This is a genomic window from Allokutzneria sp. A3M-2-11 16, assembly GCF_024213555.1.
GTDB lineage: Bacteria > Actinomycetota > Actinomycetes > Mycobacteriales > Pseudonocardiaceae > Allokutzneria.
Genome location: NZ_JANAVO010000001.1, coordinates 2,154,661 through 2,207,410, shown reverse-complemented (window position 1 = coordinate 2,207,410; position 52,750 = coordinate 2,154,661). Strand labels below are relative to the sequence as shown.

Sequence of the window (52,750 nt, the reverse complement as noted above, 5' to 3'; positions counted from 1 at the left end):
GCGCTGAACGAGCACGCACGGCGGTTGGTCGTGGTGGAGATGGCGGAGCTGCATCCGTTGACCGCGCTGAACCCGCTGTGGCGGCACTTCCACGGCATCGAGCGCCCCGCTGGCCCCAGCGCCGACGACTTCGCGGACTGCCTGCGGGAGCTGGGAACCGAGCCCCGCGTTGAGCGCTGGCGCCGGGAACCGGCCGCCGAGTACGCCGATTTCGGGACGCTCGTCGAGGTCACCCGGCGGCGGCTGTGCCTGCCACCGAGCCGACTGTCCGAAGTGGACAGACAACTGCTGGCACTCGGGGTCGACCCGGACCGGCCACCCGATCTCGGTTCGTCCGGGGACGACGTTGTCACCCTGTCGTGGAGGCCTCGGGTGATCCACTAGCCTCGGCCGTCACATCGGTGAGGCCAGGAGGAAAAGTGACCGGGGTTCTTGACTGGAGCGGACTGCGTGACGCCTACGGGCCCGCGACCGAGGTTCCGGCCCTGCTGGACGCGCTGACCGGCGCGGACGAGGACGGCCGCCAGTCGGCGATCAACGATCTCTACGGCCGGCTGCTGCACCAGGACACGCTGTCCGACGCCACGCCGCACGTGGTGCCGCTGCTCGCTGAGCTGATCCCCCGTCCGGGACTCGACGCCGAGATCCGCGCGCACCTGACCTTCTTCGTCGCCGGGATCGCGAACACCACCTCGGCGTTCTCGCCGGACGGCACGGAGATCGTGTGCGCCTCCTACGACGAGGCCGGTGCGGAGACCGACATCCCGGAGACCGTGCTCGCGGCCAGGGCCGCCGTCATCGCCGTGGCGCCCGCGCTCTTCGAGCACCTGACGCTGGACCGCGACGCCGCGGGCATGATCGCCCTCGCCACGGTCGCCCCGGACGCGGTGTCCCCGCTGCACGTCGAGGAGTTCGCCAGGCTCGCCAACGAGGGCGGGGACCTGGGCGCGGCCGCGTGGATCGCAGTGGTGCTGCTGCGCGGTGAGGACGTGGACGCCGAAGAGCTGCGTGACCGCGTCTCCGGCAACCCGGACGTGCTCGACATGGTGGAGTGGAACCTCGCGGACGCGCCGATGGACATCGTCGCCCGCTCCGCCGCCTTCGAACTGGCCGCCAGCGCGGCGTTCCCGGACGGGTTCGGCCCGGACGGCTTCGGCTCGGACACCGAGTAGCTCGCTCACCGGCCCGCCGTCACCGCGTGGTGACGGCAGGCCGGGCGGCGGCGGTAGTAGTAGGCCAGCACCGCTGCCGCCAGCAACGGCGCCCACAGCGGGAACGGGAAAGCCAGCAGCATCAACGGTTTCGGCTCAGGTCCCGACAGCGCCATGATCCCGAACGACACGCCAGCGAACGCCATCACTGCGGCGATCAGGGCTCCGAAGGTCACGGGGAACGCGATCGGCACCGGTCGGCCGCGCAGCACGGGCACCCACCGCGGCCAGATCTCGCCCCACCGCTGGATCAGCCCGAGCGTCAGCACGCTCCCGCCGATCGCGGCAAAACCCAGCAGCAGTCCCATCAGCCGGATTCCCGGCGAGGACGCGACGTTGTCCGGCCCCAGCAACGGCGCCGGGGTCAGCCACGACATCCGCATCAGGCCGTACGGCAGCGGGCACAACGCGGCGGCGATCGTCACGTACCTGCCCCAGCGCGCGGCGGCCTCGGGCTCCGTCCACGAGGCGCCCGGCCGTCCGCACGAGCCGCAGCGTCCCTTTCCAGTACGGAAAGCGACTACCGCCGCCCAGCCCCACACCAGGCCACCCACGAGGAAGAACACCATGTAGAGCGGGCGCACCGACAGTTGGTTCTCCGGCGCCGCCTCCGCGTTGAGCAGCGCGGAAATCGCTGTGCCGTCAAGGATTCCACTCCACCAGCCGACGAGACCAAGCACCGCCAGCCCGCCGATCACGATCAGCGCGCGCCGGAAGCTCTTCAGCGCTCCGGCGATCAGCGCGGTCACCAGGGCGACCGGCGCCACGAACGCGAAGAGGTACCCGACCAGGATCAGCACCTGCGTGTCCGGGACGCACAACCCGAACAGCACGGCGTACAGACCGCCCAGCCAGGCCACTCCTCGACGTGCGAGCACGGCGGCGACCCCGATCGCGCCGAGCACCAGGACCGCGGTCGCGCCGACCCGCACGTCCACACCGGCCAGCAACGACCCGCCGTTGGGCCGGGTGTCGTTGGCGCCGAACGGATACGCCGATATGTCGATCGTCCACCACACACCGAGCGCCGTGGCGAGCAACGACCAGAGGAGCGGGAGCACGCGAACGGTCATGCCACGAAGTCTCAGCGGGACGCGACGCGCCGAACTCCCTCCGCAGAGGGAGAAAGCCTCGCGCCGACGAGGGAAACCGGGACCCGTCCCGTGACGATGGCGCTAGTCTCGCCGGGTGGCCGGGAGCAGGGAGCTGGGGGCGCGCGTCACGCGCTACGAGACGGACAACGCGAAGCGCAGTCACCTGGCTTTCGCACTGTTGTCGGTCGGCGTCGTCTTCTTGGTCGCCTGCGTCCTGCCGTTCCCGATCCCCATTGCGAGCGCGATCCTCGGCCTCACGTGCCTTTGGGTCGGGTGGAGGCACGCGCGGCTCGCGGCGAAGCACCCGGAGGAGGCGTTCCTGCTGCACGAGGGCGGCCTGGTGCACGAGCACTCCGGGCAGGCCCACGTGTACCGGTGGCACGAGCTCGCCTCCGCCACCGACAACGCCAGGGACAACGCGGTGACCCGGCTGTTCGGGCTGAACGTGAACCTGCGCATCACCCTCGTCGGCGGCGGCGAGATCGTGGTCACCGGCCTGACCCCGGGCGCGGCCCAGCTCTCCGAAGCCGTCCTGCGCGCTACCCGATAGGCCGTTCGACTGAGCTGTGGACGGGGAGCGGCCACACCGCTCCCAAGATCACGGCGGCGTCTGTCCACTGTGGTCGGAAAAGACGAAAACCCCCTGTTGCCAGGGGGTTTTCGGCTGTCTCAACCAGACGTGCGCTCGACAGGATTCGAACCTGTAACCTCTTGATCCGTAGTCAAGTGCTCTATCCGTTGAGCTACGAGCGCGAGTTTTCAGTTGTGGCCCCACCAGGGTAGGACACTGCGGAGGCTCCGGGATTTGAACCCGGGATGGGCGATAAACCCAAACCGCATTAGCAGTGCGGCGCCATAGACCGGACTAGGCGAAGCCTCCCGGGGCCATCTCTGACCGCCGGGGTAAACCTTACACAGAGCGTCCATCGCAAAGCAAAACGGGGGTCCCCTGACTGCGTTCGAGCAGGTCGGAGGGGGCGCCGGACCGTCCGGCGCCCCACGACGCTACGTCTCCTCGCGGTCCGAGTCGACCGTGCCGAATCCCGAGCCCGGGCGGCCGATCTCGCCGTAGCCGTCCGGATCCGGGGTGTGCCCGCGGTGGTCCTGCTCGTCCAAGGCCATGCGGAGAAGCTTCCAGGGCCGATCGGGCAAGGCAACGCCCAAACGGGTGGAGCGGCCGGCTACGGGTGGTCACCCCTGGCGAGTTCCTCGAAGGGGCGCAGCGCTTCGGGGTTGCTCAGCGCCTCCCGGCTCACCGCGCGATCGGCGGGCGTGCCGGTCAGGATCTTCTTCACCGGCACCTCGCACTTCTTGCCGTTGAGCGTCCTCGGCACGTCGGCCACCGCGATGAACCGGTTCGGCACGTGGCGCGGCGAGAGCTGGGCGCGCAGCTCGGTGCGCAGCCGGGGCTCCACGTCCTCGAGCGCGATCCCCTTGTCCAGCACCAGGAAGCACAGCAGCTCGCCGTCCTGTCCGGCTGTGTTCAATTCGGACGTGTCGATCACCAGCGAGTCGAGCACCTCGTCAAAGCCCTCGACGACCCGGTAGAACTCGCTGGTGCCCATCCGCACGCCACCGCGGTTGAGGGTGGAGTCGCTGCGGCCGTAGATCACGCAGGACCCGCGCGGGGTGACCCGGATCCAGTCGCCGTGCCGCCACACGCCGGGGAAGGTCTCGAAGTACGCCTCGCGCAGCCGCGTGCCGTCCGGGTCGTTCCAGAACGAGATCGGCATCGACGGCATCGGCTTGGTGATCACCAGTTCGCCGACCTCGTCGGTGACCGGCTTGCCCGCCTCGTCGAAGGAGTCGACGGCGGCGCCGAGCATCCGGCAGGAGATCTCGCCCAGCCACACCGGAACCTCGGGCGCGGCGCCGACGAAGGCCGTGCACAGGTCGGTTCCGCCGGACACGCTGGCGATCTGCACGTCGCCGACCTCGTCCATGATCCAGCGGAAGCCCTCCGGCGAGAGCGGTGCGCCGGTGGAGCCCAGCGCCCGCAGCGCCGACAGGTCGTGGTCCCGCGCGGGCTTCAGGTCGCGCTTGAGGCAGGACTGGATGTAGGGCGCGGAGGTGCCGAAGAAGGTGATCCGGTGCCGCTCGGCGAGCTGCCACAGCGCGCCGAGGTCCGGGTACGCCGGGTTGCCGTCGAAGAGCACGATCGTGCTGCCCACCATCAGGCCGGAGATCAGGAAGTTCCACATCATCCAGCCGGTGGTGGTGAACCAGAAGAACCGCTCACCCGGACCGAGGTCGCATTGCAGCGCAAGGGCTTTGACGTGTTCGACGACGATCCCGCCGTGCCCCTGCACGATGCCCTTGGGCAGTCCGGTGGTGCCCGAGGAGTAGAGGACCCACAGCGGGTGGTCGAAGGGAACCGGGTCGAACTCCAGCGCGGCACCGGCGTTGCGGTCGAGCAGCGCCCGCCACTCCACGGTGTCCGGCAGCGCGGAGCCGGTCGCGAGGTAGTCGACGAGCACCGTCGCCTTGAGGCCGGGAATCCCCCGCCGCAGTTCGTCCACTGTGGACCGTGTGTCGAACTTGCGCCCGTTGTAGACGTATCCGTTCACCGCGATGAGTACGGTCGGCTCGATCTGCGTGAAGCGGTCCGACACCGCGCGGGCGCCGAAGTCCGGGGAGCAGGAGGACCAGGTCGCGCCGAGGCTCGCCGCCGCGAGGAAGGCGATCAGCGCCTCGGGCGAGTTCGGCACGAGCGCCGCGACGCGGTCACCCTCGCGCACGCCCAGTTCCACCAGCCCGGCGCGCGCCGCGGCGACCTCCGCACGCAGCTGTCCGTAGGTGAGCGTGGCCTCGAACCCGTCCTCACGCGCGAAGATCACCGCGGAGTCGTTGTCTCCCTTGCCTTCGCCGCCCCGCAACGCGTGCTCGGCGTAGTTCAGCGTGGCACCGGGGAACCACCGCGTGCCCGGCATCCGCTCGTCGTCGAGCACCGTGCGCGGGCGGTCGTGGAAGCGCACGTCGGAGAACTCGGCGAGCGCGCCCCAGAACCCGGCGAGGTCGTCAACCGACCACTTCCAGAGCGCCGGGTAGTCCGGCAGGTCCAGGTCGCGTTCGGCACGCAGCCACGCGCGGAACGCGGCGATCTTGGTGGCACCGGCCCGGTCGGGGTCGGGCCGCCACAGCAGCTCGGGCTCCTCGGCGGTGAGGTTCTCGCTCATGCCTGCTTCCTAACTCATCGACAGGCGGAGGACCAGCGCTGTGTCCCACACAACGTTCCACACAACGACATGCCCCGCGCCGTAGTTGGGGCGTCTTCAAGTACCCCGGACCCCCCGCCCCCGCCGTCTCAAACCGCCCCCAACCCCCGACCGCGGCAGGGGTTGGGGGCGGTTGACGACCGCTGGGAGGGGGGTCCGGGGTACTTGAAGACCGGCGGACCCTGGGGCGGAGTGCTACCTAGTGCAGGTGGGACTGCCTAGCGCAGGTGGGAGTCGAACCAGTTGAGGGTGCGCTGCCAGGTCTCCGCGGCCGCGCGCGGGTCCTCGGCGTGCGGGTCGATCGGGCCGGAGTAGACGACGACGTCGGTGGCGACCTTCGCCGAGGAGGCCGCGTCGCGCAGCTTCTCCACGTCCTCGCGCGGGATCATCGTGTACTGCTCGCTGTAGATGCCCAGCCACGGACAGGTCAGCTCGCCCGCGACCTCGACCAGCGGCGGCAGGTTCGGCGAGAGCGCGGAGACGATGCCCGCGCCCGCGACGGTGACCGCCGCGCCGAGGCTGCGGCTGGTGGCCACGAACAGCGCGACGGAACCGCCGATGCCGAAGCCGACGACGCCCATCCGGTCGGACTCGACGCCCTGCTGGGCGAGCCAGACGAACGACGCGTCGGTGTCGGCGAGCACCGAGTCCGCGGAGAGCCTGCTGACCTGGTCGAGGATGCTCTCGGCGTCCTCGGGGTCGTGCACCTGGTCATCGCCGTCCCGGTGGTAGAGGTGCGGCGCGATGGTCAGCCAGCCCTCCTGCGCCAGGCTGGCCGCGACGTCGCGGATCGCGTCTGTGACACCCCTCGCCTGGTGCAGCAGGACAAGACCGCCACGAACCGCCGTGTCCGGTTCCGCGACTGTGCAGCGGAGTTCGCTGCCGTCGGTGAGCTGGAGCGTTTCGGTGCGGGTCTGCGTCATAAAGCCAGCCAATCACGTCGGGGTGAACACCAGTCAACGTGACCAACCATACGGAGCAACAAGCGCGAGCCGCCCAGTGGAAATTCGACTCACCGTGTCGGCGCGCTCGTGCATTAGGTTCATCTTCGGGTGTTCAGCCAGCAGCAGAGCTTAGGAGTGGCGATGACCGTGCGGACCCGCCCGGACCTGGAGACACTGCCCGGCTACCAGCCCGGCAGGACGATCCCCGGCGCGATCAAACTGGCCAGCAACGAGGTCTCCCTCGATCCGCTGCCCAGCGTCCGCGGCGTGATCGCCGAGGTGGCCGCGGGCGTGAACCGCTACCCGGACATGGGTGTGACGGCGCTGGTGGATCGGCTGTCGGCGAAGTTCTCCGTCGAACCGGGCAGGCTCGCGGTCGGCTGCGGCTCGGTCGCGCTGTGCCAGCAGCTCGTGCAGGCCATGTGCGGTCCCGGTGAGGGCGTGGTGTTCCCGTGGCGCTCCTTCGAGGCCTACCCGATCGTCACGCAGATCGGCGCCGCACGGGCGATCAAGGTGCCGCTGACCGGAGCACACGCGCTCGACCTCGACGCGATGCTGGCCGCGATCACCGAGGACACCCGGCTGATCTTCGTGTGCACGCCGAACAACCCGACCGGGACCACGCTGCGGCGCGCGGAGCTGGAGCGGTTCCTCGACGCCGTCCCGCGCGGCCCGCTGATCGTGCTGGACGAGGCGTACCGGGAGTTCGCCACCGATCCCGACGTGCCGGACGGCATCGAACTGGCCCGCGACCGCGACAACGTGGCGGTGCTGCGCACCTTCTCCAAGGCGTACGGTCTGGCCGGGCTGCGGGTCGGCTACTGCTACGCGCCCGAGGCGGTTGCCGAGGCGATGCGCAAGGTCTGCGTCCCGTTCAGCGTGAACGTGATCGCGCAGGCCGCGGCGATCGCGTCGCTGGACGCCGAGGACGAGCTGATGGAGCGCTGCCGGATGATCTCCGGGGAGCGCGACCGGGTGCGCGGCGAACTCCTCGCGATGGGCTACGACGTGCCGGAGACGCAGGCGAACTTCGTGTGGCTGCCGCTGGCCGAGCGCGGTTCGGCGTTCAACGCGCACTGCCTTGAGCAGAAGCTCGTCGTGCGGCAGTTCCCCGAGGGCATCCGCGTCACGATCAGCACCCCCGAGGAGAACGACCTGTTCCTGGCGGCTGCCAAGGGTTTCCTAGCCCGCTAGCCGGAAGTCGACCACCTCGACGGGCATGCCCGCCGCCGCGACCGCGGTCCAGTGCCGGTCGCCGGTGAGGACGGGCACGCCCGCCTCCCACGCGAAGGCGAGGCAGCACAGGTCGCCGAGGGAGAGCTTGCCGAGCCTGCGCTCGCGGGTGCGGCGGATGCCCGCGTCGATCCGCTTGAGCTCGGCGAAGCGCTGCGCGTGCTCGATCTCCAGCGGCACGACGGTCACGCCCATCGCCTCGATCTCGGCGGTCGCCGACACGGAGTCGATCCCGGCCGACTGGGCCAGGCAGTAGAGCACCTCACCCAGGTTCACCGAGGTGATCAACGAGTTCGGCAGCACGTCCGCGTAGGGCTGGGCCTGCGGGGTGCCGTCGAGCAGCGCGAGCACGAACGAGGCGTCGAGCAGCACCGGGCCTTCGGGAAGGCTCATTCGCGCTCGGCGTCCTCAGCCCGCGACGCCAGCAGCGCGGCCTCCAGCGAGGCGTCGGTCCCCTTGGCGCGCTTGCCTTCCGCGACCGCCGCCTGGAGCCTGCCGAGCGCGGCCCTGGGGTCCTCCAGCACGATGCGGCCGGGTCCGACGACCCTGGCCACCAGTTCCTTGGCCTCCGGCAGCTCCGCGTCGCGCAGCAGCTGCGCGGGCAGCGTCGGCCGCCGCTTGGCGTCGAGGACGAGCCGGTAGCTGGTCATGCCACCCACGATACGCCGTAGGTGGGACGACGTCGATGCTTCCCACCGGGCGACTCGACGGCAAACAAAAGTGGGACGACCGCCACCGATCGCCCCACTCCGTCCACTATCCCATTCGATGTGCCATCGAAGGAAGTTGTTGCGCAAAAACTCTCCTAACCAACTCGAACGTGACGCCCCGAGCGCACAACCATGTCGGCATTATTGGAAGCGCATGCATTGACCTGCACGGGAACGCAGTGCCACGCGCCAGTCACGGAGCGGGATGACAAAGCTGTACTCCATTCGCGAAAAAGGCAGTTCAACGCAGCACCGGTTCGATAAACGAACGTGGACGACAATCATTTTCGCTTTTCGGCACTTCACCCCTCACCGAAACCAGTACGTGTCTCATCTTGACTACTACCGAGAATCTGGGTCATACTCGGTAGTCGAACCGGACGGGGAGGTCGCCATGACGGTCACCGAGGAGACCCGCCAGCTGATGGACCTGTTCGAACAGGTCGAGGACATCGAAGAGGTGGCCGAGTCGCTGCCCCTGGACGACCACCGCCGCAAGAAGCTCGTCGACGTCGCCGACCGCATCCTGGCGAAGGTGCCCCCGGTCCGGCCCGTGGTCGCGGGCGCGCTGCTGGACATGACGGACAAGACGGTGCGGGCGTGGGCGCACGAGGGCGTGCTGACCGTGCTCAGCACGGAGCCGAGGATGCTGCTCGACCCGGCCCGGCTGCACGAGGTGCTGCACCTGGTGACCGATCTGCGCCGGGCGGGCAAGACCAGGGGCCTGCTCGACGAGGTCTACCGGCGGCTCAGCGATCTGGCGCTGCTGGACCGCGAGGACCTGTCCGAGAGCATCGACCAGATGCACCGCGGCCAGGGCAGAGTCGTCCGGCAGGCGAAGGCGGACGACTGACACGTGCCGGTGAAGGTCACCGAAACCACGCTCGCCAGCTCTCAAGCCGCGGGCCTGCGCGGTCCGGCTCGCAAGGCGTACGAAACGTTCCTCGACGACCTGGCCAACCGGGGCTGCGCCGCACTGGGCTACCGCGTCACCGGCCCGGAACCGTTGCCCCACCTGTGCGTGAAACACCTGCGGGGCAACGATCGCGTGGTGGTGGCGTTCGAGAACCGGTCATCGGCGTGGGTGCTGCTGGTCGGCCCGCACGAGGACGGTGACCCCGGCCGCAACGTCTACGACCGGCTCTACGAGCTGGCGGGCGTGACCCCGCCGCCGAGCTGGAAGCGCACGCGCCCCAGCTGCTGCTCCGACACCGGCGAAGCACCGCTGACCAGCCCCGAGGTCGTCGACAACCTGGTGTTGCGGGCCCGCGCCGTAGGGCGCAAGCACCGCAACCAGTTCCGCCGCTAGCCGGGCAACCCGGGCACGTGGAGGCCGAAGGTCCACTCGTAGCCCTCGGGGTCGAGAACCCGGCAGCGGTAGTTGTACTCGGTCTTCTCCGGCTGCCACACCACCTTGGCGCCGCCCGCGATCGCCGTGGCGTAGACGGCGTCGACCGCTTCCTCCGTGGCCAGGCTGATGTAGAGCCCGTGCCCGACAGTCGGGCCGCGTTGCGCGCAACGGTCGTATCCGGCGCCGTCATCGCTGAACACGATGATCGCCACGTTCTCGCGCCGCAGCTCAGCGTGCGCGATTCCACCCTTGTCGTCGGGGTACTCGGTGGTGGTCTCGAAGCCGAAAGCCCGCTCCAGCCAACGAAGTGCGGCGGGGGCGTCGCGGTAGCTGAGGTAGGAATGCAGGCTCGCAGGGCGCGTTGATTGGGTCATGCGGCGACCCTGACAGGCATCTAGGACAACCAGTGTCCTCAGTCGTAATAGCCCTCGACAACGGCTTTCGCTTCTTCGAAGAGCGCGGGCCCTTCCTTTGGCACCACTGGGAAATCGCCGCCTGACTTGAGGCTGAGCAGCTGCTCGGTGGACAGCGCGAAAACGACGCGGCCCAGGCCCGACCGCGCGATGGCGCCCTCGCACATCCCGCAGGGCTGGCAGCTGGTGTACATCGTCGTGCCCGCGGCCGTCTCCCGATCGAGCTCGCGAGCGGCCCACCTGGCCAGCTTCAGCTCCGGGTGCGCGGTGATGTCGGAGTCGGTGATCGAGCTGTTGCGCTCCTCCGCGAGCACCTCACCACCCGGACCGACCAGCAGCGATCCGAACGGCGGGTTCCCACCCGCCCGTGCGGACGCGGCGAGTTCGATGGCCCTGCGCAGAAAGTCCTCGGTCATGGGTGGTCCTTCCGGATCTCAGCGACCGCGGCGAGCGCCCGCCAGGCGGTCTCGGGTCGCAGCGTCTCTTGGGGATCGCCGTTGAACGGATCGAGCAGCACGGTTTCCGCGCCGAGCGCACGCAGCTCCGCGAGATCCTGCGCGATCTGGTCGGCAGTGCCTTCCCCAGCAAGGCGATCGGCGTCGTGCACCGGCTTTTCGGTCAACCGCAACGCGATCCGGGGCGCCAGCGCCGGGGCTCCCGTGCTGGGCAACCTCTCGACCGCGGCGCGCATCCAGGCCGGGGTGAACCGCAACATGTGCCACGCGTCGCCGAAGCGCACGGCGCGGCGCATCGCGGCATCGCTGTTCCCGCCGACCCAGATCGGGATTCGCTTGGCGCCGTAGTCGTCTTCGTCGGCCCACGCCTCGCGAACTGTTCGGAGTGCTTCGTCGGTCAGCCGCCCGCGTTGCTCGAACGGCACCCCGAGCGCGGCGAACTCCTGACGCGCCCAGCCGACGCCGACGCCGAGGATGAACCGCCCGCCGCTGAGCTCGTTGAGGTTCGCGGCCATGCGCGCCAGCAGCAAGGGGTGGCGGTACGGGGCGACGACCACGGTGGTGCCCAAGCGAATCCGGTCGGTGATACCCGCGAGCCAGGACAGCGTGGTGAACGGCTCGTAGAACGGCGCCGGGTACTGGTCGGCGACGTCCGGGGTCACCGCGACGTGGTCGGACATCATCAACAGGTCGAAGCCGAGCCCTTCGACGGTCCGGGCCCACGCCCGCAGGACGCCGGGATCTGCACCGGGGCCGAAGTTCGGCACGTTCACACCGATTTGCACAGCTCAAGGCTATGAAGTGACGGCAGCCAACTGAAGAGACTCCTTGCGGCGTTCACCGCGAACAGCCGTGGATCTCCCGGTATTTTCGCCGAATGACCGAGAGTCTCGATCCGACCGACTGGGAGATCCTGGTCGAGCTGCAACGCGACGGTCGGCTCCCGTTGACCGAACTCGGCCGCCGCGTGAACCTCAGCGCCTCCGCGGTCACCGAGCGCGTGAAACGCCTGGAGGGCGCGGGCGTGATCACCGGCTACCGCGCGACGGTCGACCTGCCGAAGGTCGGCTACCCCGTGCTCGCCATCGTGCGGCTGAAGTACCCCGGCAGCCAGCACCAGCCGCTGCGCCACCTGCTCGGTGAACGCATGGAGATCTTGGAGTGCCTGCGCACCACCGGCGACGACTGCTACACGCTGAAGGTGGCCGCGGGCTCCATGGAGCACCTTGAGGAGATCATCGACGACCTGGCCCGCTTCGGCAGCACTACGACCAATGTGGTCTACAGCCAGACACTGCCCTATCGCGGTCCTCAGCGACCGTCCTGACGGCTGTCTCCGCCGCCGCGGCCAGCGACCGCCGATCTCGTCCGACTGAGTTGATCAGCGGGAGCACGTGCACCTCGATCTCCAGTCCCCGCAAGGCAACCGTGCGGTGCAGCGCCGTCAGGAACGTCTCCTCGCCGAGGAACGAGGCCGCCGTCGTTGGCTTTCCGGCCACCACGAAGCGCAGCGCCACCGGCCGCACCGGCACACCCGCGTCGATCGCCGCTTGGAACGCCGCGGGCTTGTACCGCCCCGATTCGCGGCCGCACCACGTCGTCCCTTCCGGGAACACGCTGACCGCCGCTCCGCCGCGCATCACCTCCGCCAGCTCCGCGACCGTGGCGGGCAACGTGGACAGCTTCGCCCGATCGACGAAAACCGTCCCCGCTCTGGCGGCCAGCGCGCCGATCACCGGCCACTCCCCCACTTCCCGCTTCGCCAGCGCGCGAGCCGGTAGCACCGCGTTGACCGCGACGATGTCCAGCCAGGAGGTGTGGTTGCCGACCACGAGCACTCCGGACTGCCTTTCGGGTTCCCCGAAGACCTTCAGCTTCGCGCCCAGTGCCCGCAACACCGCCCGGAACCACCACTTGCGGCCTCCGCACAACGGAGCCGTCAGCATCACCGCGATGAGGGCCAGCATTCGCAGCGCGCGTCGCGGCGGCGAGACCGTGTCCTCGCCTTGTAGGCATCCCAACCCGCAGGGAGACTGCGGCATCCAGGCATGCGCTGTCATACGCCGACTGTGCCGGGCGTGCTTGAACCCCGTCTGACGTCGACGTGTCCGCCCGGCTCAAATCTTCACAACGGTTACCCGTCGCCCGCACAGCATCGCCATGTCGTCCGGGTCGGACGTGAGCACCGTCGCCGATCCGCTCACCGAAAGCGCCGTGGCCGCGAGCATCGCGTTCTTGTGACCACGAAACCCAGCCTGTTCAAGCAGAACCGCTGCCAGCTTCGCGATCTCGATCGTCACCGGTTCAATGGACAGCCGCGAGACCACCCAGTCGAAAGCTGGGCGATTGATGCGCGGGTGAAGCACCTCGACCAACGTCGCCGCGCTGGTCACCACCCTCTCGTCGGCGGCTCTCGCCGCGGCCAACCACGCCGTCAGCTCCCGATCCCGCTGGACAGCCTTGGCCAGCCCCTCGCAGTCGAGCACGAGCGTCATGCCGCGCTGCCCGCATCGGGATCGCGCTGGGTTTCCCGCGCCCGCACCAGAATCTGCCGCTTCTCTTCGATCTCTTCCGCGGTGACGGCCCCGTGTTCGGCCTCCGCCGCCGCGATGAGTTCGTCGAGGTTGTCGCGCTCGATCTGGCGCTGCACCGCCGCCTCGATGTAGGCCGAGACCCCGCGCCGACCGACCCGGCCGCGCACCGCGCTGATCGTGCCGCTGTGCATCGACACCGACACGACCGTCGTGGGCCCCTCGCCCGGAAGCACCTCGTCATCCACCACGAGGTACACATTAACAAAAGTTCTAATAGTCCGCTGTGCGGCTCTGATCACCACGTCTGGGGGATGGCCTGCCAAGTCACGCACGTTGGCCGATGACCGGTGGCAATGAACTCCGCCAGCGCGTTGGCGATCTGGGCGCGAGGCAACCAGGAGGCTGGCGGGAAGTCGACGTTCTCGTCTTCGAAGTCGGGACCGCCACCCGGGCCGAGGGTCCGCGCTCGCGGGGTGTCGCGGTCCCAGTAGTAGAGCGCGCCAAGATCCAGTTCGCCATCGATCACGACTACCAGTTCGTGATCGGGATACTTGCCCTCCCACAACTCCCGGCCGTCGTGGGTGACCATCCCAGATGCGGACTTCGGCTGCGCGAGGGCATCGATGACCTGCTCGACATCATCGGCGGTGCGGGCTTGAAGGCCGACCTGCCGACCATCCGAGGTACTCAGGTCCCGGAAGATCACGTCGATCACTGCTCGACTCCTCGATAGGTGTAGCTGCTGCCGTCACGGACCACGACAGTGAGTTCGGCACCAGGTGGCAGGAACGCTGCCAGGTGCTTGTCACAAGACAGGTCCTGGGGTGGCGGGTCGATGCCGCAAGGCTTGCGGTTGATCACGATGGTCTCGCGCATCGGTGCCGTACCGCCTGGCCGGGCGGCGGTCATCTCGCGCATGCGCATAGCGAACTGGATCTCCACATGACGCGCCAGCGTTGGCGGCCCGACCGGCCGACACAGCCCCATCGCATGTGCGTGCTTCGCCGCGGCACCGAACCACCGACTGTTCTCACCAGAGACCAACGGCACGACCGTTCCGTCCGGCGCGACCCACGCACCCGATGTACGACCCCCGTCAAGGGGAACCGGCAACTCGGCACGGGCACGTTCGAGCCGCCGGGCGCGTTCGGCTTGAGTTGGCACGAGTGTCAGATGGTCCGGCGGTTCAGCCGCGGTGGAACCGCCGCCCGGGGCACGGCGACCGCCAAGACCGGCGATCCACGCTTCGACTCGGACAGGCACCTGAGCCAGGAGTTGCCGCACCGCGTGCAGATCGTCCTTGGCGACCTCGAACCGGGTGTGCACCTCACTGACCGCATCATCGATTCCGCCTTGTGTGGCGTGTTGCCAGTACGTGGCGGCGGAGTCGATGGCGTTCTCAGCGGCGTCGATCAGCTCGACGGACAGCCCGGCAACGGCCGTGCGGGCGGCTGCGACGACCTCGCTGCGGATGGACACGACCTCGACACTGCCGCCACCCGAACAGCCCCGGACCGGTTCCGGCGCACTCCACTCAATCGGTGCAGCCGTGAGACCCAAGACCGGAGACGACGATCATTGCCGTTGTCAGGGGTGATCTTGCGGAAGTGGAGGGACTTGAACCCCGGACCTTCTCAGGTCTCCCGCTTTCAAGCTGTACGAGGCTTTGCGCTGTGCTCGCCTGGTCCTGTACTGGACAAACGCACCGTACCAGCGAGCGCAACCCGCCTAGTCGTGTGCACTGGCTTTGATCTTGGTTCGGCGAGGCGAACAGCAGGTCGGGAGCCGTCTCGCCGCGAACCGGCGGACGTCGTCGAGCGAGCGGCGGACGCTGCCACGGGCGCGCACCTGTAGCTCGCGGTAGTCGTCGAGGGAGAGGCCGAGCACCCGCACATAGAGCGTGCGGGTGTCGACGACGAGCTGTTCGGCGATCTCGTTCGGGTAGTCGGACCATCGCACCGCCTCGGCGAGGTCGGAGACGACGACCAGGCGCCGAGCGGCGACGGCGTGCACTTGGTGTTCGAGCCGCGCGTCGAGCCATCCGACGCCGCAGTACCCGAGAACGTCGTCGCGGTGTTCGTGGTGAACGACTTCGTGCGCGACCGTGCATCGCGCCTCGGCTTGTGTGAGCCGCGGGTGGTACCGAATCCGGCCGGCGCGGTAGTCGCCCCAACCGGACACCTTCCATGATGGGTAGACCTCGGCACCGAGCGACTCGGCGTGTCCGAGGGGGTCATAGCGTTGCCCCCAGTGCAAGCCCACCCCTTTGCGTCAACGCGACACGTCAGGCGCCGGTCTCCGGTCCGGGTGGGTCGGGCAACTCCGCATCGCTTGTCCAGGCTTCATCTTGTTGATCTCTCAACATCTTCCCACTTGGCTCATCGGCGACCAGTGTCAACGAGTTACCGGCGCCGTTTGTGGCAACTCTCACCTGATCATCGGGAACACGCCGCCTGAGTCGCGCGAATCGTCGTTCGATCTCGCTACAGATTTCGTGGTCTGTGTACGCGGAGAGTGGTCGGCTGACTTCCTCGTCAGTGAGCAAACCGGCCGCGGCAAGCAGGGGCAAAAGATCAACGTTGAACGCCTTCGCGACCGCGCGTGCGTTGTCGAGCGTGGGAGCGGTTCCCTTTGTGCGCCAAGTGGAAATGCGTCCCTCGGAAACGTTCGATTCACGCGATAGTCGGGCCGGGGACCACCCCAACCGGGCGAGCTGGTCGTCAACGTAGCGCGACCATGCCGTGTCACTCATGTAGCACATCCTACTTTCGGGGACGGAAGTACCGACATCCCCCGTACGAAGGGAGGACAGCTCCCTCCGTCGACTGATCTACCAGGTACTTCCGCGCACGCAACCGTTGAAAGTCGCTTGTAGACGCACGTAGTGTCGGCTTCGCGGGTGGTCAACTTCCGCCCGCGAAACTCTGTGGGGGAGTACTCAATGTCACCACGCGTGCGCATCCGCGTCGATGCGCTCGACAAGATCGCGAACGGCGCTGGGCTCACATCGCGCTACGCCATCGCGAAGAGGCTCGGTGTTTCGCAGTCCACCGTCGGGCGTGTGCTCGACGGGGAGCAGTTGCCGGGAAACCCGTTCATCGCGGCCACCCTTACCGCGTTTGACGTGTCGTTCGACGAGGTGTTCGAGGTCGGCGAGGTCGCCGACGAGGTCGCAGCATGAGCACCGCCGCGGTTCGACTGGGAACGTGGGCGCCCGGCTCTGCTGAATGGTTTTCCGCGCGTGCGTCCGGGCTGGGGGGCTCGGAGATCGCCGCCGTTCTGGGGTTGTCGCCTTGGGAGAGCCGTTTTTCGTTGTGGCACAAGAAGAAGGGCCTTGCAGCACCGGAGCCCGACAACGATGCCATGCGGCGGGGTCGCCTGTTTGAGGCTGTCGTCGCCGAGTGGTTCGCGGCCGAGCATCCCGAGTACCGGGTGCGTCGCACGGGCACATGGGCGAGCCGGCACCGGCCGTGGCAGGTGGCCACGCCCGACCGGCTGCTGTCCGCGGTCGCGGGCCGGGCGCTGTTGGAGATCAAGACGGCCACGGATACGGACAAGTGGGGTGAACCGGGTACCGACGAGATCCCGGTGCATTACCGCGCTCAGGTCATGTGGCAGCTAGACACGCTCGGCCTGCGCCGCGCACACGTCGCCGTGCTCACCTCGGGGTTGAACTTCCGCGAGTACGTCGTCGACTGGAACCTCGCCGAGGTTGAAGTGCTGCGCACCGCCGGCCGCGAGTTTCTCGACACCATCGAGCGCGACGAGCGACCCGACATCGACGAGCACGGGGCGACCTACCGCGTGGTGCGCGAGCTGCACCCCGATATCGACGACGTCGAGGTCGAGATCGAGCCGGCACTCGCCGAGCGCTACCGGCGGACCGTGGCCGAGCACAAGTCGGCCGAGGCAGCCAAGCAACAGGCAACGGCCGAGGTACTCGACGCGCTCGGCTCCGGTCGCCGCGCCGTGGTCGCCGGCGAGTCCATCGCAATCCGGGTGCCGGGCCGCGGTGACGCGCCCCCTTCCCTGCGCCCGTCTCCTATCCGTTCAACGCCGCAGAAGGTGAGCGCAGCAGCATGACCGGCCAGACCATTTCGACCGCCGTCGCGCAGCGCGACAGCTCTCCGACGGCCCTGGTGCGCAAGTACCGCACCGACTTTGCAACCGTGCTGCCGAGCCACATCAAGGCCGACACGTGGTTGCGGGTGGCACAGTCCGCCATCCGCGGAAACAAGCAGCTTGAGCAGGCAGCCAAGAGCAACCCCGCCTCGCTGTTGAAGGCTCTCCTTGAAGCCGCGCGCAAAGGTTTGGAACCTGGCACGGAGCAGTTCTACCTCGTGCCGCGCAAGGTCAAGGGGCGCCCCGAGGTGCTCGGCATCACCGGGTATCAGGGCGAGGTCGAACTCATGTACCGGGCCGGCGCGGTGTCGTCGGTGAAGGTCGAGGTTGTGCGCGAGCACGATCGGTTCGACTACAACCCCGGCGAGCACGACCGGCCGGTGCACGGCGTCGACTGGCGTTCGCCCCGCGGCGACCTGGTGCTCGCCTACGCCTACGCGGTGATGCGTGACGGCGCGACGAGCAAGGTCGTTGTCTTGTCCGGCGACGACATTGCCCTGATCAAGTCCAAGGCGGACGGGGCCGACTCGCAGTACTCGCCGTGGCAGTGGAACCCGGCGTCGATGTGGCTCAAGTCGGCCGCTCACCAGCTCGCGAAGTGGGTGCCGACCTCGGCCGAGTACGTGCGGCTGCCCGAGGTGCCTGTCGAGGCGTTGCCGCCGCTCGACCAGGTGCCCGACGCACCGGCGACGCCGGCCGAGGACATCGTCGACGCCGAACTCGTCGAGGAATGGCCCGACGAGCCGGCCGACGCCGAGGCCGCGGCGGGTGGTACGCGATGACCGCGACCGTCGTCAACGGGCTGGAGGTCATCGCCGATGAGCCCACCGAGGCGCCTATGCGTAGCCGTGCAGGTACGCCGGTGCTGTGGCAGCAGACGCGAACCCTGCTGTTGGAGGATGGCAGCACGACCTACGGGTGCGTGCACTGCGACTACACCTCGGCGAACGTCCGGTCGATCCGGCCGCACCTGAACAAGCACCGCACCGACAACGTGCCGGCGCGAACGAGCGTGCTCGCGCCGTTCGGCGAGCTGTCGCTCGCCGAGGTGTTTCGCCGCCTGGTCGACTTCGACGACATCACGAGCGAACTCGACGAGATGACCAGCGAGCGCGACGAGTGGAAGCAGCGGGCACAGCGCGCCGAGCGGTCCCTGTCCACCCTCCGCAACGCACTTCGGGGGGTGGCCTCGTGACCGTCGCCGAGATCGTGTCGACGGGCCGGGTGACCGTCTGCTGTGGCGCTCACTCGACCCGCGGCTGCTGCGACCCCGCGGACTGCGCGCCGTGCTGCCCGGAGTGCCCGACCTGCGCCGTGGTGCAGTCGCGCACTCCGGCGCAGCGGGCCGTCGAGGCTGTCGCGTACCGCGTGCTGCTGGCCGACCTGGTCGAGTGGGCGCGCGACATCCGCACCGCGCCGACGGGAAGGGAGGCGCCGCCGTGGTCGACCAGCTCGCCCTAGCCTTCGCCGACCGGAACGCCGGCCAAGAGGCCAACCTCGCCGCGGCGGTCGCCGTCCACCGGCGCTACCGCGAGGCCGCCGAGACCGTGCTCGCCGAACTGGTGCGCGAGGGGCACCCGTTCACCGCGGAAGACATCCGCAAGGGCATTCCCGACGACATCGAGGCGCACTCACCGAACGTGCTGCCCTCCGTCCTCGGCACGTGGGCCGCACGCCGGCTGATCGTGCCGTGCGGGGAGTACCGCAGCCGTAGGCGCTCGCGTCGCGCGAGCCGTAACCGGGTCTGGATCGGCAACACGCGCGCCTCGGCCGCGTAGCCGCCCACCACCACATACGACGAAGTCCGTCGCCACCTCGCGGCGGGCGCGGTGACGCACGCCCGCGCCCGCTGCGTTCCACCTGGGGTTTTCATGTTCACTGGCTCGACTCGCACCACCGACCACACACCGACCAACGGCGCCGGTCGCCGACTCGACGCGCTCGCCGTCGAGGCCGCGCTCAACGGGCGCCGGCCGTACCGAGCGCTGCCCGCGCCCGAGGTCGCCGAGGTGCTGCGCATCCGGCGCCGCAACGGCGACACCCTCGACCAGGTCGCCGAGCTGCTCGACGTCGACGCATCCGTGCTCGCCGAGCAGTACGCCGCGGCGGGTCCGCGATGAGCGTGCACGCGCTGCGCTGGGCCGCCGAGCAGACCGCCGGCGGTCCCATGCCGAAACTCGTTCTCGTCGTGCTCGCCGAGCACGCTAACCGTGACGGCCGCGCGACGACCTCAGTGCGCACCCTCGCCCGCGAGACCGAAGCATCCGAGCGCACGGTGCGCCGTGCCCTCGACTCGCTCGCCGACCGCCGGCTGATCGCTCGCGCTCGGCGTCAGCGTGGCTCCGGCGCCGACACATCGAACGAGTACCGCCTCGCCCTCGACAGCGACCCGCGGCCGGACGCGGTGACACCCGCCCCTGGTGGTCACAACGACAGTCCCCCGGTGTCACAGCGGCACCCCCGGACTGTCAGGGCGACAGCCCACGCGGGTGACACAGCGACAGCCCAAGGTGAACCGGAACTACAGAACCGAACTACGGAACCAAGCAGCCTCGCGCCCGCGGATGCACGCACACGGGCACACGCGCGTACCGCGCGCACGCCCGCGCGAGGCACCACCACCCCGGCCGACCTCGCGGCGAGCGCAGTACGTCCGGACGCCTACCGGCTGGTGTCCGCCTGGCGCGAGCAGACCGGCGCCCCGTACCGGCCGGCGACCATTCGCGCGCTTGCCAAGCACGCCGACGGCATCCTGCGCGACGGTGGCGACCTGGTGCCGCTGCGTGCCGCGCTCGACGAGTGGAACCGCCGAGTTGATGCTCGGCCCGGTCTGCTGCCCCACCTGTACGACGACGCGGTCAAGGCCGCTCAGCTCGCCAAGCACCCGACCGCGCGCTCGTCGACACCGCGCAGCGCGAGGGGTGACAAGGTCCGCGGCTGGTTGGCACTCGCCGAGGCGCCCGCGGCCGAGCCCGTCGAGCAGCTCGCCGTCGAGGGTGGTCACCGGTGAACCGCGGGGAGGTCGCCGCCCTGCTCGGCGCCGCTTCGGCCGTCGACGCCCGGATTCCGCAACCCGACCCGGACGTACTGACCATGTGGACAGGAATCCTCGACGACGTCCCGGCCGACGTCGCAGGTGCCGCGGTCCGTGAGCACTACCGGCACAGCAGCGAGACCGTCATGCCGGCCGACATCGTCGCGTTCTGGCGCATGATCCGACGCGAGACCGCCGAACGGCGACACGAGGCCGAACTGCGCGCCCGCCGCACCGCGCGTCAGCTCGACGACGCCGGACTGCGCGCCATCCGCGACGGAGTCACCCGCGTGACGGCCGCGCTCGCCATCACCCGCGGAGTCGACCCCGAGTACGCCGAGGCCGAAGCCGATGCCCGACGCGCCTACCTCCGCGTGCCGTGCCCGTACTGCCGCGCCCAACCCGGCACCCGATGCACCGGCCCCGGTGGCAAACCACTCACCAAGACGCCCGCGCACCCTGCCCGGCTCGACGCCGCGCTCACCACGTCATGACCACGTTGGGGGAAACCATGAACAACACCGATGAGCCGACGGTCGCGACCGGTCGCGGGCGCCGTCGCGCGCACGCGGGCGAGGCTGCTCGGCGCACCGCCTCACTACCGGTAAGTGCCGCTTATCGGGGGTCAGAAACCGGGGGTGCGAGCCCCTCGGCCGTCGACCGTTCCCGGCTCGGCGCGGCCAACCGGCGCCGCGGTGCCGAGGCCGAGCGCAAGGTCGCCGGCTGGTTGCGTGACCACGGGTTCCCCGGTGCCGAGCGCGCCGTGCGGACCGGCTTCACCACCGGCGGGCGCACGGTCGCCGACCCCGGCGACATCACCGGCACACCTGCGCTCGTGTGGCAAGTCAAGGACCAGGCGCGCGAGGCCGTCGAGGCATGGCTCGACGAGACCGAGCAGCAGCGCCTCGGCGGACCCGGCACGGTTCCGGCCGACCTCGGCCTGCTCGTCGTCCGCCGGCGCGGCAAGGCCGACGTTGGGCGCTGGTGGGTGTGGCTGCCCGCGGCGCAGCTCGTCGCCCTGGTCGCCGACGCGCGCACACCCGCAGTGTCCCGACCAGTGCGAATGGAACTCGGCGACCTGGTGCCGCTGCTGCGTGCGGCCGGCTACGGCGAGCCGCTCGGCGGGGTGGCGCAATGAGCAGCAGCAGGCGCAGAAAGGCGAACTCAGCTACAGAATTGGGGTTTTGTTCCCGAGATTGGAGCGTTGCCCCGGTTCTGTTCACGCTCGTGGCCGCCGGCGCGCTGCCGTGGTTGTTCGCCGCCCTCGGTTCTGCGCTGGATGAGGTCGCGTGATGGTCCGGCTACCCGAGTGGCGCTCGCGGGCCGGTTGCCGCGGGCGAGTTGATCTGGACTTCATCGACCCGGCGCCCGAGCAGGTCGCCGAGTGCCGGGCGCTGTGTGCCGCGTGCCCGGTGCGCGAGCAGTGCCTCGCCGAGGCGCTCGCGGGCGGGGAAGCGTGGGGGATCTGGGGAGGGCTCGACGCTGCCGAGCGGGCGCCGCTCGCCGAGCAGGACGGGCACCCGGTGCCCGCGGTGTTGCCGCCGCACGCCACGAACAGCCGCTACGCCAAGCACGGGTGCCGCTGTGCTCTCTGCCGCGAGGCGCACACTGCCTACGAGCGGGAGCGACTTCGGCGCCGCCGTGCCGGTGACCCGTGGGTGCGGCCGATTGTGCTCGCCGAGCCGATGCGCACCGGCCGCCGGTGGACCGGTGCCGGTCAGTACCTCTTGCCGCTGCCCGGTGTGCCGGCGCCCGACCAGGTCGAGACCGGTGCCGACCGCCTCGACCTGGTCGCCGTGGCAGCATGATCGGTGATCAATCAGCACCGTGATAATGACGGTTATCACTGAGTCAAAGTGCACGCCTATTTCGGGAACGGTCCGGGGTCGCGAACGTGAGCAAGGGCAGCGATTACGCGTTCAAGACCCCACTTCGCGTCAACAACAGCGGGAGGGGCGGCGCATCCGGGCCATGTCGCCATTTCTTCCCGTAGCGCGTCATGCTCTGACTCAGGCGCAAATACGACTACGATGTCGCGAGACGTGAACACGAAGTCGCCGACGTGGCGCCACTCTCGTTCCCACCAGAATTCTTTGCGCGCACCCTGAGTAGGCCCCATTTGTTCCAGGAAGGGAGTAAGCCGCAAGATCGGAGAGGCCAGCAGCGACACCGTGTCGGGGCCAGGCGCACCCGTCGGTGTCGCTGCCGCTTCGGCGTCCTTCACGAGTTGGTTTACGGGGCCGGTAAGCCAGTCGTGACCGGGCGTGATATCGAGATACCAAACGGGATTTACGCCCCGTTTCCGGGCGAACGTCTTCGTGAAGGCGATACCGTAGCCATTGAATTTTACTTGGCGGTTGTCGATTTCCTCGCACATCATCCACGCATGTTCGAGGGGGGTTTCGGTGAAACACACCGCGCGTTGCGTTGCGACGACTTCGGGAGCGTACACACGATCCTTTACCATCCCGTAAGCGGTCCGCGCCTCGATTGTATGATTTTCCAGGATTGCCGCGAGGTTCTGTCGGGCAGTCGCTCCGCCCGAGTCCTTCGTGAAGTGCACGACAAATGTCGATAGGTCCGTGCGGCGGTGCAGAAGACTCTCGATGGCGACCATGTCGCAACGCTGGCAGATTGCTTGCGCTGCCGCCACCAACCGGGGCCGGATCGTGACCACGTCCTCGGTGCCATTTCCGCTCGACGCTGGGATGCATGATCACGTGCACCGTCCCCTCGTGCAGCAACCCGACCGCCGGCGGCACGGTGTGCGGCTTGTGCCTCGGCCGGTTCCGGGCCGAGCTGGTCGAGGTCGCCGACCTGGTTGACGACCTCGACGACCAGGTCGCCCGGCTCACCCGGACCGGGCCGAGGGTCGGCTCGCGGCCGGCCGAGGTCGGACTGCCGTTCAACTTCGGTGCGGCCGAGGTGTGCGACGACCTGCGCAACACGTTGTCGACGTGGGTCCGGGAACTGTGGGAGACGCACGGGCCGCGCCGAGTAGTACCGACCGGGGAGAACGGCCCGGACGGTGAGACGCTCGTCGACGCTGTGCTCGACGACCTCGACCTCGACGACACCGTGCCGGACATGGCCGCGTGGCTGCGCCGACACCCCTCATGGGTCGAATACCACCCCGCCGGCGGTGAGCTGGTCGACGAGGTCGCCGACACCGTCGAGCGCGTGCGCCGTGCGGTCGACCTTCCCCCCGCGCGCGTGTACTGCGGACCGTGTCCGGACTGCGCCGCCGACCTCTACGCGAGGCCCGAGCGCGCCGTCGTCGCCTGCCGCGAGTGCGGCACCCGGCACGACGTCGAGGCCCTGCGCGAGAAGCTGCTCGACGCTGCCCGCGGCACCCTGGCGACCGCGGCCGAACTCGCCCGCGCGCTGCCTCGGCTGCTCGGTCGTGAGCTGTCGCCGAACACCGTCCGGACGTGGGCGCACGCCGGCAAGCTCGCCAAGCGGGCACCCGACAGCCGCGGCCGGCCGCGGTACCGGGTCGGTGACGTGATCGACCTCGCGCTCGCCTCACCGGCTCGTAATGTCACCCGAGCCGGTGCCAAGTCCCCGTAGAATGGTCATCAGCAGCGGGTGAGCTGTACCCGCATCCCGAGATCCATTCCCGTATCCCTCGATCTCGACAGCCCCGAACCCCCTCCCCCCTGGGTTCGGGGCTGTCGTCTTTCTGCGCTCGGCGAGGTGATCCTCTTGCCGCGCAACCTGATCACCGATGCCGACCGCGACCGCGTGCGCGAGCTTCACGCCGAGGGCAAGACGCGCAACGACATCGCTCGCGCGATCGGCCGCTCGCCCTCGACCGTGACCGGTATCGCGCGTTCGCTCGGCTTGTCCTTCGACCGCACCGCGACCGCCGCGGCCACGCACGCCCGACAGGTCGACAACCGCGCCCGGCGCACCGAGATCGTCGGCCGGCTCTACGGCCGCGCCGAGCGGGTGCTCGCCCGGCTGGAAGCACCGGCGTACAAGTTCACCGCGACCACCGTGCACGGCATCGAAACCAAGGTGCTCGACCACGTGCCCGCGCCGGATGAGAAGGCGCTCGCCTCGGCGACCTCGACGCACCTCGCCGCCGCGGCTCGCCTTGAGCAGGTCGACGCGGACAAGGGCAGCGAGGGCGTTAAGTCGATGCTCGGAGGGCTCGCCGCGGCGCTCGGCATCCGGGCCGCCGGTGATGACTGACCTTGAGCTGCCGCTGTCGGCGAAACAGGTCGAGTCGCTGCGGGAGTCCTCGACGCGCGTGTCGATCTGGTCGGGCGCCATCCGGTCCGGCAAGACCATCGCAAGCTTGTTGCGCTGGTTGATCTACGTCGCCAACGCGCCCCGCGGCGGGCAGCTCGTTGTCGTCGGCCGCACGCGGGACAGCGTCGCGCGCAACGTGTTCGCGCCGCTGCAAGACCCGTCCCTGTTCGGGGCGGTCGCCGAGCACGTGCACTACACCGCGGGCGCACCGACCGCCCGGATTCTTGACCGCACGGTGTACGTGCTCGGCGCCTCGGACGCCAAGGCCGAGAAGGTGCTGCGCGGTATGACCGTCGCCGGCGCCTACGTCGACGAGCTGACCGTCGTCGCCGAGGACTTCTTTACGCAGTTGCTCGGCCGCATGAGCGTTCCGGGCGCGCAGGTCTTTTGCACGACGAACCCCGATTCACCTGCGCATTGGGTGAAGCGGAAGTACCTCGACCGCCTCGGCGAGCTGCCCGACTGGCGCTCGTTCTCCTTCGTGCTCGACGACAACCCAGCCCTTGAGCAGTCCTACAAGGACAGCATTCGCCGCGAGTACACCGGCTTGTGGTTCCGCCGGTTCGTGCTCGGCGAGTGGGTCGCCGCCGAGGGCGCGGTGTTCGACATGTGGAACCCGGCCGATCACGTGGTGCCGTGGGAGCAGCTCCCCGACATGGCGCGGCTGCTCGCGGTCGGCATCGACTACGGCACCACGAACGCAACGGCGGCGCTGCTGCTCGGCGAGGGTGTCGACCGACGGCTCTACCTGGTCGACGAGTGGCGCCACGACCCGGCGCACGCACAGGTGCGCCTCACCGACTCGCAGCTTTCGGCGGGTCTGCGCGACTGGCTCGGCCGGCCGCACCTGCCGCGGGTGACCGAGCTGCGTCCGCAGTGGGTCGTCGCCGACCCCTCGGCCGCGTCCTTCCGGGTGCAGCTCCACAACGACGGGGTGACCACGGCCGCGGCCGACAACGACGTCGCGTACGGCATCCGGGTCGTGTCGAGCCTGCTCGCCGAGAAGCGGCTCAAGGTCGCCGACCGCTGTACCGGCTTCATCCGCGAGGCACCCGGCTACTCGTGGGATGACTCCGCGACCGCCAAGGGCACCGACGCCCCGGTCAAGGTCGCCGATCACAGCCTCGACGCCGGCCGCTACGCCATCACCACCACCGAAAATCTCTGGCGCGCGTCGCTCGCGCTCGCCGCCTGACCAGTGCAAAGGGGGTCGGGCAATGGGTGATCTGTGGCCGCCGGCGCCGTTCAACCGCGCCGCACAGCGAATGCGCGAGTGGGATGCCTGGTACGTCGGCAAGCCCGAGCAGCTCGCCGCGTTCTACGCCAACGGCCCCGTTGTCCACACCCGGCCGTCGCAGTACCGCGGCGGGCTGGTCGGTGCGGTGTCCCGGTTCTTCTGGGGACGGCCGACCAGTCCCCGCGGGCAGCAGCGGACCCGCTTGCACGTGCCGCTCGCCTCGGACATCGCGACCGCCTCGGCCGACCTGCTGTTCGCCGAACCGCCGCGGATCACCGTCGAGAACAGCTCGGCGCAGACCCGGCTCGACCAGATCGTGAACACGCCGGCCGTGCACTCCGCGCTCTTGGAAGCGGCCGAGGTCGCCGCCGCGCTCGGCGGGGTGTACCTGCGGGTGGTCTGGGATGCCGACGTGACCCGGCACGCGATGCTCGACACCGTCGACGCCGACGCCGCGGTGCCGGAATGGCGATGGAAGCAGCTTGCCGCGGTGACGTTCTGGCACACCGTCGAGCACTCCGACGGGGCGAGCGTGCTCCGGCACCTCGAACGCCACGAACCGGGCCGCATCGTGCACAGCCTGTACCAGGGCACCGACGACGAACTCGGCCGGCCGATCCCCCTCACCGAGCACCCCTCGACCGCGTGGGCGGCCGAGCTGGTCGACGCCGAGGGCGCGATCGAGACCGGCACCCGCCGGCTCACCGCCGGCTACGTCCCCAACATCCGGCCCTCGCGCGAGTGGCGGTCGGTCACGGCGTTGAAGCCGTTGGGGCGCAGCGACTTTGACGGGGTCGAGCCACTACTCGACGCGCTCGACGAGACGTACTCGTCATGGATGCGCGACGTTCGGCTCGCCAAGGCGCGGCTACTGGTGCCCGCGGGCTACCTGCAACCGCTCGGCCCCGGACAGGGCGCGGTGTTCGACGACGATCAAGAAGTCTTCACCGAGTTGAACATGCTCACCGGCCGCGGTGACGGCTCGCCGCCAATCACCCCGAGTCAGTTCGCGATCCGGGTGCGCGAGCACCGCGAGACCGTCGAGCAGATCACCCTCGACGTGCTGCGCGCCGCCGGCTACTCGCCGTCGACCTTCGGCGAGGTCAACGGCGCGACCGGGGTCACCGCGACCGAGGTCACCGACCGGCGCGAGATGTCGGAGACCACCCGCGACAAGAAGTCGCGGTACTGGCAGGCCACCCTCGGCCCGCTCACCGGCGCGCTGCTCGACGTCGACCGGCACGTCTTCGGCGGAACCATGCTCGGGCTCGACGAGACCCCGGTCGTGGACTTCGGCGACCAGGCCCAACCGGACCCGGCCGAACTCGCTCGGACCGCGCAAACCCTGCTCGCCGCCGAGGCTGCCTCGACCGACGTGCGGGTGCGCATGGTCCACCCGGAGTGGGACGACGACCAGGTCGACGCCGAGGTCGCGCGCATCCTCGCCGAGACCGGCCGCGCCGTGCCGGACCCGGCGACCTTCCGCGGGTTCGACCAGGGTGGAGGCGAGCGCGATGCCGTGGGAGCCACCACCGGGCAGTGAGCCGGCCGAGGTCGTCGAGCAGCTCGCCCGCGACATCCTCGCCACGTTCACCGAGGCCGAGGCACGGCTGCTCGCCGACATCGCTCGACGCGCCCGCGCCGGCCGCGAGGTGCCGGCATGGGCCGCGGAGAAGGCCGCCGCGGTGCGCGAGCTGCGCATCGCCGTCGAGCGGATGATCACCCAACTACGGGCCGAGGCAGACATCGCCGCGGCCGAGGCAGTGCTCGCCGCGTGGCAGGCAGGCAGCGGCGCCGCACTGTCCCAGCTCTACGAGGCCGGCGCGCTCGACGCCGGGCAGCTAGCCGCACTGCGCGACGTCGTGCCCGGCATGGATGCCGCGGCGTTGCTCGTCGCGGACCTGACGAGCCGGCTCGAAGCGCTGTACCTGCGGGTGCTGCGGTGGGCACAGGATGCTTACCAAGTCGCGGTAGCCGCCGCGGCGCCGTTGCAGTTGCTCGGCATCGGCACGACCCGCTCGGCGCAGCGCTCGGCGTGGGATCGGCTCGTCTCCCAAGGGGTGACGGGGTTCGTCGACCGATCCGGGCGCGCGTGGAACCTCGCGAGCTACGTCGAGATGGCCACCCGCACCGCGACCGCCCGCGCGTGGAACGAGGGACACCTCGCCCGCCTGGGCTCCCTCGGCCTGGACCTGGTCGCCGTCTCGCGCACCTCCGACGGGTGCGCGCTGTGCTCGTACTGGCAAGGGCGCATCCTCGCCCGCAACGGGTCGGCCGGCGAACACACCGTCGAGAACGAACTCACCGGCGAGCCGATGCTCGTCGAGGTCGCCGGCACCGTCGACGAGGCCCGTGCCGCCGGGTTGTTCCACCCGAACTGTCGGCACACCTTCTTGCCGTTTATCCCCGGCGTGACCAGGCTCGCCGAACCGGCCGAGCACGACCAGGTCGCCGAGGACGAACGCGAAGACCTGCGCGAGCTGGAACGCAAGGTACGGCGGGAGAAGCGCAAGCAGGCCGGCGCGCTCACCCCGGCCGACGCGCAACGCTCCGCGGCCAAGATCCGCGATCTACAGGCCGAGATCCGCGACCACGTCAAGGCGACCGGGCTCAACCGCAAGCACTACCGCGAGCAGCTCAACCTCGGGCACGGCACCATGCAGGCCGCTCGGCGCCGCCGCGAGGATCTCGCCGAACAGCTCGCCGAGGGCACCGTCGAGCAGAACCGGCTCGACGCCGTCGCCGCAGAGCAGGCACGCCGGCGGGAGGCCGAACGGCTCGCCGCCGAACAGCAGGCCGAGCGCGAGCGCGCCGAGGCCGAGCAGCGCGAGCGCGAGCAGTTCGCCGCAGGGTTGCGCGAGCTGTCCGACGAGGCGCTCGCCGACCGGCTCGGCGAGGTCGCAGACGACGAGGCGCTGCTCGACCTGGTGCTCGTCGAGCTGGACCGGCGCGACGCCGAACACCGGCGCCGTGAGGAACGGCGCGCGCGTGAGCAGGCTCGGCGCGAGCAGCGGCAGGCCGAGCAGCTCGTCGAGTACGAGCGGCTCGTCGCCGAAGGGATGGACGACGAACAGGCATGGGCGCAGGCGAGCGGCACGAGTGTTGAGGCGCTGCGCCGTACCGAGGCCATTCGGCGACTTCGGGCCGACGGCTACAAGGGCAAGGGGTTCGACGAGCTTGCCCGTGCCGCCTACCGCGACCACGTGTACGAGCAGTACATCGCCGCGGAGGATGCCACGCGCGGGCACATGCTCGCCCCGGCAGGGGAAGCGGCCGGCATCGACCCGCGCGAGTTGTTCACCGGACCGGCGAGCCGTGCCCGCAAATGGGCCTCGCCTGAGCTGCGGGAATGGTGGGATGCCAACGGTAGGATGACCTTCGACGAGTACGCCGCGTGGCTGCTCGACGACGTCGGGGGCGCCCGTGGCGCCGGGTTCCGCACAGGTGGGGAGGACTGGTTGCAGTGACCTTGTCCGACCAGGTGCGCGCCGCACTCGCCGAGGGGCGAGCAGCGGCGCAGAATCGACAACCGGCCGCAAACCCTTACCGGACAACGGGAAACCCTCCGAGCCTCGCCGAGCAGGCACTCGCGACCGCGTGGCGTGCGGGCTACCAGAGCGGCACGGCGTCGTTCCCGGTGGATTACTCCGGCTGACGCCGGCGCCCGCTGCCCGGTTTCGACGTCCCGGCCGCGCCTTGTCCGAGGCGCCGCGCGTTCCAGCCGCGCCACTCCTGTTCCCGGTTGAACGCCCATCCGTAGACGAATCCCTTGCCCTGCCGGATCTTCACATCCGGTTCCGGGCAGGGGTTGTCGGTATCGGCGTAGCGGTTGACGTACTGCGTCACCGTCCCGCCCTCGACGCCGATCCACTTGCCCACTGCCGCCGTACCGGCGTGCTCGATCGTTGCCACCTCCGCAGTCTCACCCACGACGACGGCCCGCCACGCCGAACCCCGCCGTGCGGGCGAGTCGCGCACACCGCAGGCACGCCGGCATCTCGTCGCCGTCGGTGTCGGTGACCTCGAAGGGCGCGCGCCGCGAGCAGGTGCCCCACCCGCACCGGTCCGGCCGAGGCCAACAGACCCGGCAGGCCAAGCGGCGGTAGCCGCGCGCGCCGCAGGTCGCGGGGTCGCTGTGCACCGACTCGACGACCTCGACCTCGGACTCGGGCGGACTGGGGATGAGGAATCCGAACAGCGCACCGCCGGTCGGCTCACCACCGAGCGTGACCGTGAACAGCTCGTCGCCCTGGTGGTCGTCGACGACGGGCTGCTCGGTGACCGGCCACTCAGTCGGCGCCTGGTCGACCTCGCCGAGCAGGTCGAGGGAGAACTGCCCGCGGTGCGCCGCTCGCAGACCCTCGGCGTCGTACAACGCGTTCATGTCCACCCCTAAGTGTTGTCTCTGTTGTTGACAACACTCTAGCGGTTCCCCTCAGAGTGTCGTCAACAACTTTGACAACACTCTTTGTTTTGCCTGGCCATCAGGCACAGACCACACACCCGAGCACGCTTAGGAGGGTTCTCCCATGTCCGCACCCGTGCCCAACGCGCCGGCCGATGGTGGCGCCGCGGATGCGCCACCGACCCCGGACCCGACAACGTCCGCAGGTCCGGGCGGTTCTAACAGCGGTTCTAACAGTGAGCCGAACAGCGGTTCTAACACCGGCGCCGAGCAGGGCTCGCCGACGACCTCACCGGACGTCGAGGCGCTGCGCACGGAGGTCGCCGAGTGGCGCACCAAGGCCGAGGGCGCGCAGCAGGACATCGTCGAGAAGATCGCGAAGGCGCTCGGCATCACCGCCGGCGACGAGGCGCCGACCGTCGAGCAGGTCACCGATCAGCTCACCGCGGCACAGCGTGAGGCGCGCGAGCGCGCGGTCGATCTCGCCGTGTACCGCTCCGCCGGCGCGGCCGGCGCCGACCCCGACGCGCTGCTCGACTCGGCCGGCTTCCGCAAGCGGGTCGCCGACCTCGACCCCTCGGCCGACAACTTCGCCGACAAGGTCACCGGCGCGATCACCAAGGCGCTCAAGGAAAACCCGCGGCTTGCCGCCGCATCCGCCGCGGCACCTCGCAGCGGTGGACAGATCACCGGCGGCTCGCCCTCCGGTGGCGACGACCTCGGCTCGCTCTCGGTCGAGGACTACATCAAGCGCACCAGGAAGGGGCGTAGCTGACCATGCCCAACCAGCTTCTTACCGTCGACGTGATCGCCCGCGAGGCAATCGCGACGCTCTACGAACAGACCGTCATGGCCGGACTCGTCCACCGTGACTACGAAGCGGACTTCACCGGCAACAGCGGCGATACCATCACCATTCGCAAGCCGGCTGTGTTCCAGGTGAACGAGTTCAACCGACAGACCGGCATCGTGTTGCAGGAGGCGCGCGAGGGCTCGACCACGCTCACCCTGGACAAGATTCCCGACGTGTCGTTCGCGGTCACCTCTGAGGACTGGTCGATGCGGATCACCGACTTTTCCGAGCAGTTCCTCACCCCGGCAATGGAGGCAATCAGCCAGTACGCCGACCGGCTCGTGCTCGGTCTGCGCGCAGACATCACGCAGACCGTCGAGTACGACCCGGCCAAGGTCAACGTCTCCGACGTGCTGCCGGCCGCGGGCAAGGTGCTCAACGACGCGAACGTGCCCCTTGCCGACCGGCGCGCGGTCGCCGACACCAGCCTGACGGCGTTGTTCCAGACTGACCCGCTGTTCACGCAGGCGCAGCAGGTCGGCGACGACGGAACCGCCCTGCGCGAGGCGAGCATCGGCCGCAAGCGCGGTTTCGACAACTACATGTCGCAGAACATCAAGGACGGCGTTTCCGTGGCCTTCCGCCGCGAGGCGTTCGCCCTGACAACCCGGACGCTGCCGCTGCCGCGAGGCATCGGCGCCGGACAGGGCTCGGTCGTCTCGTACAAGGGCCTCGGCCTGCGGGTCATCTACGGCTACGACATGTCCAAGAAGCAGGACGTCGTGTCGATCGACTGCCTCATGGGTGTGAAGACCCTCGATCCCAAGCGCGCCGTACTGATCAAGCGGAAGGCGGCGACCCCGTGACCGCCTACCGCAACGTGCGCACCGGTGAAGTCCACGAGCCGGAACCCGGTTCATGGATGGCCGACCGGCTCGCCGATCTCCCCGAGGTGTGGCAGCCGTTCGCCTCGACCGAGCGCGTCACCCCGGCGCGGCCGGCCAAGGGTGCGAGGAAAGCCGAGTGGGTCGACTTCGCTCTGTCCCGCGGCTACACCCGGACCGACGCCGAGTCGCTCAGCCGCGACGACCTCGCCCGGCTGTTCGACGAGGATGACGAGGGGTAGCCGATGCGGGTCTACGCCACGCCGGCCGACCTCGTCGACTACGCCGGTCCGGGCGTGGTCGACGAGGACACCCCGCGCAAGCTCGCCCGCGCCTCCGAGCGGGTCGACTCGCTGCTGCTCACCGCGGTCTACGACACCACCCCCGACGGGCTGCCCGTCGAGGCGAAGGTGCGCGACGCGCTCAAGCGCGCAACCTGCGCGGTGGTGCAGTGGTGGGGCGAGACCGGCGATGAGACCGGCGCCGGCGGCCGGTTCGTCGAGTCCCAGATCGGCACCGTTCGGCTCAAGCGCGCCGAGGCCGACACCGAGCCGGACCTCGCGCCGGCCGCGGTGCGCATCCTCGCCACCGCCGGACTGCTCTCCCACTCCCCGCACACCCCGGACCGCCAAGGGAACGCGAAGTAACTAGGTAGATCGCGTTTTCGCAGTTCAGGAACGATGCGTTTACCGATGAGTGCACCAATGCGTGCACCGATGAGTGCACCAACCAGTGAGCCAAGTGGTGAGGGGGTGAACAACCCCCATGCAGGTTCCCGCGGTCCTGCTGCCGCACATGATCACCGTGCGCCTCTACCTCGGCACCGGCCCGTACGGCGACGTCCACGGCGACCCGGTGCTCATCCGGCGCACATTCGTCGAGGACCGGCGCCGGCTCGTCCGCTCAGCCGACGGTGACGAGCTGATCAGCGAAACCACCGTGCGCACCCGGCCACACGAACACATCCCCGTGCGGTCCCTCGTGACCGTCTGGCCCGGCACCCCGCACGAACGCACCGGCCGCGTCCTGACCTCGAACCTATTCGACCACCCGTCGAGCTGGTCACACCGCGAGGTCGCACTCACCTAGCCGAAACGGGGGTGCGCCATGGCGTTCGAGGTTCGCGGCAACGGCGGGGTTCGCGTCGAGTGGAACGGCAAGCAGGTCGGCGACGCAGCACACGCCGGCGCCGTTCGCGGGCTCGCGCTCGGCGCCGAGCACGTGCGCGCGGTGTCGGTCGACCGGGCGCCGCTGGACACCGCGGCCCTGCGCAACAGCGCGACCGCGAGCCATGACGCCGACTCCCTCACCGCGGCCGTGTCCTACGACACCCCTTATGCCGCACGGCAACACGAAGAACTGACCTGGCATCACCGCGAGGGCGGGCCGAAGTACCTCGAAAGCGCCCTCGCATCCGAGCGCGAGGTCGTCGCCCGGCTCATTCAGGCGCAGATCCGGAAGGCGCTCGGGTCGTGAGCTGGACAGCGACCCTCGCGCATGGGCTCGCCGAGTATCTCGCCGCGGCCGGCATCGCCACCTACCGCCCGAGCGGGATCTACCGCGACGACGAGGTCGGCATCGTCATCGGCGCCGTGCCCGCCTCGCCGCCGCGGGTCCTGGTGCTGACTCCGTATCCGCTCGTCGACGACGTCGACCAGGCCGACAGCGTGCTCGGCCTCCAGGTCCGGGCGCGCAGTGCAACCGCGGACCCGCGCGAGGCGCTCGACCTGGTCGACGCGGTGTTCGACGCGCTGCACGGCGCGACGCACCTCGACCTCGCCGGCGCCCTGGTGCACCTCGCGCAGCGCACCGCCTCGCTCCCGATGGGCCGTGACCAGTCCGGCCGCTTCGAGCACGCCGACACCTACCAGCTCACCGCGCACCGACCCACCCGACACCGCACGTAAGGAGTAGCCGACATGGCGCTGCGGTCCCTGCTCGCCAAAGACTGGGCATTGGAGGTCGACACCCGCGCCCCCAGTGCCACCGAACCCCAGTGGACACGGGTCAACGGGTTGACCTCGTTCAGCGAGACCACCGACGACAACACCGAAGACGACGGCGATTTCGACTCCGACGGTTGGGGTTCGACCGTCGTCACACAGCGCACGTGGTCGATTGAGGCCGAGGGCAAGCGGAAACGCACCGACGCCGCGACGTTCACCCCCGACCCCGGACAGGAAGCCATCCGCAAAGCCGGCCGCGTGGTCGGGTTCGCTGCGAACATCTCGGTTCGCTGGTACCGGCGCGACGGCTCGCCGGACGCATACCAAGGCACAGCAACGGTTTCTGGGTTCACCAAGGGTGGCGCGGTCACTGACTTGGAGCCGTTCAACTTCACCCTGAACGGGCAGGGGTCACCGAAGGAAATCCCCAACCCCGCAACGCAAACCGGGGTTTCTGGCGTACTGGGCGCCGAGGCCGTCGAGGCCGGATGATGACCGGGCCACGTATCTTGAGTTTGGGCGCTGGTGTTCAGTCATCAACGCTCTTGCTGCTCTCCGCGGAGCGACGGATTCCTCGGTATGACGTCGCTGTGTTCGCAGATACAGGGTGGGAGCCGCAGGCCGTCTACGAACACTTGGACCGGATCGAGCGCGAAGTCGCTCAGCCCGCGGGTATCCCGATCAAGCGCGTGAGCGTAGGGAACATCCGCGACGACGCGCTCGACCCGGCGCACCGGTTTGCGTCCATGCCGCTGTTCGTTCGCAAGCCAGACGGCCGGCGAGGTATGGCACGTAGACAATGCACTGCGGAGTACAAAATCCGGCCGATCCGCGAGGCTGTGCGGCTGTTCCTCGGAGCGACGCTCAAGGCAAACGGGCGACCAGGCAGGCCGCCGCGAGGTAGCGCGGTCACGCAGTCCATCGGGATCAGCCGCGACGAGATCATGCGTGCCAAGGATTCGCAGGTTTCCTACAGCCGGCATGACTTCCCGCTGCTCGACCTAACCGGCGCTGCCGACGGTCGACCTGGTTGGAAGCGCTCGGACTGCGTTCGCTACCTGCGGACCCGCGGGTTCGGGAAGACCCCAAAATCGGCGTGCGTTGGCTGTCCCTTCCGTAACAACGCCGGATGGCGCCGCCTGCGAGACACCGACCCACGCGGTTGGGCCGATGCCGTCGCATTTGATCGCGCGATCAGGCACGGCTCGGTCCGCGCCAACACGACCGGCGCGTCACTACGCGGTGAGTTCTACCTGCATTCGTCCTGTGTGCCGCTCGACGAGGCGCCTATCGACCGTGTGACCCGTCACGAGTGGGCATCGCGGCAAACCGATTTGTTCGACGCCATCGCCGATACCGAGGCCGGCGTCGACGACGAGATCGGTTGCTCGCCGTTCACCTGCCGGACCGATCTGTACGAGGAGATTTCCTAGTGGCCTTTCGTGACCTATCCGAGGTACTCGACGCCGGTCTGTCGTTGCCGTACAAGGGAAAGACCTACGACGTAGCACCCGTGGACGCCGAGACCGGTCTGCGGTTGCAGCGACTCGCCGAGGTCGCCGCGCACGCGGCCAAGGCGGCGGAGTCCGGCGAGCCGCTCGACGAGATCGCGCTCGACGACGCCGAAGAGGTCGACCTCTACCGCGACGCGCTCGGCGCTACCTACGACGAGATGCTCGCCGACCGGGTGCCGTGGCCGGTGCTCAAGGTCGCCGGCGTCACCGCGTGGCTCGACGCCGCGGTGTCCCGCGAGGCTGCCGAGGCGTATTGGAACGCGGCCGGCTCCCCGGAAGCCTCAGCCGGGAATCGGGAGACGCGACGAGCGGCGGACCGATCGACCCGGCGACAGGGCTCCGCGAGTGGTACGAGCCGCACCCGCAAGGCGCCGGCGAAGACGGCCACACGTGGGCGCAGCTCCTCGACCACTGGGCGTTGATCGAGGCTGACCTGCACTCCGTCTACGGCGTCGACGTCGAGTCGGGCATCTTGCGCGCCCGCTCGTGGCGCTGGTTGCGCGTCCGCGTGGTGGGGCTGCTCTCGTGCGAATCCCGCCTAGCTCGCGCGCTCTCCCCGGCGAAGTCCTCGCCGAGTCGATGAACCGCTGACCAGTCCGCAGGGGGTGACCCCGTGGCACTGACGATCGGCGAGCTTGTCGGCTACCTCTCGGTTGACAACTCCGGATGGCGTCGAGGACTCGCGCAGGGACGCAAGGAACTTGACGGGTTCAGCCGCGACGCCAACGGCCGGTTGCGGGATGTCCGCGGCCGGTTCGTCGCCGAGGGTGATGCCTCGGGCAAGGGATTCGCTCGTGGTCTGAGCGGCGGCATTGGCTCGATCTTCGGCGTTGTCAGCGGGGTAACCGGTGTGGTCGCCGCCCTGGTGACCAACGTCGCGGGCGCGACGCTGCGCCTTGGGGTGATGGCGGGGGCGGCCAGTCTCGCCGGCTCCGGGTTGTCGGCGCTCGCCGGTGGTGCGGCAACTGCCTCGGGCTCGCTGCTGCTGCTTCCGGCCGCCATCACCGCGGGTGCGGCGGCAATGGTCACGCTCAAGGTCGGCATGTCCGGCTTCGGCGAGGCCATGTCGTCGATGGACGACCCGAAGAAGTTCGCCGAGTCCTTGAAGAAGCTCGCGCCAAGTGCCCGTGAGACCGCGGTCGCCGTGCGCGGGCTGTCGCCGGCGTGGCGCGAGGTTCAGCGGTCGGTACAGCAAGAGCTGTTCGCCGAGATGGGCTCGGTTGTCCGACAGCTTGGCGGGTCGTATCTGCCGATCCTGCGCGAGGGCATGACCGGCGTTGCCTCGTCCTTCGGCGTGGCCGCAGGCAGTGCCGCGGGGTTCCTGCGCGAGGCGCAGACGATGAACGACACGCGGACGATCTTCGCCTCGACCGAGACCGTCGTCGCCGACCTCGCCAACGCCACCGGCCCGTTGCTCTCGGTCTTCCGCGACGTCGCCGCGGTGGGTGCGGAGATGCTGCCCGGCTTGTCCGCCGGCGCGGGCGACGCTGCGCAGCGGTTCGCCGATTTCATCAGTACCGCGAGGCAAACCGGTCAGCTCGCCGAGTGGATCAGCAACGGCATGTCGGCCGTCGGTGATCTTGCTCGGCTGCTGGGCAACGTGGGCGGCATCATCGCGGCCGTCTTCTCCGCGGCTCAGGGCTCGGGTGTCTCGACGCTGTCGGTGCTCGTACAGGCCACCGGCGCCGCGCGCGACTTCCTGCGCTCGGCCGAGGGAATGCACGCCCTGTCGCAGATTTTCGGCGGCATCGCCGCGGCCGGCTCTGGGCTGCGCCCGGTGCTGTTCGAGCTGGGCCAAGCCTTCACGAACTCGATCGCGCCGGCGGTGGCCGAGATCGGTCCCGTGATCGGTGAGGCCGTCGCGTCCCTGGCTCGGGCGGGCGGTCCGCTCGGGCAGGTGCTCGCGGCGGTGGCGCCGTTGGCGGCCTTTCTGGCGCGGGTGCTCGCCGAGCAGCTCGCCGGCGCGATCGAACGCCTTGCCCCCTACGTGGTTCGGCTCGCCGACTACCTCGCCGCCAACCCGGCTCTGTTGACCGGCATCGCGACCGCGGCCGGTGTGGCTGCTGTCGCCTTCGGTCCGCTCTCGGGCGTGCTCGCCGGTCTCGGGTCGGTTCTGGGAGTGGTCGGGCGGTTCGTCGGCCCGCTACTGAATCTGGTTGGTGGTGTCGGCGGGCTCGGCCGTGCGTTGTCGTTCCTGACCGGTCCCGTCGGCATCGTGCTCGGTCTGCTCACCGCGCTTTACGCCGGTAACGAGCAGTTCCGCAATGCGGTAAACAGTTTGCTTGGCGTTCTCGGCGGTTTAGTTGGCCAGATCGTGAGCGCTTTATCGCCCGCCCTTAGCGCGATAGCCGGTGTTTTTTCGACGATCGCCAGTGCAGCGGCACCCCTGATTGAAAAACTGGCCGTCGGACTTGTTCCGATCATTCAGAAAGCGGCCGAAATTCTGTCGCTCGTAGTGACTGCCGCTTCGCCGCTGATCGAACTTCTCGGAAATTTGCTCGCCGGTGCGATCGGTTTTGTCGGCGAGCGGCTGGCTGGACTCGTGAGCAGTTTTGAGCCACTGATCAGCATTATTACGTCGGTCGCGCTACCTATCCTCGATTCGCTGCTCGGCACGGTGATTTCCGTTTTCCAAAACGGAATTGTGCCGATCATCCAGGGCGCGGTTTCGGTCGTGTCGGGCATTATCGAAACGGCGATGGCGCTGATCAAGGGCGATTGGTCGGGCGCCTGGGAGGGCATCAAGAAAATCGCATCGGGTGCCCTTGAAATGCTCAAGGGTGCCGTGCGCGGCGGAATTGATCTTGTCGTCGGAATTTTCCGCGATTTGCCGAGCGTGCTGCTCGGATTGCTGCGCGATGCCGGAAGCTGGCTGCTTGAAACCGGCAAGAATATCGTTCAGGGTTTGATCAACGGGATTGGCGCCGTTGGCGGCTGGATCAAAGAAAAGATCATGGGATTTGTCAAGGGAGCCTGGGAGGGCGTAAAGAGTTTCTTCGGAATCAATTCGCCGTCGCGCCTGATGATGGGTGCGGGCGTGAACATCGGCGAGGGTTTGATCATAGGTGTTGACAAGATGTCGAGCAAGTTCAATCGGGCATTCTTGGATATGGCGTCCCCTCCGCCGATTCCGCCGGCGGTCATTCCTGCCCCGCGCATAGCCGCGCCGGCGGGAGTGGACTTCGTGTGCAACCTCGCGCCGTTCGAGGCTCGCCGCGGTGCGGCCGGCGGTGGCCCGGTGGTCCACGTGACCAACCACTACCCGCAGGCCGAACCGACCTCGACCACGGTCAACCGCGGGTTGCAGTACGCCGGCGCGCTCGGGTGGGGGTGATCGGCGTGGCGACCTACGCAGTGGACGGTGTCCCGCTGGATCACCCCTCCGGCTGCTGGAAACTCCTTGCAGCGACACAGGTTCGGCCGTTGCCGGGTGTACGCACGGCCGCGGTGTCGGTGCCCGGTCGGCCCGGCGAGCTGCCACTCGTCGGTGAGGATGTCGAGGCGACCACGATCGGGCTCACGCTCGGCATCACCGGCGTGAACCCGGCCGGCGTCGACCAGGGCGCCGAGGGTCTCGAACTGAACATGCGCGCGCTGTACGCGCTGCTCGGGGTGCGGCACCGGTTGCTCGACGTCCGGTACTCGCCCGCAGCCGGCGTCCCGGACCTGCGCGCCGAGGCCAAGGTCGTGACCGCCTCTGAACCGCAGGTGTGGCTCGGCGCCGCCCGCGCCCGCCTGGCCGTGGTGCTGCGCGTGCCCGGTGTGTTCTGGCGCGACGTGGCGCCGTCGACCTGGTCGACGACCACCCTCGGCGCCCCCGTGCGGGTGGCCACGCTCGACGGCTCGACGGCGCCCGTGCTCGACGCTGTCCTGCGCATCACCGGCCCCGTGACCGGGCTGCGCGTCACCGACATCGCTACCGGCGGATGGGTGGGCTACCCCGGCGCGCTCGCCACCGGCCGGCAACTGCGGGTGCACTGCGGCCGGATGGATGCCCACGAGGCACCCGGCGTCACCTGGGAGGGCACCGAGGCGAACGCGACCGGTCGCGTGGTGACCGGCGGTCCGAGCTCCGGGTTCCGGTTCCTGGCGTTGACGCCGGCCGCGGTGACATCCGCGCACGACCGTGGTGTGCAGGTGCTCGTTGAGGGCACCGGCACCACCGAGGCGACGCTCGTCGAGCTGCGAGCAGGAAGGGCGTACCTGTGACCGGTTTCGACGTGCGCCTCGTCGCCCACGCGCCCAACGGCGACCGGCTCGGCATCCTGCCGACTCCGCTGTCGGTCGAGGTCGCGCTGCCACTCGACGACGTCGGCTCACTGCGACTGTCCTACCCCCTCGGCGCTCCTGGTGCCGGTGCGCTCGCCGTCCCGATCGAGGTCGCCGTCGAGACCTACGACCCGACCGCGGGCACCTGGTCGGAGGTCGACGGCGGCCGGTTCCTGCGCATCAAGCGCAGTGGCGACGTCACCGACCCGACCGGCGCCCGCTCCTACGAGCTGCCCGCCTACGCGTGGATGCTGCGCAAGGCGCGCTTGTTCCCCTCCGACCGCGACAACAGCGAGGGCAAGCGGCCGTTTCTGTCCGCGACCCCCGGAACCATCCTCGGCACCCTCATCGCCGAGGCCAAGGCACGCGGCGCCCTGGCGGGCCTGGTCGTCGACTTCACTCCGACCGTCGACAGCGCCGGCGCCGCCTGGTCGAAGGTGCTCACCATCTACTACGAGCCGGGTATCGACGTGCTCGCCGTGCTCGACAACCTCGCCGAGCAGGGCGTGCTCGACTGGACCCTGTCCGGGCGCACGTTGCGGGTGTTCAACGCCGATACCGCGCTCGGCCGCAACCTCGCCGAGGGCGACAGCCCGGTCGACCTGCGCCTCGGCCGTGACATCACCGAAGCGCCGGACACCGGCACGCTCGAAGACGTCGCCTCGGCGGTCTACGTCAAGGGCGAGGGCGCGGCCCGGCTCGAACTGACCAACCCGAACGCGCCGGCCCCGTGGGGACGGTGGGAAGGGTTCATCACCCAAGGTGGGGTGCGCGACCCCGGCACCATGCGCCTGTTGGCCGAGGCCGAACTCGACCGCACCGGCCGCGAGCGCGTGCAGGTCACCCGCGGGCTCACCTTCGCCGCGGCGAAGTGGTTGCCGCTCAAGCACTACCGGCCCGGCGACTACGTGCTCGCCCCCGGCGACGCCGGCGCCCTGGTGCCGCTGCGGCTCCGGCAGATCACCCTCACTCGCGACCAGGCCGGCACGCTCGGCGGCAACCTGGTGTTGAACGACCGGTTCGTCGAGCGCGAGCTGCGCCTCGCCAAGCGCACCGCCGGAATCGTGGGCGGGGCGACCGCGACCGGGGGCAGCGGCGCCCGGCCGGCGCCGGAAGGACCGGACCCGCGCGAGCCTGCCGCACCGGCGGGGTTGATCGTCGCGACCGCGGCCTACCTGGACAGCGACGGCGCCGCCCGCGGACAGATCACCGCGACGTGGGGCAGGGTCGACAAGGCCGTCGACGGCACGCTGATCGAGGTCGCCCGGTACGAGCTGTACCAGCGGCCCAACATCGTCGGGTTGCCCTGGTCGAAGCTGACCGAGACCACCCACCCGGACAACAGCGCGACCGGCTCGCCGTATGACGTCGGGACCGAATGGGCGTTCAAGGTGCGCGCGGTCAGCAAGGCCGGCGTCTTCGGCCCGTTCTCCGCGCCGTACGCGGTGACCATCGCCGCGGACACCGAGGCGCCGCCGGTGCCCTCCGCACCGCGGCTGACGACCCGGCTCGGGGTGATCCACGTCGAGTGGGACGGCCGAGGCGCCGCCGGCGAGGTCATGCCCGCGGACTTTTCCCACCTCGACGTGTGGATGTCGGCGAGCAGTGACGTTCCAATTTGGTCGGAGAACTGGCCGTACAGCGACAACAAGCTCGACCCGAACACCTGGTCGGTGCTGCTGTCCGGCACGGACCCCGCCTATACCGTCGCCGAGGGAAAGCTGACCCTCACCTCGGGTTCTGACCTGCTTGCCACGCGGGACACCGGCGCCCGCGACTACATCGTCACGGCGCGAAACCTCGCCGTCGGCACGCAGTACCGCGCCGGCGTTTACGCCCGGTATCGCCCCGGCCCCTCGTCGAAGTGGCCGTACCGCGAGCGCGCGGTGTACGTGCTCGCGCGCCGCAACGACGAGGGCAACGACCTCGCGCTGTTCGTCGACTCCGACACCAACAGCCGCGTGACCCCGCTCCCGCTGCCCGCCGGCGCCACGATCGACGACCTGACGCTCGCCCTGTCGGTGTCCGGCCGCACGGTCGAGGTACTCGTCAACGGCGTCAGCGTGCATACCGACACGCTCACCGAGGCCGAACTCGCCGAGCTGGACGGCACCGCGGCCGGCATCTACCTCGAATGGCCGCGAGCCTCGGTCGGGCTGCTCACCGTGACCCCGAAGGTCTCGGCTGAACCGGTGCGGGTCGGGCAGTTGGAAGGCGCCGGCACGCTCGTCGTCGCCGGAGAGCCCTACAACCAGCCGCGCACCTTCCGGCTCACCGCCCTTGACCGCAGCGGCAACACCTCGGCCGCGTCCGAACCGGCGACGATCAGCACGAAACCGCTCGTGCCGCCCGACCTCATCGGGCGCCCGATCTACGGCGACAAGATCGTCGCGAACAGCATCACCGCGGATCAGCTCGCCGTCGGATCGGTGACCGCCTCGGCGATCCGGGCGAACACCATCACCGCCGAGAAGCTCTCGGCCGACGCCATCGACGGCAAAGTGATCACCGGCGCGACGCTGCGCACCTCGGCAACCAATCCGCGGGTGCAGCTCGACGAGGACGGGCTGCGCGCGTGGAACAGCTCCGGCACGCGCACCGTCGACATATCGGCGAGCACCGGCGCGGCCGACATCGCCGGCACGCTGCGCACCGGCACCAGTGGTGTTCGCGCCATCGTCGACGCGAGCGTGTTCGGCGGATACCCCGGCATCTACTTCACCGGCATGGCCGGCTCGCCAGGGTTCGAGCCGACCGTGCACGCCCGCGAAGACGGAACACTCTGGGCGCTCTCGGCCGAGCAGGTCGGCAACTCATCCGGCCGAACCGACCTCATCATGCGCAAGGGGGGTGCCTGGACGCTCGGCAAGCAGTTCGGCGCCATCAACACAGCGGTCAAGCTCGACTCACCCGGTGACGGACGACTGCACATCACCGGAATTATCCCGACCGGCGGAAGCAGCGAAACCATGCTGTTCGGGGGCATCAACGGCTTTAACAATGCCAGCGGCGCCACGATGTCATACGCACGAGTCAACCCAAACTCGAATTTCAACGTAGTAGTGACCTGCGCGTCGCCTGCTGGCCCGGCTGTGCGTTGGGCAATCACGAACCACGGCCCGAACAGTTTCAGTGTGGGATGGGTCGACACCTCGTCAATGCTCCTGCATTGGCTCGTATTCCGGAACGCGTAGGGGGACCGGTGATTATCGAAATCGTCAGCGTGAAACTGACCGACGAGCGCGGACTCGGACCGCTGTACCGGATCGAGCAGCAACGCGACGGGCTCCCGTGGGTTCACCTCGTCGCACGGTCGGCCGTCGCAACCGACATGGAGCTGTTCGGTGTCGACGACCCTGCGACGGTCGTCGACTGGCACCTGCACGAGGCACTCGCCCCGTTGAGCACCGAAGCATCTGCCGCTGACCGGCTCGCGTTCGAGGCGCAAGCGCTCACCGCGGAAGTCTTGAACGCACGCGCTCGTCTCGCCGGCGATGCCCTCGCCCAAGTCGCCGAGGTACGACGGGTCGCCGATGCGACACGAGACAAAGCGCGGGAGATGAAAACTGCGGAGATCGACGCACTAAAGGCGACGATCCTCGTCACGAATAATGACGGTCTCGCGAGTCTGCGAAACCTGGTCACCGGCGACAAAGCCGGAATAGATGCCGATCGACTCACCTACCGCGACCGCATCACAAACAGTGTGACCACTTAATCCCGGCGCGGGATTAATCCAAGCTCCCATAGCGGGGGCTGACTTCGCGCGCCCAATTCACAGGCTCCGGAGTTTCAGCGAATGAGAGGAACACATGAGTACACCCGTCATTCCGGACACGGGCGACGTCGTCGACCCGACCGCCCCCGACCCGACACCGGAGGAGATCACCGACCCGGCGCACCCCGACTACGTCGAGCCGTTCGCCGAGGCGACGCCGGCCGCCGAGGGGGTGTGAGGCGTGGGCATCTTCGTCGGATACGAGCCGGCTCGATCCTGCACCGGCTCGGCGTCGACCGGCGCCCGTGCGCTCATGGCGTGGTTCCTCGGCGCCTACAGCGGCCAGGGCGGGCGAAACCTCGGCATCTACAACTGTCGCGGCATCCCCGGTACCAAGTCGACCAGCCTGCACGGCGAGGGACGCGCGGCCGACCTCGGCGTGCCCGTCGGCGCCGGTTGGACTCAGGTGCTCGCCGACAAGCTCGTCGCGAACTCGGCTGAGTTGGGCATTCAGTGCGTGATCTACAACCGCCGGATCTGGTCGGGCAGCTACCCCCATGCCGGGTGGCGTCCGTACAACGGCGCCCACCCGCACACCGATCACCTGCACGTCGAACTCTCGTGGAACTCGGCGCGCAGCCTCAATGCCGGGCGCGTGCAGCAGGTTCTCGGCGGGGGTGGTGGTCAGCCTGGCCCCGGTCCGACCCCCGGCAACCGGCCGATCATTCGGCGTGGTTCCAAGGGCGCCGCGGTGTCGGAGGTTCAGCGGATCTTGAACGCCTGGTACCCGTCGCTGTCCCGGCTCGCCGTCGACGGCGATTTCGGCCCGGCCACCGAGGCACGGGTCAAGTACATGCAGCAGCGCGCAGGGCTCGCGGTCGACGGCATCGTCGGCCCGAACACGTGGCGCCGGCTGCTCGGCGGGTGAGGCCGGTGCCCGTCCTGCTCGCCGTCGCGCTCGGCCTGGTGCTCGGCGTGCTCGGCCAACGCGCATGGGTCGCCGTCGGCGAGATCGAGAAGGCGCTCGCCGAGGGCGACCGCGAACTCGCCGAACGCGACTAGATCGAACACCTGTTCGAAGTTGTCCCCAAGTTGTCCCCACCTGTGGAGAAACGCATGTCTGATCGCTTCATCTCGTGGCTACGCACCGTCGTTCCGGTCGCGTGGTCGGCACTGGTCGCGTGGCTGGTGTCCCTCGGCGTGCCCGACTTCGTCACCGGCGCGCTCGGTAGCGCCGGCGAGCTGGTCGTGCTGCCGATCGTGCTCGGCGTGGTCTACCCGCTCGTGCGGTGGATCGAGCCGCGGCTGCCTGACTGGCTCGCCCGCGTACTGCTCGGCTCGGCGCAGCCACCGACCTACCGCAGGTCGGACGGCCACACGCCGTAGGTGACGCCGGTTGACATAACGACTTCGGCACTCGGATACCCTGGTCACGCGCCGGGTAGCGTGTCCGAGCGGCCTAAGGAGTGCGTCTTGAAAACGCATGAGGGTTGATCCCCTCCGTGGGTTCGAATCCCACCGCTACCGCACAAGAACGACAGTGCCCCCGCACCCATACCAGGGTGCGGGGGCGCTGTTCTGCTTGGACCGCTACCGAGGTAGCAGACTCCAGCTGACCTCGCCGTCCGGCTCGTCGAGCCACAGGCGGTGACGGCCGTCGGGGGTGATCGTGAGGCCGAGGCGGTCCCAGTTCGGCCGGCCGAGGTTGTCCCACGTCTCGTGGATTGCCTCGAACGCGTCCCAGAGTGGCACCGGTCCGCCTTGGCGCACTTCGCGCTCGCCGTTCTCGTCGGGCTGCATCCTGACTGCCGACCATGAGCCGTCGGGCGTGCTGAACACGGCCCACTCCGGCCCCTGGTCGGTGGCGCCGAGGTACCCGAACGCGACTTTCCCAGGCATCCGGGTTTGCACGAGGAACCACGGCACGAGCGACGACCACGGGGTCGGCTCAAGGCGTGTCGACGAACGGCTGCCCGTGTTCACGTCCTCGATGAGGCTCCCAACTTCGGGGGCGAGGTCGGCATCGCGCATCGCCATGAACCCGGCCCACCGCGGCAAGAATCGCCCTTCGAGCCGATCGGCGTACCGCGTCAGCAACACGAGGTTGCCCGCGTGCGTGCTCGGCTTGACATCGACGAGGACGAGGCCGCCCTCGTGAACCTGTTCGGCCCACGCCCAAGGGACAGTAGGCACAGAGCACGTCGCGATGATCCGATCGAACGGACCGTGCTCCGGCAAGCCCTCGGCCCCGTGTGTGGCTGCCAGGGTCGGAGTCAGTCCCAACTCAGTCAGCCGACCGCGGGCTGCGTCGACCAGCTCGGCGCCGATGTCGACGGAGAACACCCGGTCGGAGCCGAGCCGGTGTGACAGCAGCGCGACGTTGTAGCCGGTCCCGGTGCCGATTTCGAGCACTCGGTGCCCGTCGTGCACGTCGAGTGTTTCAAGCATCCTCACCATGAGGCCCGGCTTAGTCGACGACGAGACCGTGACGCGGTTGCCGTTCGCCGTGGTGGCAAGGTCGGTGATCAACGGCTCGTTGCGGTAGACCGCGGCGAGCCACTCGTCGTCATCCGCGCTCGTCTCGGTCCACTGCCCGTCTTGCTGCTGGACGTAGAACCGCGGCACGAACACGTGCCGCGGGGTCGCCTCGACCGCGTCTCGCCACGCCGGCGACTGCAACACCCCCTCGGCCGCCATCTCGTCGGCGAGCTGGTGCGCCAGTTCGCGCCACGCCGTCGTAGTCGCCGTCATGCTGTGTTCCCCTTCTCCAAGAGGTCTGCGAGCGCCTCTGTGATCGGCGCCTCGATCTCGTCCTCGATCCATCCATACTGGCCACCGGCATTGCATTCGAGAAACACCCATTCGCCATCTGGTCGGATGACGAAGTCAAACGCCCCGTAGGTGAGTCCCAGCTCGACGCAGTACTCGCGCACGCCGGTCGCGACGTTGGCAGGCGGGTCGACCTGCTCGTACCGCAAGGCGCCGTAATCGTTGCGCCAATCGAGGTAGGTCTCGGCAGACTGCGCGTGGATTGCTGCTCCGAACAGGCGGGTTCCGACCACGATCACCCGAGCCTCGTACGACTTGGGTATCCAGCGTTGGAACTGGTGCGCGTTGACCTCGACCCCGCGCAGGTCGGCGAGGTCGGACTCGTCGAGCCGATGTGTGAAAGCGACTTTCCTTCGGCCCGCTTCCTTGATCGCAGGTGCACCGAACGCCTTGGTGATCGTCTCGCCGCCCTCCGCGAACCGCTTCACCGCGGCCGGCTCGTTCGTCACCAACGTGTCGGCGACCGTGAGCCCGCACCGCGTCGCGGTGACCAGTTGAACCGGCTTGTACGAGGCGTCAGCGTTCCGCGAGGGGTGGTTGATCCAGGCGACCGGCAGGGACGCGAGTACACCGCCAAGCCCGAGTTTCGTCTCGGTCATGGCCCAATGCCGTTCAGTCGGCGACAGCTCGGCAGGGAAGGTGAACGCGCCGGGGTTGCGATACCAAATCGACCGCAGTGCCTCAAGCGCGATCACCCTCCCACCTGCGGACAACGTCCCCACCCAACGCCCGTTTCGCAACTCAGCATCGACACTCGCCCGCTGCGGAAACCATGCCGTGTCGACTCGGGCAACAGGCACATCTCGACCTTCCAGCACCTTGACCATGCGGTCAGCGGTGATGTCCAGTTCGGGCGCGAGAATGAGGACGGCCATCAGTCGTTGATCCAGTCCTCGGCGCTGGGCGGGTCCTCGCCGTCCGTGCTCGCGGTGGTGTGAGCGGTGGGCGGTCCCATGCGCGGGCGGTCGATCAGCGGAACGCCGTCACCGTCGACGGCCTTCTGCTGCTCGGCGTCGTAGTTCCACTCCGGCAGCACGCGGCCCGCGCCCGCCGGAACCGCATGGCGGAGCCCCCACGGCCGAACACCGTCGGGCGAGGGCATGTCGCCCGTGCTCTGCTCGAAGCTGGACCCGGTGAGCGCGAACTGTGCGCTGACCGACGCGAGCGGATCAGCGTCGGGCAGCTCGGTTACTGCTGTGATCATGCGTCTTTCCTTCCGTCATGCCGAGCACTGGTTGTGTCCGACAAGTTGAGTCCCGGCTGTGTCCCGCGCCTCGATCAAGACTTGTGCCTACGCCGAGGTTCTCGCGAGCCCCCAAATGGTGAAACACGCGTCGAGTTGGTCGTTACGAACGGTTACCCCCCAGAAACCCGGTAACCGGGCGATCGACGAGCGAAATCACGCGGCGACCAATACCGGAATTTCTGGGACCGCGCAGTCGTCATCGTCCGGCCAGTTGAAAGGGGCAAGTTCGGTTGTCCGCTCAGGGTCCGTCGCCCGGAGAAGATGAAGAACATAGGGCCGAACGAGCGCGGGTTGATCTTCCTCATAAACGAATTCCAGGTACCGATCACTGATTGCGTAACCGCTGATCAGGTCCGATCCGTAGAGATTGCCAAGAACGACTGTGGTTTCGACGTCTTCCCCTGAGATGGGCTCGTCGATGTTCATGCGCGCTGGTCTGCGCGAATGGCGGCCGACCGACGGTCGCAAGTAGTACGCGAGCGCTCCGGCACTCAACGAAGCAATGACGATCAAAACCCAACTGAACATGCCAATTCCGGGCACACTTCACCTCACGTAGACGAACTGGTTAACTCAGATTTCCAGCAGGGACCGGCCGGCCCGGCCCTCGTGGGCGCCAGGCGGAAGCCAAAGCGAACTAGGCGTCGCGATCAGCAGCGACGGCGCCCCTGGTTCACCTGGCCGTGGTAGCGCGAGCAACTCGCCGACGACGTCGCCGAAAGCTCCACCGAGCGCCCAGACCAGGTTTTTGGGAGCAAAGGGGTTAAAATTGTAGTCGTTCTCATCAATACGCGACCGGTACGCCGACGAATCCACCTCGTCGCGCAGTAGGACAACGTCTATATATGGATCGTCATATCCGTAGGTGAACGCCATCATGTCTGGCAATTGAAGCGGTCTGAAATGCCGCCTCTTCAGTGCAATTAGAGCCTCTTCACTCGACGACATCATTACCGCCCTTACTGGCCACCACGCACGCGCCTACTGCTACGTCAAGCAATTTCCACGCAGCACGGTAAGCCTTGATTGCAGGGACTCCGAGAACGACGATTGCCGCAATACCAAGCGAAGCGGGCACCCAACGCGGCACGTCACCGAAAATTGAAAGCACGCAGAACAACGCGAGAATGACGCCATACGTGAAACCCAGTTCAAAACGGCCGATCGCCTTATGTGCGAGCCGAAACGACTCACTCGTCTTGCCGAGCGCGTGACAGACAGTTTCGCGTTCAGGATTTGCCAACTGAGCTGCCGCACCCGCGTACAACATCCCCGCAGCGACCACTCGGTCGACGGCTACCTGACTGACTTCCGGCCGACTGGTCATCGCGCCCCCTTGTGAGCCGTGGCGGACACGGAGGGCTCGGGGGGTGACCACCCCGCGCCCGCCACGAGCCGATGCCGACCACCGGCGCGTGTGCCGATGCGCCGTCCGGGGCCGTGGTCGCGCTTGCGGGAGTCGAGCGACATCTCGACGGACCTGGTGTTGAGAGCGTCCTCGGCAATACGTTGCCGCCGTACCAGCCGCACGTACTCGACGCCTGCCAATGCGATGCCGTAGAGCGCTACGGCACCAAGCAACCCGTAGACCAGCAGCGCAGTAGCCATGTCGTCACCTCCCGTAGCGAGAGCTGACGTTAAGTGCAGTTTTGCGGCTGAAGGGACAAAGTTGGGGACAAAGGTGCTGCGTGTAGGCGCGCTGTACCGTGAAGATGAACCAACCAAGAGCCGTGAGGCAGGTTGATCATGTCGGCTGACGAACAGTTCGATGGTGTCGGCAAGCGGGTCAAGACTGACCGCAAGCTCGCCGGCATGACGCAGGCTGACCTAGCGCGTGAGGCGCACGTCAGTTTGAGCCTGGTTAAGCAGGTCGAGCAGGGCAAGGTTCCCGCTTCGCCCGCCTTCATCGCGTCCGTCAGCGCTGCTCTGAAAACCCGCGCAGCGAAGTTGAAGGGGCAGCCGTACGAGGACGACACCCCGTCGAGCCGGCGCCTGCACGGGGGGATTGCTGAGCTACGCCGTGAAATCGCGGCGTACCGCCTGCCCCCGGATGACGCTCCTCCTGCATCCCCGGCCCGTCTGCGTGCGGCCGTGGCGGAAGCGTCGAAGCTCCGGCACCGAGCGAAGCTCGACGCCCTCGGCGACGAGTTGCCGAGCCTGCTCCGGGCGCTACGAACTGCGATTCACCACGCCGACGGACACGAGCGCGACGTGTTGTTCGGCTTGCTTGCAGAGGCGTATGCCGCAGCGGGACAGGTGGCGTACAAGCTGGGATACGACGACCTCTCGACGCTCACCACGGATCGCGTCGAGTGGGCCGCGAACCAGTCCGGCGATCCGCTTGCGTGTGCCGCGGCTGACTTTTATGTCGCCGGCGAGCTGATCGTCAACGCCGAGTGGCGAGGTGCGTTGCAGTACCTCGAAGACGCGCGCGCCAAGATCGCTGACGAGGTTCGGCGCGGCGACGAGGCCGCACTCGCGATGCACGGCGTTCTACACCTGAAGTCCGGGCTTGCCGCCGCGAGGGCAGGCAACGCGGATAGCTCCGACGACCACCTCGCCGAGGCTCGGGAAATGGCCGACTTGGTCACTTCCGGCAGTGATCACTACCGGCTCGCGTTCGACCGCGACTCAGTCAACATCTGGTCGGTGGGTCTGGCGGTCGAACGGCAGGATGGCACCGAGGCTGTGAAGCGGGCCGAGAAGTTCGGATCGAGGTTCAGCACGTCGACACCGCGTGAGCGCGTTGGGCATCACTGGATCGACCTTTCACGCGCCTACCAACTTCACGGCGACCGTGACAAGGCATTGGCCACCCTCTACCGCGCGCGGAAGGTGACGCCGCAGATGACGCGGAAGCATCCCCAGGTGCGCGAGACTCTCGTGACCCTCGCCGAGCATGATCGCCGCCGGTCAGACACGCTTACCGGCATGGCGAGTTGGGTTGGCGTCCGGCTCTGATCCGGCCGAAGTAGTTGCTTGCTTGGCTCGTCGGCCCTGCGCCCGCCGCGCTCGTGACTGGGCGCTGAGCATCGCCAACCGGGAGAAGTGCGCCCGTCGAGCCGACTCGGCTTTCTCTGCCCGCACGGCCGGCGGTAGGACGCCGTTCGGGTCGACCTGGTCCTCGAACCGGTCGTGCGCTGCCTTGCGTGCCGCCTCGGTCCGGGCTGCTCGGTCGTTCGTGTTCGCCCACGACGTGTGAGCCGCCATTTTGGCGCGCAAGGTGCGCTGTGCCGGAGTCATTCCCTGTTCGGTCATGCTCCGAGCACAGCGCACGGCTTGTCACCCGTTCGGGCTGCTAGACCCGGTCGCCAATGCGCAACGAGCGGTGCGACTTGTGCGCGCGCTCCACGGCCGCGCTCGCGCCGTACCGCGAGAGCATCTCGCGCGACTTCCACCCCATAATGCGCATGAGGTCGCTGTCGTTGCCGCCCTCAAGCTGCCAGTAGTGGGCGAGCGCGTGCCGGAACATGTGCGGGTGGACATGTCCGACCCCCGCCTCCGCAGCCCGGCGCGACACCATCCCGCGGATGCCGGGCACGCGTAGCGGTCCCTGCCCTGTCGAGCCGAGCCACAGGTCAGGGAGCGCGTGTTGCGGGTGCCGCCCGCGCATCCGCAGGTACCGGTTCAGCGCCTGAATGGTCTTGGCACCGAGCGGGATCGTACGGTCACGACGTCCCTTCCCGTGCACGAGGATGCACCCGATATCGAGGTCGAGGTCGTCGAGCTTGAGCGATCCGATTTCGTTGCGTCGGCTTCCCGTGTCCCAGAGGACACGCAGAATGGCTGTGTCTCTGCGCTGGACGAAGTCCTTTCCTGAGCACGTGTCCAGAAGGGCGCCCATCATGTCGTACGTGACGATCGGGATGGGCTTTTCTGGCACCTGCGGCGTCTTCATCCGGTCGAAGGGCGATCGGTCGACCTCGTCCTCGTCCACCATCCAGACGTAGAAGGTGCACAGGCTACGGAAGTGGTTTTTCGCGTTGCCTGCCGACGATTTTTCGATCAGATCGGATATGTACTGTCGCAGTGCCGACGTGGTTACCGTCGTTGGCCCATAGCCAACATGGGTCTTACGGTCGACTTTGTAGACCTGTTTGACGGCCCACTCGCCGAGCCTTCGGAGGGCGTAGAGGTAGATCTTGACCGTGTTTTCCGACTTGTTGTCGGCGAGTAGGGCGTGCCCCCACTCCTTCGCGATCGGTCCCCACTCGCCAGGCGGCAGGGGGATGTACTTCCCCGAGCGGAGCTTGAACATCATCGGTGGGTCGTCGTCGAGCCGGACGACGGCCGTAGGTTCGGGGTCGAGAAGGACGGCGGTCATCGGCCCACCTCGTCGTTCCCCTGCGACTTCGGCTCGCCCGTCAACCAAGACGTGTTGCGCCTCAACTTGTGGTCGAGAGCCTTGGGTACCTCGCTCATCAGGGTGCGGAGCTTGGCGCGTATGACGTCCGGAGTGACGTCCCGCTCGTCCATCGGCGAGGACGCGACTTCGCCGATATCGACTGCCCACCGGAAGAACGCGCGCAACACCGAGTCGTGGAGCCGCGCCGTTGCGGGGTTCTTCTCGACGCGAAGCTCGTCGAGGTAGGTCTGTATCGTCGACGGCTCGATTGCGGTAGGGCTCTCACCTCGCCGGTGTGCCCACGCTCCAAGCCGGTTGGCCACCGACAGATAGACGTTGATCGTTGACGCTGTGTGACTGAATTGGAGGTACCCACGCCATCCCGTGACGAGCTTTCCCCACTCGCCCGGCGCGCTGCTGTTCTTCGCGTTCACATTCACCAACCTGGTTCCCAAATGTCACCAGGCGTGTGCACTGGAAGCGCTGTGCTCGCTCAACTGTGCACTGTGAAGATCGCCGTTGAACTGCGTTTCCGCAGTTCAACGGCTCACAGGGAAAGCGTGGGGCTCTGCGTGGCGGGGCCTTTGCAGGTCACACGTTTTCAAGGCGGGTGCATTCGGCCGCTCTGCCACACTTCCCCTGTCGTGCACGGGCAGCCTAACCCGCGCCGTCAAGATCAGTTTCGTTGGCCGCGCAGGTGCTCGTCGACGCGCTCGAAGACCTTGGCCAGCACGGCCTGCTCCTCGTCGGTGAGCAGGTCGATCAGGTGGCCGCGGACCCCGTCGAGGTGGGTCGGGGCGGCCGTGCGCAGGACGCCCATGCCCTTGTCGGTCAGCTCGGCGAAGACGCCTCTGCCGTCGCTGGGGCACTCGGTCCGGATCACCAGGCCCGCCTGCTCCATCCTTGCCACCTGGTGCGAAAGGCGGCTCTTGGACGAGGCGATCTCGCCCGCCAGCACGCTCATCCGCATGCGCAGGCCCGGCTGTTCGGA

General features: G+C 68.6%; 72 protein-coding genes and 3 tRNA genes (2 of these 75 running past the window's edge). 45 read left to right on the top strand and 30 right to left on the bottom strand.

What is annotated here, in order from left to right; translation table 11 throughout:
* Positions 1-384, top strand: the 3' portion of a protein-coding gene (locus tag NLX83_RS11035; protein ID WP_254234738.1) for an SAM-dependent methyltransferase. It extends 420 nt beyond the left edge of the window; 384 of the gene's 804 nt are visible here — the last part of the coding sequence; its start codon lies off the left edge, out of view; the stop codon is at positions 382-384.
* Positions 385-419: 35 nt separating this feature from the next.
* Entirely contained in the window at positions 420-1,172 is a 753-nt protein-coding gene (locus NLX83_RS11030) for a hypothetical protein (RefSeq protein ID WP_254234737.1), read from the top strand.
* Between the two features lie 5 nt (positions 1,173-1,177).
* Here the strand turns inward: NLX83_RS11030 and NLX83_RS11025 are convergent, their stop codons facing one another.
* The gene (locus NLX83_RS11025; protein ID WP_254234736.1) at positions 1,178-2,284 is read right to left on the bottom strand and encodes a hypothetical protein; all 1,107 of its coding nucleotides are present in this window, start codon (positions 2,282-2,284) and stop codon (positions 1,178-1,180) included.
* Between the two features lie 115 nt (positions 2,285-2,399).
* On the opposite strand from NLX83_RS11025, the gene NLX83_RS11020 reads away from it, so the two are divergent.
* Positions 2,400-2,855 carry a hypothetical protein gene (locus NLX83_RS11020; RefSeq protein ID WP_254234735.1) on the top strand — a complete coding sequence of 152 codons (456 nt, stop codon included), beginning with the start codon at positions 2,400-2,402 and terminating at the stop codon, positions 2,853-2,855.
* Between the two features lie 130 nt (positions 2,856-2,985).
* Here the strand turns inward: NLX83_RS11020 and NLX83_RS11015 are convergent.
* The 4 genes from NLX83_RS11015 to NLX83_RS11000 form a co-directional block, all read right to left on the bottom strand.
* Positions 2,986-3,058 (bottom strand) — tRNA-Arg (locus NLX83_RS11015).
* 37 nt (positions 3,059-3,095) lie between these two features.
* Positions 3,096-3,185, bottom strand: a tRNA-Ser gene (locus NLX83_RS11010).
* Between the two features lie 301 nt (positions 3,186-3,486).
* Positions 3,487-5,481: an acetoacetate--CoA ligase gene (locus NLX83_RS11005; RefSeq protein WP_254234734.1), complete on the bottom strand. Its 1,995-nt coding sequence runs from the start codon at positions 5,479-5,481 to the stop codon at positions 3,487-3,489.
* Positions 5,482-5,738: 257 nt separating this feature from the next.
* Complete coding sequence (locus NLX83_RS11000) at positions 5,739-6,443, bottom strand: dienelactone hydrolase family protein (RefSeq protein WP_254234733.1); 705 nt, start codon at positions 6,441-6,443, stop codon at positions 5,739-5,741.
* 162 nt (positions 6,444-6,605) lie between these two features.
* On the opposite strand from NLX83_RS11000, the gene hisC reads away from it, so the two are divergent.
* Positions 6,606-7,658, top strand: coding sequence for a histidinol-phosphate transaminase (gene hisC, locus NLX83_RS10995; protein ID WP_254234732.1), 1,053 nt, complete (start codon positions 6,606-6,608; stop codon positions 7,656-7,658).
* On the opposite strand, the gene NLX83_RS10990 is transcribed toward hisC, so the two are convergent.
* Together NLX83_RS10990 and NLX83_RS10985 are read right to left on the bottom strand one after the other, a co-directional pair.
* Positions 7,647-8,090 (bottom strand): PIN domain-containing protein, encoded by a 444-nt coding sequence (locus tag NLX83_RS10990; RefSeq protein WP_254234731.1) that lies wholly within the window; start codon positions 8,088-8,090, stop codon positions 7,647-7,649. The genes hisC and NLX83_RS10990 overlap by 12 nt on opposite strands.
* On the bottom strand, positions 8,087-8,347 hold the full coding sequence (locus NLX83_RS10985) for a hypothetical protein (RefSeq protein WP_254234730.1): 261 nt from the start codon (positions 8,345-8,347) through the stop codon (positions 8,087-8,089). The genes NLX83_RS10990 and NLX83_RS10985 overlap by 4 nt, the downstream gene beginning before the upstream one ends.
* 454 nt (positions 8,348-8,801) lie before the next feature.
* On the opposite strand from NLX83_RS10985, the gene NLX83_RS10980 reads away from it, so the two are divergent.
* Both NLX83_RS10980 and NLX83_RS10975 read left to right on the top strand, forming a co-directional pair.
* Positions 8,802-9,260: a hypothetical protein gene (locus NLX83_RS10980; protein WP_254234729.1), complete on the top strand. Its 459-nt coding sequence runs from the start codon at positions 8,802-8,804 to the stop codon at positions 9,258-9,260.
* 3 nt (positions 9,261-9,263) lie between these two features.
* On the top strand, positions 9,264-9,716 hold the full coding sequence (locus tag NLX83_RS10975) for a hypothetical protein (protein ID WP_254234728.1): 453 nt from the start codon (positions 9,264-9,266) through the stop codon (positions 9,714-9,716).
* On the opposite strand, the gene NLX83_RS10970 is transcribed toward NLX83_RS10975, so the two are convergent.
* From NLX83_RS10970 to NLX83_RS10960, 3 genes are read right to left on the bottom strand one after another with little or no spacing between them, the layout of a single operon-like run.
* Positions 9,713-10,132, bottom strand: coding sequence for a VOC family protein (locus tag NLX83_RS10970; protein ID WP_254234727.1), 420 nt, complete (start codon positions 10,130-10,132; stop codon positions 9,713-9,715). The two genes, NLX83_RS10975 and NLX83_RS10970, sit on opposite strands and share 4 nt — an antisense overlap.
* A gap of 38 nt (positions 10,133-10,170) precedes the next feature.
* A complete protein-coding gene (locus NLX83_RS10965) occupies positions 10,171-10,587 on the bottom strand; it encodes a nucleoside deaminase (RefSeq protein ID WP_254234726.1) in 417 nt (138 codons plus the stop codon).
* Entirely contained in the window at positions 10,584-11,411 is an 828-nt protein-coding gene (locus NLX83_RS10960; RefSeq protein ID WP_254234725.1) for an LLM class flavin-dependent oxidoreductase, read from the bottom strand. Before NLX83_RS10960 ends, NLX83_RS10965 begins: the two co-directional genes overlap by 4 nt.
* 92 nt (positions 11,412-11,503) lie before the next feature.
* On the opposite strand from NLX83_RS10960, the gene NLX83_RS10955 reads away from it, so the two are divergent.
* On the top strand, positions 11,504-11,953 hold the full coding sequence (locus NLX83_RS10955) for an Lrp/AsnC family transcriptional regulator (RefSeq protein WP_254234724.1): 450 nt from the start codon (positions 11,504-11,506) through the stop codon (positions 11,951-11,953).
* Here the strand turns inward: NLX83_RS10955 and NLX83_RS10950 are convergent.
* From NLX83_RS10950 to NLX83_RS10920, 7 genes are all read right to left on the bottom strand, one after another.
* The gene (locus NLX83_RS10950; protein ID WP_254234723.1) at positions 11,892-12,686 is read right to left on the bottom strand and encodes a lysophospholipid acyltransferase family protein; all 795 of its coding nucleotides are present in this window, start codon (positions 12,684-12,686) and stop codon (positions 11,892-11,894) included. The two genes, NLX83_RS10955 and NLX83_RS10950, sit on opposite strands and share 62 nt — an antisense overlap.
* A gap of 57 nt (positions 12,687-12,743) precedes the next feature.
* Complete coding sequence (locus NLX83_RS10945; protein ID WP_254234722.1) at positions 12,744-13,121, bottom strand: type II toxin-antitoxin system VapC family toxin; 378 nt, start codon at positions 13,119-13,121, stop codon at positions 12,744-12,746.
* Positions 13,118-13,408 (bottom strand): hypothetical protein, encoded by a 291-nt coding sequence (locus tag NLX83_RS10940; RefSeq protein ID WP_254234721.1) that lies wholly within the window; start codon positions 13,406-13,408, stop codon positions 13,118-13,120. Before NLX83_RS10940 ends, NLX83_RS10945 begins: the two co-directional genes overlap by 4 nt.
* A 47-nt stretch (positions 13,409-13,455) precedes the next feature.
* Positions 13,456-13,875 (bottom strand): Imm1 family immunity protein, encoded by a 420-nt coding sequence (locus tag NLX83_RS10935; protein ID WP_254234720.1) that lies wholly within the window; start codon positions 13,873-13,875, stop codon positions 13,456-13,458.
* Positions 13,872-14,639, bottom strand: coding sequence for a DddA-like double-stranded DNA deaminase toxin (locus NLX83_RS41820; RefSeq protein ID WP_254234719.1), 768 nt, complete (start codon positions 14,637-14,639; stop codon positions 13,872-13,874). Before NLX83_RS41820 ends, NLX83_RS10935 begins: the two co-directional genes overlap by 4 nt.
* A 249-nt stretch (positions 14,640-14,888) precedes the next feature.
* On the bottom strand, positions 14,889-15,341 hold the full coding sequence (locus NLX83_RS10925; protein WP_254234718.1) for a hypothetical protein: 453 nt from the start codon (positions 15,339-15,341) through the stop codon (positions 14,889-14,891).
* Between the two features lie 103 nt (positions 15,342-15,444).
* Positions 15,445-15,912, bottom strand: coding sequence for a helix-turn-helix domain-containing protein (locus NLX83_RS10920; protein ID WP_254234717.1), 468 nt, complete (start codon positions 15,910-15,912; stop codon positions 15,445-15,447).
* A 201-nt stretch (positions 15,913-16,113) separates the two neighbouring features.
* Between NLX83_RS10920 and NLX83_RS10915 the strand changes: the two genes are divergently transcribed.
* The 11 genes from NLX83_RS10915 to NLX83_RS10865 all read left to right on the top strand — a co-directional run bounded on the left by NLX83_RS10915 (position 16,114) and on the right by NLX83_RS10865 (position 22,124).
* The gene (locus NLX83_RS10915; RefSeq protein ID WP_254234716.1) at positions 16,114-16,341 is read left to right on the top strand and encodes a helix-turn-helix domain-containing protein; all 228 of its coding nucleotides are present in this window, start codon (positions 16,114-16,116) and stop codon (positions 16,339-16,341) included.
* Positions 16,338-17,243 carry a YqaJ viral recombinase family nuclease gene (locus NLX83_RS10910; protein ID WP_254234715.1) on the top strand — a complete coding sequence of 302 codons (906 nt, stop codon included), beginning with the start codon at positions 16,338-16,340 and terminating at the stop codon, positions 17,241-17,243. The genes NLX83_RS10915 and NLX83_RS10910 overlap by 4 nt, the downstream gene beginning before the upstream one ends.
* Positions 17,240-18,064: a recombinase RecT gene (locus NLX83_RS10905; RefSeq protein WP_254234714.1), complete on the top strand. Its 825-nt coding sequence runs from the start codon at positions 17,240-17,242 to the stop codon at positions 18,062-18,064. Before NLX83_RS10910 ends, NLX83_RS10905 begins: the two co-directional genes overlap by 4 nt.
* Positions 18,061-18,477, top strand: a complete 417-nt coding sequence (locus tag NLX83_RS10900) for a hypothetical protein (RefSeq protein WP_254234713.1) — start codon at positions 18,061-18,063, stop codon at positions 18,475-18,477. The genes NLX83_RS10905 and NLX83_RS10900 overlap by 4 nt, the downstream gene beginning before the upstream one ends.
* Positions 18,474-18,743, top strand: coding sequence for a hypothetical protein (locus tag NLX83_RS10895; protein ID WP_254234712.1), 270 nt, complete (start codon positions 18,474-18,476; stop codon positions 18,741-18,743). The genes NLX83_RS10900 and NLX83_RS10895 overlap by 4 nt, the downstream gene beginning before the upstream one ends.
* The gene (locus NLX83_RS10890) at positions 18,722-19,060 is read left to right on the top strand and encodes a hypothetical protein (RefSeq protein ID WP_254234711.1); all 339 of its coding nucleotides are present in this window, start codon (positions 18,722-18,724) and stop codon (positions 19,058-19,060) included. The genes NLX83_RS10895 and NLX83_RS10890 overlap by 22 nt, the downstream gene beginning before the upstream one ends.
* Positions 19,061-19,153: 93 nt before the next feature.
* A complete protein-coding gene (locus NLX83_RS10885; protein ID WP_254234710.1) occupies positions 19,154-19,402 on the top strand; it encodes a hypothetical protein in 249 nt (82 codons plus the stop codon).
* Entirely contained in the window at positions 19,399-20,292 is an 894-nt protein-coding gene (locus NLX83_RS10880; RefSeq protein WP_254234709.1) for a helix-turn-helix domain-containing protein, read from the top strand. The genes NLX83_RS10885 and NLX83_RS10880 overlap by 4 nt, the downstream gene beginning before the upstream one ends.
* The gene (locus NLX83_RS10875; protein WP_254234708.1) at positions 20,289-20,810 is read left to right on the top strand and encodes a zinc finger domain-containing protein; all 522 of its coding nucleotides are present in this window, start codon (positions 20,289-20,291) and stop codon (positions 20,808-20,810) included. Before NLX83_RS10880 ends, NLX83_RS10875 begins: the two co-directional genes overlap by 4 nt.
* A 17-nt stretch (positions 20,811-20,827) precedes the next feature.
* The gene (locus NLX83_RS10870) at positions 20,828-21,454 is read left to right on the top strand and encodes a hypothetical protein (protein WP_254234707.1); all 627 of its coding nucleotides are present in this window, start codon (positions 20,828-20,830) and stop codon (positions 21,452-21,454) included.
* A 154-nt stretch (positions 21,455-21,608) separates the two neighbouring features.
* Positions 21,609-22,124, top strand: a complete 516-nt coding sequence (locus NLX83_RS10865) for a WhiB family transcriptional regulator (protein ID WP_254234706.1) — start codon at positions 21,609-21,611, stop codon at positions 22,122-22,124.
* 56 nt (positions 22,125-22,180) lie between these two features.
* Here the strand turns inward: NLX83_RS10865 and NLX83_RS10860 are convergent, their stop codons facing one another.
* A complete protein-coding gene (locus NLX83_RS10860; RefSeq protein ID WP_254234705.1) occupies positions 22,181-22,933 on the bottom strand; it encodes an abortive infection system antitoxin AbiGi family protein in 753 nt (250 codons plus the stop codon).
* Between the two features lie 95 nt (positions 22,934-23,028).
* Between NLX83_RS10860 and NLX83_RS10855 the strand changes: the two genes are divergently transcribed.
* The 6 genes from NLX83_RS10855 (at position 23,029) to NLX83_RS10830 (ending at position 29,465) form a co-directional block, all read left to right on the top strand.
* Positions 23,029-23,886, top strand: coding sequence for a hypothetical protein (locus tag NLX83_RS10855; RefSeq protein ID WP_254234704.1), 858 nt, complete (start codon positions 23,029-23,031; stop codon positions 23,884-23,886).
* 126 nt (positions 23,887-24,012) lie between these two features.
* Complete coding sequence (locus NLX83_RS10850) at positions 24,013-24,513, top strand: helix-turn-helix domain-containing protein (protein WP_254234703.1); 501 nt, start codon at positions 24,013-24,015, stop codon at positions 24,511-24,513.
* The gene (locus tag NLX83_RS10845) at positions 24,506-25,768 is read left to right on the top strand and encodes a PBSX family phage terminase large subunit (protein ID WP_254234702.1); all 1,263 of its coding nucleotides are present in this window, start codon (positions 24,506-24,508) and stop codon (positions 25,766-25,768) included. Before NLX83_RS10850 ends, NLX83_RS10845 begins: the two co-directional genes overlap by 8 nt.
* 22 nt (positions 25,769-25,790) lie before the next feature.
* Complete coding sequence (locus NLX83_RS10840) at positions 25,791-27,353, top strand: phage portal protein (RefSeq protein ID WP_254234701.1); 1,563 nt, start codon at positions 25,791-25,793, stop codon at positions 27,351-27,353.
* Positions 27,325-29,277, top strand: coding sequence for a phage minor capsid protein (locus NLX83_RS10835; RefSeq protein WP_254234700.1), 1,953 nt, complete (start codon positions 27,325-27,327; stop codon positions 29,275-29,277). The genes NLX83_RS10840 and NLX83_RS10835 overlap by 29 nt, the downstream gene beginning before the upstream one ends.
* Complete coding sequence (locus tag NLX83_RS10830) at positions 29,274-29,465, top strand: hypothetical protein (protein ID WP_254234699.1); 192 nt, start codon at positions 29,274-29,276, stop codon at positions 29,463-29,465. Before NLX83_RS10835 ends, NLX83_RS10830 begins: the two co-directional genes overlap by 4 nt.
* Here NLX83_RS10830 and NLX83_RS10825 read toward each other — a convergent pair.
* Positions 29,453-29,722, bottom strand: coding sequence for a hypothetical protein (locus NLX83_RS10825; protein ID WP_254234698.1), 270 nt, complete (start codon positions 29,720-29,722; stop codon positions 29,453-29,455). The genes NLX83_RS10830 and NLX83_RS10825 overlap by 13 nt on opposite strands.
* 10 nt (positions 29,723-29,732) lie before the next feature.
* The gene (locus NLX83_RS10820) at positions 29,733-30,194 is read right to left on the bottom strand and encodes a hypothetical protein (RefSeq protein ID WP_254234697.1); all 462 of its coding nucleotides are present in this window, start codon (positions 30,192-30,194) and stop codon (positions 29,733-29,735) included.
* Between the two features lie 145 nt (positions 30,195-30,339).
* On the opposite strand from NLX83_RS10820, the gene NLX83_RS10815 reads away from it, so the two are divergent.
* From NLX83_RS10815 to NLX83_RS10725, 20 genes are all read left to right on the top strand, one after another.
* Entirely contained in the window at positions 30,340-30,990 is a 651-nt protein-coding gene (locus tag NLX83_RS10815) for a hypothetical protein (protein WP_254234696.1), read from the top strand.
* Positions 30,991-30,992: 2 nt separating this feature from the next.
* Positions 30,993-31,874: a P22 phage major capsid protein family protein gene (locus tag NLX83_RS10810; protein ID WP_254234695.1), complete on the top strand. Its 882-nt coding sequence runs from the start codon at positions 30,993-30,995 to the stop codon at positions 31,872-31,874.
* The gene (locus NLX83_RS10805; protein WP_254234694.1) at positions 31,871-32,134 is read left to right on the top strand and encodes a hypothetical protein; all 264 of its coding nucleotides are present in this window, start codon (positions 31,871-31,873) and stop codon (positions 32,132-32,134) included. Before NLX83_RS10810 ends, NLX83_RS10805 begins: the two co-directional genes overlap by 4 nt.
* A 3-nt stretch (positions 32,135-32,137) precedes the next feature.
* Positions 32,138-32,539: a hypothetical protein gene (locus NLX83_RS10800; RefSeq protein ID WP_254234693.1), complete on the top strand. Its 402-nt coding sequence runs from the start codon at positions 32,138-32,140 to the stop codon at positions 32,537-32,539.
* Between the two features lie 118 nt (positions 32,540-32,657).
* Positions 32,658-32,981: a hypothetical protein gene (locus tag NLX83_RS10795; RefSeq protein ID WP_254234692.1), complete on the top strand. Its 324-nt coding sequence runs from the start codon at positions 32,658-32,660 to the stop codon at positions 32,979-32,981.
* Between the two features lie 18 nt (positions 32,982-32,999).
* Complete coding sequence (locus tag NLX83_RS10790) at positions 33,000-33,368, top strand: hypothetical protein (protein ID WP_254234691.1); 369 nt, start codon at positions 33,000-33,002, stop codon at positions 33,366-33,368.
* Positions 33,365-33,799 carry a minor capsid protein gene (locus tag NLX83_RS10785; protein WP_254234690.1) on the top strand — a complete coding sequence of 145 codons (435 nt, stop codon included), beginning with the start codon at positions 33,365-33,367 and terminating at the stop codon, positions 33,797-33,799. Before NLX83_RS10790 ends, NLX83_RS10785 begins: the two co-directional genes overlap by 4 nt.
* A 12-nt stretch (positions 33,800-33,811) precedes the next feature.
* Positions 33,812-34,330 carry a phage tail tube protein gene (locus NLX83_RS10780; protein WP_254234689.1) on the top strand — a complete coding sequence of 173 codons (519 nt, stop codon included), beginning with the start codon at positions 33,812-33,814 and terminating at the stop codon, positions 34,328-34,330.
* Between the two features lie 143 nt (positions 34,331-34,473).
* Positions 34,474-35,271, top strand: a complete 798-nt coding sequence (locus NLX83_RS10775) for a hypothetical protein (protein WP_254234688.1) — start codon at positions 34,474-34,476, stop codon at positions 35,269-35,271.
* Positions 35,271-35,774: a DUF7426 family protein gene (locus NLX83_RS10770; protein ID WP_254234687.1), complete on the top strand. Its 504-nt coding sequence runs from the start codon at positions 35,271-35,273 to the stop codon at positions 35,772-35,774. The genes NLX83_RS10775 and NLX83_RS10770 overlap by 1 nt, the downstream gene beginning before the upstream one ends.
* The gene (locus NLX83_RS10765) at positions 35,771-35,935 is read left to right on the top strand and encodes a hypothetical protein (protein ID WP_254234686.1); all 165 of its coding nucleotides are present in this window, start codon (positions 35,771-35,773) and stop codon (positions 35,933-35,935) included. The genes NLX83_RS10770 and NLX83_RS10765 overlap by 4 nt, the downstream gene beginning before the upstream one ends.
* Before the next feature lie 30 nt (positions 35,936-35,965).
* Positions 35,966-38,686 (top strand): phage tail protein, encoded by a 2,721-nt coding sequence (locus tag NLX83_RS10760; RefSeq protein WP_254234685.1) that lies wholly within the window; start codon positions 35,966-35,968, stop codon positions 38,684-38,686.
* A gap of 5 nt (positions 38,687-38,691) precedes the next feature.
* Positions 38,692-39,561, top strand: a complete 870-nt coding sequence (locus NLX83_RS10755; protein WP_254234684.1) for a hypothetical protein — start codon at positions 38,692-38,694, stop codon at positions 39,559-39,561.
* Complete coding sequence (locus NLX83_RS10750) at positions 39,558-42,815, top strand: hypothetical protein (RefSeq protein WP_254234683.1); 3,258 nt, start codon at positions 39,558-39,560, stop codon at positions 42,813-42,815. Before NLX83_RS10755 ends, NLX83_RS10750 begins: the two co-directional genes overlap by 4 nt.
* Positions 42,816-42,823: 8 nt before the next feature.
* On the top strand, positions 42,824-43,339 hold the full coding sequence (locus NLX83_RS10745; protein WP_254234682.1) for a hypothetical protein: 516 nt from the start codon (positions 42,824-42,826) through the stop codon (positions 43,337-43,339).
* Positions 43,340-43,433: 94 nt separating this feature from the next.
* On the top strand, positions 43,434-43,577 hold the full coding sequence (locus NLX83_RS10740) for a hypothetical protein (RefSeq protein WP_254234681.1): 144 nt from the start codon (positions 43,434-43,436) through the stop codon (positions 43,575-43,577).
* A 3-nt stretch (positions 43,578-43,580) separates the two neighbouring features.
* Positions 43,581-44,267 carry a peptidoglycan-binding domain-containing protein gene (locus NLX83_RS10735; RefSeq protein WP_254234680.1) on the top strand — a complete coding sequence of 229 codons (687 nt, stop codon included), beginning with the start codon at positions 43,581-43,583 and terminating at the stop codon, positions 44,265-44,267.
* A gap of 5 nt (positions 44,268-44,272) precedes the next feature.
* On the top strand, positions 44,273-44,401 hold the full coding sequence (locus NLX83_RS40915; RefSeq protein WP_256563053.1) for a hypothetical protein: 129 nt from the start codon (positions 44,273-44,275) through the stop codon (positions 44,399-44,401).
* A 54-nt stretch (positions 44,402-44,455) separates the two neighbouring features.
* The gene (locus tag NLX83_RS10730) at positions 44,456-44,725 is read left to right on the top strand and encodes a hypothetical protein (protein ID WP_254234679.1); all 270 of its coding nucleotides are present in this window, start codon (positions 44,456-44,458) and stop codon (positions 44,723-44,725) included.
* Positions 44,726-44,779: 54 nt separating this feature from the next.
* A tRNA-Ser gene (locus tag NLX83_RS10725) sits at positions 44,780-44,866 on the top strand.
* Between the two features lie 63 nt (positions 44,867-44,929).
* Here NLX83_RS10725 and NLX83_RS10720 read toward each other — a convergent pair.
* The 7 genes from NLX83_RS10720 to NLX83_RS10690 form a co-directional block, all read right to left on the bottom strand.
* Positions 44,930-46,090 (bottom strand): methyltransferase domain-containing protein, encoded by a 1,161-nt coding sequence (locus tag NLX83_RS10720; RefSeq protein WP_254234678.1) that lies wholly within the window; start codon positions 46,088-46,090, stop codon positions 44,930-44,932.
* Entirely contained in the window at positions 46,087-47,043 is a 957-nt protein-coding gene (gene tgmB / locus NLX83_RS10715; protein WP_254234677.1) for an ATP-grasp ribosomal peptide maturase, read from the bottom strand. The genes NLX83_RS10720 and tgmB overlap by 4 nt, the downstream gene beginning before the upstream one ends.
* Positions 47,043-47,372, bottom strand: coding sequence for a putative ATP-grasp-modified RiPP (gene tgmA / locus NLX83_RS10710; protein WP_254234676.1), 330 nt, complete (start codon positions 47,370-47,372; stop codon positions 47,043-47,045). Before tgmA ends, tgmB begins: the two co-directional genes overlap by 1 nt.
* A 195-nt stretch (positions 47,373-47,567) precedes the next feature.
* A complete protein-coding gene (locus NLX83_RS10705) occupies positions 47,568-47,840 on the bottom strand; it encodes a hypothetical protein (RefSeq protein ID WP_254234675.1) in 273 nt (90 codons plus the stop codon).
* A gap of 147 nt (positions 47,841-47,987) precedes the next feature.
* Positions 47,988-48,293 carry a hypothetical protein gene (locus tag NLX83_RS10700; protein WP_254234674.1) on the bottom strand — a complete coding sequence of 102 codons (306 nt, stop codon included), beginning with the start codon at positions 48,291-48,293 and terminating at the stop codon, positions 47,988-47,990.
* A gap of 55 nt (positions 48,294-48,348) precedes the next feature.
* Positions 48,349-48,741 carry a hypothetical protein gene (locus NLX83_RS10695; RefSeq protein ID WP_254234673.1) on the bottom strand — a complete coding sequence of 131 codons (393 nt, stop codon included), beginning with the start codon at positions 48,739-48,741 and terminating at the stop codon, positions 48,349-48,351.
* On the bottom strand, positions 48,738-49,022 hold the full coding sequence (locus NLX83_RS10690; RefSeq protein ID WP_254234672.1) for a hypothetical protein: 285 nt from the start codon (positions 49,020-49,022) through the stop codon (positions 48,738-48,740). The genes NLX83_RS10695 and NLX83_RS10690 overlap by 4 nt, the downstream gene beginning before the upstream one ends.
* A gap of 138 nt (positions 49,023-49,160) precedes the next feature.
* On the opposite strand from NLX83_RS10690, the gene NLX83_RS10685 reads away from it, so the two are divergent.
* The gene (locus NLX83_RS10685; protein WP_254234671.1) at positions 49,161-50,375 is read left to right on the top strand and encodes a helix-turn-helix domain-containing protein; all 1,215 of its coding nucleotides are present in this window, start codon (positions 49,161-49,163) and stop codon (positions 50,373-50,375) included.
* A 337-nt stretch (positions 50,376-50,712) separates the two neighbouring features.
* Here the strand turns inward: NLX83_RS10685 and NLX83_RS10680 are convergent, their stop codons facing one another.
* From NLX83_RS10680 to NLX83_RS10670, 3 genes are all read right to left on the bottom strand, one after another.
* Entirely contained in the window at positions 50,713-51,738 is a 1,026-nt protein-coding gene (locus NLX83_RS10680; RefSeq protein ID WP_254234670.1) for a tyrosine-type recombinase/integrase, read from the bottom strand.
* A complete protein-coding gene (locus NLX83_RS10675; protein WP_254234669.1) occupies positions 51,735-52,193 on the bottom strand; it encodes a phage integrase N-terminal SAM-like domain-containing protein in 459 nt (152 codons plus the stop codon). Before NLX83_RS10675 ends, NLX83_RS10680 begins: the two co-directional genes overlap by 4 nt.
* A gap of 242 nt (positions 52,194-52,435) precedes the next feature.
* Positions 52,436-52,750 carry the 3' portion of a MarR family winged helix-turn-helix transcriptional regulator gene (locus tag NLX83_RS10670; protein WP_254236168.1) on the bottom strand. 117 nt of this gene lie beyond the right edge of the window, so only the last 315 of its 432 coding nucleotides appear in the window; its start codon lies beyond the right edge, outside the window — the gene reads right to left on this strand; the stop codon is at positions 52,436-52,438.

Coding starts and splice junctions, on each gene's coding strand:
- NLX83_RS10920 (WP_254234717.1), bottom strand. CDS start 15,912: ATGAGTGACACGGCATGGTCGCGCTACGTTGACGACCAGCTCGCCCGG.
- NLX83_RS10880 (WP_254234709.1), top strand. CDS start 19,399: ATGAGCGTGCACGCGCTGCGCTGGGCCGCCGAGCAGACCGCCGGCGGT.
- NLX83_RS10840 (WP_254234701.1), top strand. CDS start 25,791: ATGGGTGATCTGTGGCCGCCGGCGCCGTTCAACCGCGCCGCACAGCGA.
- NLX83_RS10700 (WP_254234674.1), bottom strand. CDS start 48,293: ATGATGGCGTTCACCTACGGATATGACGATCCATATATAGACGTTGTC.
- NLX83_RS10680 (WP_254234670.1), bottom strand. CDS start 51,738: ATGACCGCCGTCCTTCTCGACCCCGAACCTACGGCCGTCGTCCGGCTC.
- NLX83_RS10945 (WP_254234722.1), bottom strand. CDS start 13,121: ATGACGCTCGTGCTCGACTGCGAGGGGCTGGCCAAGGCTGTCCAGCGG.
- NLX83_RS10820 (WP_254234697.1), bottom strand. CDS start 30,194: ATGAACGCGTTGTACGACGCCGAGGGTCTGCGAGCGGCGCACCGCGGG.
- NLX83_RS10705 (WP_254234675.1), bottom strand. CDS start 47,840: ATGAACATCGACGAGCCCATCTCAGGGGAAGACGTCGAAACCACAGTC.
- NLX83_RS10815 (WP_254234696.1), top strand. CDS start 30,340: ATGTCCGCACCCGTGCCCAACGCGCCGGCCGATGGTGGCGCCGCGGAT.
- NLX83_RS10900 (WP_254234713.1), top strand. CDS start 18,061: ATGACCGCGACCGTCGTCAACGGGCTGGAGGTCATCGCCGATGAGCCC.
- NLX83_RS10985 (WP_254234730.1), bottom strand. CDS start 8,347: ATGACCAGCTACCGGCTCGTCCTCGACGCCAAGCGGCGGCCGACGCTG.
- NLX83_RS10780 (WP_254234689.1), top strand. CDS start 33,812: ATGGCGCTGCGGTCCCTGCTCGCCAAAGACTGGGCATTGGAGGTCGAC.
- NLX83_RS11025 (WP_254234736.1), bottom strand. CDS start 2,284: ATGACCGTTCGCGTGCTCCCGCTCCTCTGGTCGTTGCTCGCCACGGCG.
- NLX83_RS10790 (WP_254234691.1), top strand. CDS start 33,000: ATGGCGTTCGAGGTTCGCGGCAACGGCGGGGTTCGCGTCGAGTGGAAC.
- NLX83_RS10835 (WP_254234700.1), top strand. CDS start 27,325: ATGCCGTGGGAGCCACCACCGGGCAGTGAGCCGGCCGAGGTCGTCGAG.
- tgmA (WP_254234676.1), bottom strand. CDS start 47,372: ATGATCACAGCAGTAACCGAGCTGCCCGACGCTGATCCGCTCGCGTCG.
- NLX83_RS10685 (WP_254234671.1), top strand. CDS start 49,161: ATGTCGGCTGACGAACAGTTCGATGGTGTCGGCAAGCGGGTCAAGACT.
- hisC (WP_254234732.1), top strand. CDS start 6,606: ATGACCGTGCGGACCCGCCCGGACCTGGAGACACTGCCCGGCTACCAG.
- NLX83_RS10740 (WP_254234681.1), top strand. CDS start 43,434: ATGAGTACACCCGTCATTCCGGACACGGGCGACGTCGTCGACCCGACC.
- tgmB (WP_254234677.1), bottom strand. CDS start 47,043: ATGGCCGTCCTCATTCTCGCGCCCGAACTGGACATCACCGCTGACCGC.
- NLX83_RS10855 (WP_254234704.1), top strand. CDS start 23,029: ATGATCACGTGCACCGTCCCCTCGTGCAGCAACCCGACCGCCGGCGGC.
- NLX83_RS10910 (WP_254234715.1), top strand. CDS start 16,338: ATGAGCACCGCCGCGGTTCGACTGGGAACGTGGGCGCCCGGCTCTGCT.
- NLX83_RS10720 (WP_254234678.1), bottom strand. CDS start 46,090: ATGACGGCGACTACGACGGCGTGGCGCGAACTGGCGCACCAGCTCGCC.
- NLX83_RS10980 (WP_254234729.1), top strand. CDS start 8,802: ATGACGGTCACCGAGGAGACCCGCCAGCTGATGGACCTGTTCGAACAG.
- NLX83_RS10845 (WP_254234702.1), top strand. CDS start 24,506: ATGACTGACCTTGAGCTGCCGCTGTCGGCGAAACAGGTCGAGTCGCTG.
- NLX83_RS10990 (WP_254234731.1), bottom strand. CDS start 8,090: ATGAGCCTTCCCGAAGGCCCGGTGCTGCTCGACGCCTCGTTCGTGCTC.
- NLX83_RS10810 (WP_254234695.1), top strand. CDS start 30,993: ATGCCCAACCAGCTTCTTACCGTCGACGTGATCGCCCGCGAGGCAATC.
- NLX83_RS11005 (WP_254234734.1), bottom strand. CDS start 5,481: ATGAGCGAGAACCTCACCGCCGAGGAGCCCGAGCTGCTGTGGCGGCCC.
- NLX83_RS10860 (WP_254234705.1), bottom strand. CDS start 22,933: ATGGTCGCCATCGAGAGTCTTCTGCACCGCCGCACGGACCTATCGACA.
- NLX83_RS10955 (WP_254234724.1), top strand. CDS start 11,504: ATGACCGAGAGTCTCGATCCGACCGACTGGGAGATCCTGGTCGAGCTG.
- NLX83_RS10800 (WP_254234693.1), top strand. CDS start 32,138: ATGCGGGTCTACGCCACGCCGGCCGACCTCGTCGACTACGCCGGTCCG.
- NLX83_RS10885 (WP_254234710.1), top strand. CDS start 19,154: ATGTTCACTGGCTCGACTCGCACCACCGACCACACACCGACCAACGGC.
- NLX83_RS10730 (WP_254234679.1), top strand. CDS start 44,456: ATGTCTGATCGCTTCATCTCGTGGCTACGCACCGTCGTTCCGGTCGCG.
- NLX83_RS11000 (WP_254234733.1), bottom strand. CDS start 6,443: ATGACGCAGACCCGCACCGAAACGCTCCAGCTCACCGACGGCAGCGAA.
- NLX83_RS10870 (WP_254234707.1), top strand. CDS start 20,828: ATGAACAACACCGATGAGCCGACGGTCGCGACCGGTCGCGGGCGCCGT.
- NLX83_RS10795 (WP_254234692.1), top strand. CDS start 32,658: ATGCAGGTTCCCGCGGTCCTGCTGCCGCACATGATCACCGTGCGCCTC.
- NLX83_RS10950 (WP_254234723.1), bottom strand. CDS start 12,686: ATGACAGCGCATGCCTGGATGCCGCAGTCTCCCTGCGGGTTGGGATGC.
- NLX83_RS10865 (WP_254234706.1), top strand. CDS start 21,609: ATGGTCCGGCTACCCGAGTGGCGCTCGCGGGCCGGTTGCCGCGGGCGA.
- NLX83_RS10690 (WP_254234672.1), bottom strand. CDS start 49,022: ATGGCTACTGCGCTGCTGGTCTACGGGTTGCTTGGTGCCGTAGCGCTC.
- NLX83_RS10905 (WP_254234714.1), top strand. CDS start 17,240: ATGACCGGCCAGACCATTTCGACCGCCGTCGCGCAGCGCGACAGCTCT.
- NLX83_RS10965 (WP_254234726.1), bottom strand. CDS start 10,587: ATGACCGAGGACTTTCTGCGCAGGGCCATCGAACTCGCCGCGTCCGCA.
- NLX83_RS10970 (WP_254234727.1), bottom strand. CDS start 10,132: ATGACCCAATCAACGCGCCCTGCGAGCCTGCATTCCTACCTCAGCTAC.
- NLX83_RS10695 (WP_254234673.1), bottom strand. CDS start 48,741: ATGACCAGTCGGCCGGAAGTCAGTCAGGTAGCCGTCGACCGAGTGGTC.